Genomic DNA, 57671 nt, shown 5'->3' on the forward strand with positions numbered 1-57671 from the left:
CTTTCAAACGAACCTAAGCCTTTGGCAAACTCTGCTTTACCTCCTCCGCCGGTAACGGCAAAATTGAATTGGAAACTCCACTTGCCTTTGTTGTAGGCTGTTTGTAAAGCAGGAAGGATGGGCGCATTGGCAACTCCTTTGAAGGTCTTATTGGTTTTGCCCTCATTCTGTGTTCCGAAAGCAAAAGCACCAAAGGTCGAATTGACACTACGAGTTTGATGTGCATTCTGTATATTGATTGATAGATGCCATCCATCGTTGAGGAATACCACACCGGCAGGATTGAAATATACTCCGTCTATAGCAATGGCTGCGTCGCGAGCCGGGTTGCGAAGGAAGGTAACACTTTGGTTAGTATTGGTTAATAAACCACCTGCCCATGAGAATTGAGACGTTAACAAAATTGCAACAACAATTATAAATTTTAACTTAGTCATCTTGAATAGTTGTAAAAAATATGTCTGCAAAGTTATTAAAAATGTTCTATAATTCTCTAATAAGGTTTTGTTTATTTAGTAATGTTAACAATGTAACAATAAAAGCCTGCACAAATCAGTATGTTTGTGCAGGCTTTTAGGCATGTAGTATTGTTTAGTTGGCTACAGGCAATAAACTGATATATTATATAATATGGTATATACGATAAGCTTATTTCGGCTTTCCGGTTGTATCAGTTGGCTGCTTTGGTGCATCTTTGATACCTTTTTTGAGTTCTGGATAAGAGATACGCGTGTGGTAAATAGCTTTAAGTCGCTCAATAGCGACTTGTTTAGCCTGACTTATATCACGGAATGTGATAGGGCATTCGGTGAAGAATCCATCGGCCACTTGGGCGTCAATGAGTTTGTTAACCAAAGCGCTGATACTCTCTTCGGTGTATTCCGGCAACGAGCGGGAGGCTGCTTCTACCGTGTCGGCCATCATCAATATGGCTTGTTCGCGTGTGAATGGATTCGGACCGGGGTAGGTAAAGCTCTCCATATCTATTTCTTCATCGGGGTGAGCATTCTTGTAATTCACGTAGAAATACTTGGCTACACCACGCCCATGATGTGTAACGATGAAGTCTTTGATAAACGATGGAAGGTTATTCTTTTCTGCCATCTTTACTCCTTCGGGCACATGGTTGATGATAATCTGTGCACTTTCCTTGGGAGTCATATTATCGTGAGGGTTTATACCGACCTGATTCTCGGTGAAGAAGACTGGGTTTTCCATCTTCCCTATGTCGTGATAGAGTGCTCCGGTACGCACGAGGAGACTGTTGGCACCTATCTTATTGGCAATCTCTGCGGCCAAATTACCCACTGTAATGGAATGTTGGAAAGTGCCGGGAGCTATCTCGCTCATGTCGCGCAAGAGTCCCTTGTTGGTGTTAGAGAGCTCGAAGAGCGTTACGTCGCTTGTAAATCCGAATGCCTTCTCAATGAGATACATCATCGGGTAAGTGAGTAATAGGAAGATACCGTTGGCAATGAAGTGGTAGTACATGTCTTGATTCAACTTCGATACATCCTCGTTTTGCATCATCTGCAAGGCAAAATAAACGAGGAACGTACCAACGGTGACAAGTAATGCCGTCTTAAATACCTGCGAACGTTTGGATAGTTCGCGTAGCGAATAGATGGCTATGAGCCCGGCTACCAATTGTATGATGATGAATTCGTATTGGTATTTCACGGCCGCGGCACTGATAAGAATCATCGTACAGTGTGCGATGAATGCCGTGCGAGAGTCCATAAATACGCGAATGAAGATAGGTACCATCGCAAAAGGCAGGATATATACGCTGAAGATGCTGTGGCTCATCATCAAAGATACCAAGATGGGGAAGATGGTAATGAGCGAATAGAGCATCATAATGCTTCGTTGGTCGCGGAAATAGTCGCGTCTGAAGAGTGCCAGATAGGTCGTGAAGAGCGTGATAAGCATAAAGACAAAGATGCATTGACCGATAGTGGTGTACGTAATCTCTTGCTTACTGGCATTGCGTCGAGACATTTCGCGCTCGAAAGAGCTAAGCACTCGGTACACATAATCATCTACAATCTCACCTCGGTCGATGATTTTTTGCCCACTCATCACCATTCCGCTGGCGATAGGAATACCACTCAATATGTCGTTTTTCTCCGTTTCACTGCGCTCACTGTCGTATTCTAGGTTTGGTACAATGTAGTTATTGAGATTCAGTCGTTGCAAGAGCGGGCGCTGTTGAGCTAACTTCTCATCTTGGAACAACTGTTCATATGCAGTCATGGTAGAGTAGATACAGTTGATTTGTACACCTGTTGCTTTCTTTCCATTGACTATTCGGAGGATGTTGGTAGAATCTTTTGCCAGTACATTATACTCCGGCATCTTCATGATACCGGCTTGATAAAGTCTGTGAAAACGGTCTAGTAACAAGATTTTATACTCTTCTGTGAGTCCCGATGAACTGTTGGCAAAGTCTTTTTTGAACTTTGCCACCTGCTGTTTTTCTACATAACTATTATAATTATAGTAGGGCTGGAACAATTCCATCATGGAGTCTTGCTCGGATTTCAGTATCTCATCGGTCTTATAAATGGGGAAATCGAACTTCGCGATGAACGAACCGTACATCCATGGTTTACCCACATCGTAGCGGAAATGCTGTACTTCGTTGCGTGGCAAGAACCATACAATGACAGCAACCGTAATGGATATGAGGGCTAGGCGACTGAAAAGATTTCGCCAATAGTACTTAGATGTCTTGTAAGAATATCTCATTATAAACGGTGTTTATGTCTATTATTATGCGAAAATACAAAAAAAGAACGGCATTACTGGAAAAAATATATTAATTTTGCAAGAAATATCTATATCTTATCTACATTGATTGAGGATGGCAGAAAGAAAAGTAAGGGTGCGTTTCGCGCCTAGTCCAACAGGAGCTTTGCATATTGGCGGTGTTCGCACAGCATTGTATAATTATCTATTCGCACGTCAACATGGTGGCGAACTCGTATTCAGAATAGAGGATACCGACTCACATCGGTTTGTTCCCGGAGCCGAAGAATACATCATTGAGTCGTTCCGTTGGTTGGGAATTCGTTTCGACGAGGGTGTCAGCTTTGGTGGACAGCATGGTCCTTATCGCCAAAGTGAGCGCCGAGAAATCTATAAAGAGTATGTCAGGCAGTTGCTTGACAACGGTAAAGCCTACATAGCTTTCGATACACCAGAGGAACTTGAGGCCAAACATCAGGAGATTGCCAACTTCCAATACGATGCTCGTACACGCATGCAGATGCGCAATTCTCTTACATTATCAAAAGAAGAGGTAGACCAACTCATTGAGGATGGAAAGCAATATACTGTTCGTTTCAAGATAGAACCGGGTAGGGAAGTGCATGTTCACGACTTGATTCGTGGCGAAGTCGTTATTAAGAGCGATATTCTAGACGATAAAGTGCTCTATAAGAGTGCCGACGAGTTGCCTACATATCATCTTGCCAACATCGTCGACGACCACTTGATGGAAATCACACACGTCATTCGTGGTGAGGAATGGTTGCCAAGTGCGCCTCTTCATGTGCTGTTGTATGAGGCTTTCGGATGGGCCGATACCATGCCGGAGTTTGCACATTTGCCTCTGTTATTGAAGCCCGAAGGCAAGGGAAAGCTTAGTAAGCGCGACGGAGACCGCCTCGGTTTCCCCGTATTTCCATTGGAATGGCACGACCCTAAGACCGGAGAAGTGTCGTCAGGATACCGCGAAAGCGGTTATTTCCCAGAGGCTGTAATCAACTTCCTCGCTTTGTTGGGATGGAATCCGGGGACAGAACAAGAACTGTTTACGCTTGATGAACTGGTTCAGGTATTCGATATTACAAAGTGTTCTAAGAGTGGTGCTAAGTTCGACTACCAAAAAGGAATGTGGTTTAACCACGAATATATCCTGCGTAAGAGCGACGATGAAATTGCCAAATTGTTTGCCCCCATCGTTGCCAACAACGGTGTAGAAGAGTCTATGGAGCGTGTTACGCAGGTGGTTCACATGATGAAAGACCGCGTAAGCTTCGTTAAAGAATTATGGCCCTTATGCTCTTTCTTCTTTATTGCGCCTACTGAGTACGACGAGAAGACAGCCCGCAAGCGTTGGAAGGAATATTCTGCCCAGCAAATGGCGGAGTTGGCCGATGTCATTGAAGGTATTTCCGACTTCTCAATAGAAAACCAAGAGACTGTGGTGTTCAAATGGGTTGAGGATAAGGAATATAAGTTGGGCGATGTGATGAATGCTTTCCGACTGGCATTGGTGGGTATCGGCAAAGGTCCCGGCATGTTCGATATTACCGCATTCTTAGGAAAAGAAGAGACGCTGACACGTCTTCGCCGTGCCATTGAGGTCTTAAAATAAGTTTGTATCAGTATTAAAGAGGAAATAGCATAGTCGTGTATCAAGTCATCATATACCTATATCTGATTGGAGTAGCTATTGCCAGTCTCTTCAATAAGAAGGTCAAAAAGATGTGGAAAGGCGAGCGTCAGGCTATCGCTTTGCTGCGTGAGCAAGTTGATCCTGCTGCAAAGTACGTTTGGTTTCATGCTGCTTCGCTTGGCGAATTTGAACAAGGACGCCCTTTGATGGAACGTATGCGGCGCGAACATCCTGAATATAAGATACTGCTTACATTCTTTTCTCCCTCAGGCTATGAAGTGCGAAAGAACTACGAGGGTGCAGATATAGTTTGTTATCTGCCCCTTGATACCATTCGCAATGCCCGTCGATTCCTGCGTACGGTGCGTCCCGTCATGGCCTTTTTCATCAAATATGAGTTTTGGTACAACTATCTGCACATCTTGAAGCATCGAGGTGTGCCTGCTTATAGTGTGTCTAGTATTTTTCACGAAGACCAAATCTTCTTCAAATGGTATGGTCGTCGATATGCAGAAGTATTGAAATGTTTCAAACGTTTCTTTGTACAGAACGCTGAGAGTAAGGCTCTTTTGGCTAGATTCGGTGTTACCGATGTCGACGTGGTGGGCGATACGCGTTTCGACCGTGTACTTCAAATCAAGGAAGCCAGCAAGCGTTTGCCCATTGTTGAGGCTTTCAAGCAAGAGCGTCCGGTGTTTGTTGCCGGGTCTAGTTGGCCTCCTGATGAGGATATTTTCATCTCTTATTTCAATGAGCATAAGGATTGGAAGTTGATTATCGCACCTCATGTGATAGGTGAAGACCACTTGAAACAAATCCTCTCCAAGCTCAATCGCAAAGCGATACGATATACTCAAGCGACTCAGGAAGAGGCTGCTACGGCTGACTGTCTTATCATAGACTGTTTTGGTTTGCTGTCGTCAATCTATCATTATGGCGAGGTGTCGTATGTAGGTGGTGGTTTCGGTGTGGGCATCCATAATGTCTTGGAAGCTGCCGTTTGGAATATTCCTGTGATATTTGGCCCGAACAATAAGCATTTTCAGGAGGCTCAAGGACTTATGGCAGCCAAAGGTGGCTTTGAGATTACTAATGCCGACGACTTCAATAGCTTGATGTCTCAATTCGCCCAAACCGATTTCTTGAAAGCCAGTGGCGATGCTGCTGGCCGATTTGTTGCCGGTTTTACGGGTGCTACCGATAAAGTGCTCAGTCATTTATAACTATTTCTCGCTTCGATGCCAGCCTATTTGCCTTGAAGATAGGCTTTCTTTGTTTCATCGGTACACGAATTGCTTCTTTTTTATGGGTTTTGATGCAATTGTTTTCTAGATGATACCATTAATTCATTTGTTCTTCTTATTTTTGTAATGTCTATTTTGCTAATAGGATATACTTAGATAATACGATAACTTATAAACCCAAAATCATGTTTAAATTATTCAGGATACTACTTGTAGCTTTATTGCTTACCGTTGTTTCTACGCTTCATGCGCAACTCATTCCGCAACCTACCAACGTGCAATGGGGGCAAGGTGGTTATACGCTTACCGCAAAAACTACTATCAGTTGTGATAATGCTTCGCTGCGTCCGGCTGCTGCTTATTTAGCTAAACTGCTGGCTACACCCACCGGTTATGCCTTTCGTCAGAAGAAGGGTAAAGGTTCCATTCGTCTTATGTTGACCAATAAGGGTATTAGTGGTAGCTATCAACTGCAGTCCGATATGCGTGGTATCACCATCAAGGGAGCCGACTATCGTGGCGTGGTGAATGGCATTGCTACGCTCCGCCAGTTGTTGCCTGTGCAAATAGAGTCGCGCGAGGCTGTAAAACGTGTTTGGACGGTGCCGGCAGTGAATATTACCGATACTCCCAAGTTTGCTTGGCGTGGCATGGAACTAGATTGTTCTCGCCATTTCTTTACCCGTGATGAGGTGATGGAATTGCTTGATGTGTTGGCGCTTTACAAGATAAATAAGTTTCATTGGCACCTCACTGATGACCAAGGATGGCGCATCGAAATCAAGAAGTACCCGCTGTTGACACAGTATGGGGCTTGGCGTACATACAATAATCAGGATACCGTTTGTATCAATCGTGCCCAAAAGGAGGATAATCCAGCTCTCATGCCAGCGGCTAAGAATGTACGTGGTGATGGCAAGTATGGTGGCTTCTATACGCAAGACGATATTCGTGCCATTGTATCTTATGCTCGCGACCGCGGTATCGACGTCATTCCAGAGATTGATATGCCCGGTCATAGTTTGGCTGCTATTGCCAATTACAAAGGACTTTCGTGTTTTGAACAGACTGGTTGGGGCAAATTGTTCACCACACCGCTATGTCCCGGCAAAGACCACATGCTTGATTTTTGCAAGGATGTATGGCGCGAAGTGTTCTCACTCTTCCCCGGTGAGTATGTACATATAGGCGGTGACGAGGTCGATCAGAAGAATTGGAAGACTTGTCCCGACTGCCAACGTCGCATTAAAGAGCAGCATTTGAAAAACGAGCATGAGTTACAGGCATGGTTCCTCCATGAGATGGAGAAGTTCATCAATGCTAATGGGCGCAAGATGATAGGCTGGGACGAGATTATCGAAGGTGGACTCTCGGCTACGTCTACGGTGATGTGGTGGCGCAACTGGAATCCATCGGCACCCAAACAAGCTGCAGACCACGGTAATTCTGTGATTCTAACACCGAATACCGAATTCTATCTTGACTACGATGGCGATGCTGCCGGCATGCAAAAAATATATGGTTACAACATGCGTCCTAATGGAGTGACAGAGGCTAACAGCCACTTGGTACTCGGTGTACAGGGCAATCTATGGACGGAATGGGTACCCACACGCGAGCGAATGTATTTCCAGTCGTTCCCCCGAATGTTGGCAGTGGCTGAGTTAGGTTGGAATGGAACGGGTAAAGACTGGGATGGTTTCAATCGTAGAGTAGTGGCTCATTACCCTCGTTTGCAACAGTTAGGTGTGACTTATCGCATTCCACCGCTCACCGGATTCCATCGGGTGAATGTGTTTACCGATGAGGCGCAGGTGAAAGTAGATTGTCAAGATCCCTCGGCTGTGATACGTTATACCACTGATGGCAGTATTCCACAAGCCTCTTCACAGCGTTATACCGCACCGTTGCGTGTGACTTCTACCACCGATTTCGCGTTCCGCTTGTTCGGAACTGATGGACGTAAAGACAACACCGTGCATTTCCGTTATCAGAAAGAAGATTATGCTCCGGCCGTATCTGCGGATAATGTCAACCCCGGATTGCAAGTAGTGTGGCATGAATATGATGGTTCCGGTTGTGCAGATATAGAGAAGGCGCCGATTAATGGCACTTATACAGTTGATAAAGTAGAGATTCCGAAAGAGGTAAGTGGTAACATCGGGTTGGTGATAACGGGCTATATTGATGTTCCCGAAGATGGTATTTATACTTTTGCATTGTTGTCCGACGACGGTAGTTGGCTGAAAGTAGATGGTCAGATGGTCGTCGATAACGATGGAGACCATTCACCACAAGAGGTTGTGGGGCAGCATGCCATGCGCAAGGGGCTGCATCCTATTGAGGTAAGATACTTCGACCACAACGGTGGACAGTTGAGCCTGCGGGTGTCAGGTGCCGGTCAAGTGAGCTATCGACACTAGTTTTTATATGTCATTATAACTAGATGGACCGACCTATGGACTTGTTTCTGTAGGTCGGTTTCTTTGTTTAATTACTTCCTATTACCTCTTTATCTACTCCATGGAAACCTTGTTTACTCGCCATTTTGCCTACTTGTTAACTCTCTATATATCCCTCCCCTTTTGGGGAGGGTCAGGGTGGGGGCTGCTGCTTCGCTTCAGCAGCAATGCTGTTTCGGCTTTTCAGCTATGCTGTTTGAGCTATGCAGCAAGATTGCCAAGCCTCTGCAGCAAAACGAAAGGGAATATTTTGGCATTCCATACTTATTTATTACTTTTGCTTATGAATCGCATGGAGCGAATGATATGATAAACCTATGAAGTCGATTAGAGAAATATACAAGATTGGGATAGGTCCTTCGAGCAGTCACACGATGGGACCTCATAGAGCTTCCAAGATTTTTGTGGAACGCCATGAAAACGCAACACACTTTGAAGTGACCCTCTATGGCAGTCTGGCTGCTACCGGTAAAGGACATATGACGGATATGGCTATTGAGGAAGTGCTTACTCCTGTGGCTCCCGTAACTATTCATTGGGAACCTACAGTCTTCTTGCCTTACCATCCGAATGGTATGAAGTTTGCAGCTTTTGATGCTGATGGGAAGATCAAGGAAGAATGGACGGTGTACAGTATCGGTGGTGGAAATCTGTCAGAGGGAATCGAAGATACATTGGCAGACGTCGAAGATACCTATCAGTTGAATACGCTTACCGAGATTCAAGCGTGGTGCGAAGACCACGGTATGAGCTTTTGGGAATATGTGGAACAGTGTGAAAGCAAAGATATATGGGATTTCCTTGCTGAGGTTTGGCATGTGATGGAGGATGCCGTGAAGCGCGGTATAGAGACCGAGGGAGTATTGCCCGGTGTGTTACATTTGCCTCGTAAGGCCTCTACCTATTATGTGAAGGCTCAGGGATTCCGACAGTCGTTGCAGTCACGCGGACTGGTTTATGCCTACGCATTGGCTGTGAGCGAAGAGAATGCGGCCGGTGGAACGGTGGTCACTGCACCTACTTGTGGTGCTTGTGGCGTCATTCCGGCAGTGCTTTATCATTTACGTCATGCCCATAACTTCAGCGAAACGAAGATTCTACATGCCTTGGCAACTGCCGGATTGTTCGGTAATATCGTGAAGCAGAATGCTTCTATATCGGGCGCCGACGTAGGTTGTCAAGGTGAGGTAGGGGTAGCTTGCGCCATGGCTTCAGCCGCTTCGTGCCAGTTGTTTGGCGGTACGCCCTCGCAAGTAGAGTATGCTGCCGAGATGGGATTGGAACATCACTTGGGTATGACTTGCGATCCTGTGTGCGGATTGGTACAGATTCCGTGTATCGAGCGTAATGCCTTTGCGGCCGCTCGTGCCCTCGATGCCAATCTATATTCAACTTTCTCCGATGGTAAACACCGTGTATCGTTCGACCATGTGGTGGAGGTGATGAAGCAAACTGGCCACGACTTGCCTTCGGTATATAAAGAAACGAGTGAAGGGGGGCTAGCGAGGGCGTATAGGAAGAAGTAAAACCTCACCCCCGTCCCCTCTCCCAAGGAGAGGGGAGAAGTTATGAGCGTGTGTAGGAAGAAGTAAAACCTCACCTTCATCCTCTCTCCTAAGGAGAGGGGAGAAGTTATGAGCATGTGTAGGAAGAAGTAAAACCTCACTTTCATCCTCTCTCCTAAGGAGAGGGGAGAATAGGAATCGGTTGTTCAATATAATCCTCTTAGTTACTCCCCTCCTTGGGAGGGGACGGGGGAGGTTAATCAACTATCAATGTAATATAGTCTCTGTAGGCACTCCCCTCCTTGGGAGGGGACGGGGGAGGTTAATATAATTCTTATGACTTTACAGGAAATTTTAAATCACAGAAGGGCCGTTCGCCACTACGACCCGGCGCAACCGCTCGACAGTGAGCGCGTGTGCCAATGTATAGAAATGGCGACATTGGCACCTACCAGTTCTAATATGCAATTGTGGGAAGCCTATCATGTGACCGATAAGGGGGTGTTGCAGCAGTTGACGCATGCTTGTCTGGACCAGTTAACGGCTTCTACCGCCCAACAGATGGTGGTGTTTGTGACGCGTCAAGACCTCTATAAGGGGCATGCGAAGGCTAATTTCGAATTCTTGGTGGAAGATGTGAAGCGCAATAGTCCGGCAGAAAAGCACGAGAAACGTACGAAACGCTGGGAGATGTACTATGGTAAGTTGATGCCGTTCCAGTATGCTCGCTGTTTCGGTATGTTGGGATTGTTCCGTAAACTGTTGGCGCAAACCATCGGATTGTTCCGTCCTATGGTGCGCCAAGTGAGCGAACAAGATGTTAGGGTGGTTGTCCATAAGAGTTGTGCACTTGCCGTACAAACCTTCATGTTGGCTATGAGTGAGGCTGGTTACGACACTTGTCCGGTCGAAGGTTTTGATAGTGCCCTTGTCAAGAAAGCACTACACTTGCCTTGTGGTACCGAAATCAATATGGTTATCACCTGTGGTATGCGCCTACCCGATGGTGTATGGGGTGACCGTTTCCGCCTACCTTTCGATCAACAATATCATCGTATCTGATCAATAAAAATATCTAAAAAGGATAGTCTGTTTGATGTTTTAGTGTTACTTTTGTATCAAAATCAAATGGTATAGGAAGTAAAATGGAACATAAAGGCCGTGTGAGAGATTGGCAACAGGTTGTTGCAGATGTTCAAGAAGGTGCTCATGTGGAAATAGGATATTCTGATTCGGACATCATGTTGATTGATAATCTTCGTGCTCTGTCTGAACCTGATCCCATACGAGTAAACATGAATGCGATAGCTTTTTGCAAACGAGGACGCATGCAAGGCCAATTGGATGGGGTGTCTGTTACGATTTGTATGGGCGAGGCAATTTTATGTGCTCCTAATGCCATGATAGAAAATGTCATGGTGAGTCCCGATTTTGAATGCGCTGTACTGTGTATCACGACCAATGGGCTGCGTAACATCCTTCATAATAATATGAATGTGTGGACGCAGGCTGTTTATGTGAATCGAATATCAAAGGTGAAGTTAACCGAACAAGACACTTTGTTCTACCAACAGTTTTATAGTTTGTTGGGGCTTTGTATTGATGCAGGTGCTCAATCAACGGCTTGGAAACCGTTCAAGGGCGAGTTGGTGCAGACTTTAATCAAGTGTGCGTTGCTGGGACTATGTTCTTTGCTTACCGATAGCATGAATAATGTGCCTGAAGACCATCAAGCCAGCGACGGAATTTTTACCCGTTTTGTCTCTTTATTGCAGAATAGTGAGGTGAAGCATCGGCCTGTAGAGGAATATGCGCAAGAACTGTTTATCAGTCCAAAATACCTGACTGTTATTTGTAAAAAGCAATCGGGCAAGACAGCTAACGATTGGATACGTGAGTATACTTTGGCAGATATTAATTATTATCTGCGCTCTACCGACCTCTCGGCCAAAGAAATTGCCCATAAGACCGGTTTCCAAAACGTCTCATTCTTTGGAAAATATGTGAAAGAACATTGTGGAATGCCACCCATGAAATATCGGGAAACGCTGCGAAATACATAAGATAAGTGGCTCGATATATGTAGGAGAGGGGCTTGAAAAGAAAAAAATAAGAGCTTAGATGAAAAAACTTTCATAAAAAGTTGGCAGTGTACAAAAAGTATTCTACCTTTGCAATCGCTTTACGAAAGTAAGGGCGTTTAGCTCAGCTGGTTTAGAGCATCTGCCTTACAAGCAGAGGGTCGGCGGTTCGAATCCGTCAACGCCCACATAGAGATAGTCTCTGTAGCCGTTTAAGGTTGCAGGGATTTTTTTTATTTATGGCCTATGAGTAATTTTGTGAGATTTTATATAAAGCATTTACGTAAATATCTTGCGGTATTTGTTGGTTACATAGCGGGCTTGATATTCTTATTATTTGTATTAGGCTGCTGCTATCTGCTTCCGGAACAAGGAGATTCTTTGGCGGGTGTCTTGTATTATTACCTGTTATTGATACTCGGAATAACTGGTATTATTGTCGATTTGGCGGTTCATATCTTTTGTCGTACTTATGTAATTCGCTTCTTTGCATGCTTAGTTACTATGCTGACATGGTTGATAACTACATTCATATTCTCACTATCTTTGCCACCAGCTGCTACTTGTTATCAAGAAGATGCAGTGGGAGATTTGGTTTGCATTATTCCGGGGTGGACTGATTGGGGCGATTATACGTTATGCGTTGGGTATGTATTACTATATTTGATAGCTGCTTTATTTATTAGCTTTTTAGGTAGATTATGCTTTAAAACTAATGGATAACAGTGCTCTAAGCTGTCGTGCTTGTTGCTTTTATCGTGTATTCCGAGCTTGTTGTCCTCATCATGGCATATTTGATAGGATGGTTGATGAATAGGAAGAAGAAAGAAAAATAAGGATATGAGACCCTGTTTGGGTTGATATTTGACTGTTTTTTGAAAAATATCATCGAAAAATTTGGTAGTATCAAAAAAGTCTTTTACCTTTGCAACCGCTTTACAGGAGTAAGGGCGTTTAGCTCAGCTGGTTTAGAGCATCTGCCTTACAAGCAGAGGGTCGGCGGTTCGAATCCGTCAACGCCCACACAATAGAGTCCTATAGTCGGAATGATTATAGGACTCTTTTCTTTTTAGATTATTTTATCAGTTTGCTTTTGTTGATTTTCTGGCAAAACAGTACCTTTGCACCATAATATATATATTACCAAAATACGTATTAGTATGAGTCTTGATCAGTTGACGGCGATTTCTCCGGTAGACGGCCGTTATAGAGGGAAAACAGAACCACTTGCGAATTATTTTTCAGAGTATGCTTTGATACGCTATCGTGTCCGTGTAGAGATAGAGTATTTTATTTCACTTTGTGAGCTTCCTTTACCACAGTTGGCTTCTTTCGACCATGCGCTGTTTGAACGTCTACGCGACATTTATCGCCTGTTTGATGAGGCTTGTGCCCAGCGCGTGAAAGACATCGAGAAGGTGACGAACCACGATGTGAAAGCTGTGGAATACTTCATCAAGGAAGAGTTTGACAAGATTGGTGGACTGGATGAATACAAGGAATTCGTGCATTTCGGGTTGACCTCGCAAGACATTAATAATACAAGTGTGCCACTATCTATCAAAGATGCTTTGACAGAGGTGTTCTATCCGCAGATAGAAGAACTCATTGCGCAATTGGAGACTTATGCAGAAGAGTGGAAAGATGTGCCGATGTTGGCCAAAACTCATGGTCAGCCTGCATCGCCCACACGACTTGGTAAAGAGATAGAGGTGTTTGCCTATCGACTCAAGGAGCAGTTGGAGATGGTGAAGGCATGCAAGATTACAGCTAAATTTGGTGGGGCAACAGGTAATTATAATGCCCATCATGTGGCTTATCCTGCTTACGATTGGAAAGATTTTGGTAATCGTTTTGTGAAAGAAAAACTAGGTCTGGATCGTGAACAATTCACTACTCAGATTAGCAACTACGATTATATGGGTGCCCTCTTTGATGGTATTCGTCGTATCAATACAATCATCATCGACCTTGACCGCGATTTTTGGATGTATATCTCCATGGATTATTTCAAGCAGAAGATTAAAGCCGGTGAAGTTGGGTCGAGTGCAATGCCGCACAAGGTGAACCCCATTGACTTCGAGAACAGCGAAGGTAATCTCGGTATAGCGAATGCTTTGTTGCAATTCTTGGCTCAGAAACTGCCGGTAAGTCGCTTGCAGCGTGATTTGACCGACTCTACTGTACTTCGCAATGTGGGTGTACCTGTAGGACATACAGTAATAGCTATCCAGAGTACATTGAAGGGATTGCGCAAGTTGATACTCCATGAGGAGAAACTAACTGAAGACTTGGATAATACATGGGCGGTGGTAGCCGAGGCTATTCAGACCATCCTTCGTCGCGAAGCATATCCACATCCTTACGAAGCATTGAAAGCTTTGACGCGTACAAATCAGAAGATGACGGAGCAAACGATTCATGAGTTCATTGCCGGATTGAATGTAAGCGATAGTGTGAAAGCCGAATTGATGGCCATTACACCGATGAATTATACCGGAATTTAACGATATATAGAGAGACGAATTATTTATTAATTATCATTATAGATTTTATTTCAACAACTTATTAACCGCCGTGAGGCTTAACAAAGAGAATTAAAATGGAGTTTGAAAACGAAAACAACAATCAGAATCTGTCGTCAGAACAGAGCGAGAATGGCCGTGAGGGCTATGCATCACAAGGAAGCTATTCAAGAGACTATCATTCAACAGGACGTTCACAACGCCCCCGTATCCATACACAACGTGCTTACAGCAGCGAGCGTGGTAGCATGAACGGAGGTAATTCAGAGGGTGGATTCCGCCCCGAAGGATTTGGCGTAGGTTTACAGAGCAATGCTCAAGGCGCCCCACAGCGTCCCTATCAACCTCGTCAACAGCAAGGTGGCTATCGTCCTCGTTACAATAATAATGGTGAAGGTGGTTACCAACCTCGTCAGCAGGGAGGCTATCGCCCTCGTTACAATAATAATGTTGAGGGAGGATATCAGCCTCGTCAGCAGCAAGGTGGTTATCGTCCTCGTTACAATAATAATGGTGAAGGTGGCTATCAACCGCGTCAACAGGGTGGTTATCAGCCCCGTTACAATAACAATGGTGAAGAAGGTGGATACCAGCCTCGTCAACAAGGTGGCTATAACAGCCGTGGTGGATACAACAATAACCGTGGTGGCTATGGTAATAATCGCGGTGGTTATGGCTATAACAACCGTGGCGGCTATGGAAACAACAATCGTGGCGGTTACAATAATCGCGGTGGTTATGGCAATCAAGGCGGCTATCGCCAACACACACCGGGCTATGATCCTAATGCAAAATACAGTTTGAAGAAGCGTATTGAGTATAAGGAGGAGCACATAGACCCGAACGAACCGATTCGTTTGAACAAGTTCTTGGCCAATGCAGGTGTTTGTAGCCGTCGCGAGGCTGATGAATTTATTCAGGCTGGAGTGGTAACGGTGAACGGAAACGTCGTTACCGAGTTGGGTACAAAGGTGCTTCGTACGGATGAAGTGAAGTTCCACGACCAGAATGTATCCTTGGAAAAGAAGGTATATGTATTGCTCAACAAACCTAAGGATTGCGTGACGACGAGCGATGATCCACAACAACGCAAGACCGTTATGGAACTTGTGAAGGATGCTTGTCCCGAACGTATCTATCCGGTAGGTCGTTTGGATCGTAACACTACAGGTGTATTGCTTCTTACCAATGATGGAGATTTGGCTAGTAAGTTGACTCATCCGAAGTTCTTAAAGAAGAAAGTATACCATGTTTATCTTGATAAGAACGTCACAGCACATGATATTCAGCAGATTGCCGATGGTATTGAGTTGGAAGACGGAGAGATACATGCAGACGCAATCGAGTATGCTGACGAGCGCGACAAGAGTCAGGTAGGTATTGAAATACACAGTGGAAAGAACCGTATTGTACGTCGTATCTTTGAAAGCTTGGGATATCGTGTCATCAAACTCGACCGTGTACAGTTTGCAGGATTGACTAAGAAGAACCTTCGCCGTGGCGATTGGCGTTTCTTAACAGAGAAAGAAGTAGAGATGCTCCGCATGGGTGCATTTGAATAAGTTGTATTTTAAAGATTCTATCATAACAATATGAAACGAACTAAAGTCATCGATGCCCTTCAAAGTACCGACTTTGGACGAAACATTATCGTGAAAGGATGGGTGCGTACCCATCGTAGTAGCAAAGCCGTAGACTTCATCGCGCTGAACGATGGTTCTACTATTAACAACATACAGGTGGTAGTAGACCCTACGACTGTGGATGCCGACATGCTCAAAAGTATCACTACCGGGGCTTGCCTTTGCGTAACAGGTACTTTGGTAGAGAGCCAAGGACAAGGTCAGACCGTAGAGATTCAGTGCCGTGAGATTGAAGTTTATGGTCTCTGCGCGAGCGATTATCCTATGCAAAAGAAAGGACAATCATTCGAATACATGCGTCAACATGCTCATCTACGTTTGCGTACGAATACCTTTGGAGCTGTGATGCGCATTCGCCATCATATGGCTATTGCCATTCATAAGTATTTCCACGACCATGGCTTCTACTATTTCAATACGCCGCTAATTACAGCTAGCGATGCAGAAGGAGCCGGACAAATGTTCCAAGTGACCACGAAGAACCTCTATCGTTTGGAGAAAGACGAGAATGGAAAGATTAAGTACGAGGATGATTTCTTCGGAAAGATGACCTCACTCACCGTGAGTGGACAGCTAGAAGGTGAATTAGGAGCCACAGCCCTAGGCCAGATTTATACCTTTGGTCCTACGTTCCGTGCAGAGAATAGTAATACTCCTCGCCACTTGGCAGAGTTCTGGATGATTGAACCGGAGGTTGCTTTCATTGATATGAACGACTTGATGGACTTGGAAGAGGATTTCATCAAGTATTGCGTGAAGTGGGCTTTGGACAATTGTAAGGACGATCTTGCTTTCCTCAACAAGATGATTGACAAGACATTGTTGGAGCGTTTGCAGGGCATTTTGAAGGATAGCTTCGTGCGTTTGCCTTACACTGAGGGTGTGAAGATACTTGAAGAGGCTGTTAAGAACGGCAAGAAATTCGAGTTCCCTGTATCTTGGGGCATGGATTTGGCGAGCGAACACGAGCGTTATCTCGTAGAAGAATACTTCAAGAAGCCTGTCATCATGAGCGACTATCCAAAGGAAATCAAGGCTTTCTATATGAAGATTAACGAGGATGGAAAGACTGTTCAGGGCACCGACGTGCTGTTCCCACAGATTGGAGAAATCATTGGTGGCTCTGTTCGTGAGGAGAATTACGAGAAACTGATGGGCGAAATAGAAGAGCGTCACATCCCTATGAAGGATATGTGGTGGTATCTCGATACCCGTAAATACGGAACATGCCCTCATGGTGGTTTCGGTTTGGGTTTTGAACGTCTTATCCTTTTCGTTACAGGTATGCAGAATATTCGTGACGTAATACCTTTCCCACGTACACCGAAGTCGGCAGAATTCTAAGGAATATCATATAAAAAAGAGTGGCAATCAATTTTGATTGCCACTCTTTTTTTTGTTTATCTATGTAGATTACCATTTTTTTCTACTTCCGTATCCGGGTACGGCATATAGATCAGATTGTCACTCCAACTACCTGTTACCAACACACTCTCTTGTGCAGTGAATCCTATTGCAACTTCAAGAGGCTTGTTTGCCTTTCTATACTCGAAGTTTTCTTTCAGTCGATTCATACGGAACTCATCGCTACGACGGGTTACCATGGCTACCCAATAGCCTGCAACTTCCCATCCATGTTCCATGTATGCAGCCTCGGCAAGCTCATTTGCCGACATCGCATCAATGCTGACGCCTCCAACCTTATCGGCTTCGGCAGCGCTAACAGCACGTTGACGTACCTTTTTCAGGCACTCTTTGGCCTGTGTCAAGTCCGAACTGCCGCTACGAGCAGCTGATTCTGCGTACCATAACATGACTTCGGGATAGCGAATCAGTTTGTGACGAGTGTCGGTACACATTCCTAAGTAAGGAGGTTTGGTGTAGTCGTAAGGTGCACGTACCTCTTTCCCCTTCTCATCGGCATTGAGTGTAAAGACTGTAAACATAGGATGATACTCTGCTACAACAGGTTTTCCATCCTTCTTTTCCCACCAATCAACCAATTTACCGTCTTTCATACGAATCTTTGGACTGTAAACGGCTGCCTTTCTAGGGCCTTCAGGGAAGTTTTTCCAGAACTTAATTTCTCCCCATCCATCTCCCCATCCGTCGAGAGATTCAAATAAGTTACAGCTAGAGAACTCTGAATCGGTATTCCAGTTCTTCAACGGAGAGTTGTTAATACCCAATACGGTCTCGTTGTTATAGTTGTTACCATACGAATATACATTCTTCCATTCAGCGTCCATCTGTAGGTTATATTTTCCAGCCTTTACACCGTCTATCACTTCTTTGGCTTTGGTTGCAGCCTTAGCATAGTAATCTTTACCAAGATTTAATGGATAACCGGCCATCGACATATAGACAGCTGCCAGAGTAGATTTCGCTGCTTGCTGGGTGATATATACATCGACGTTGAACAAACGACGAGGTTCTTTATCGTATTTTGTGGGTAACACCTTCTCGCAGAATTCCAAATCTTCTACGATAAGCTTGTAGATACCGGCTTCATTGGTAAGAGGTGTAGTCCCTTTATCATTGGCATTGTGCAGATTGACAGGCAATGGTCCAAAGATTCTAACGAGATAATAGTAGGCATAAGCACGCCAAAATCTAGCTTGGCCTAGTGCCATATTGATTTCTTCTTTGGTTGTTGGCGTCTTCTCTACATTATCAACGATGAGGTTGGCAGCCTTAATCAAGTTGTAGTATCGTTTCCATGCATCTTTAATACCCTTGTTATTATTGCTTACCGAGAACTTGTCTATCTCTGCACAAGCCTGTTTGTTAGAGCCGGGGTTGGCTGTAATGTCGTCTCCCTGCCACTGTGGATAGAGCATATTGGTGAAGTTTTGCAAATGGTTCACTTGCTCATAGAGTGCAAAGAGTCCCATGTCGAGCTCGCTCTGTGTAGAGAAATAGCCCGCTTCTGTTAACTGACCTTTTGGATCTTCAGTAAGGTCGGTACATGATACTAGCAAACCTGCGGTGGCTGCTAACAATAATATATACTTTTTCATACGTAATTCTGATTAGAAGGTGAAACGAACGTCAAAGGTAAATGTCCTTGGGCAAGGATATGCACCCATATCCATACCATGGTCTACGTCAACACTGTTGGCCGAGAATGATACACCTGCGGGATCTATACCTTTGTATCCTGTGATGGTAAAGAGATTTTGAACACTGAAAGCTAAGCGTACATCGGCAAAGCGAGTCAACTGTTTTTTCAGGTTATAAGCTATGCTGATGTTTTCCAATCTTACATAGTCGGCATTCTCCAACCACTTGCTTGAGTTACCATAGTTCTTGTTTCCTGCTGCATTCAGTGCCGGCATGGTCTTGCCTATTTGTGAAATGTAGTCGGCATCGGTCACAAATTTAGAAGAACCTACCATTGAGTTCATGGCAAAGCGTACAAGATTAAGACGTTGTGCACCAAAGGCGCCATTGAAGAATGCATTCAATTCCCAGTCCTTATAAGTAATGGTATTGTTCCATCCGATAGTTACGTCAGGGTTAGCACATCCAAGTACCGTGCGGTCTTCGCCCTTTGGCTCGGCCGTGATGTTACCGTCTTTGTCGTAATAGCTATCCAATCCATCCTTTAGACCGGCCCAACGATAACCATAGAATGTACCGATGGCTTCTCCTTCTTTCACGATTGTAGCAGGATCTACTGTTCCTGGAGATGGTGTGCTACCGTAAATGATTGGGTTTTCGGCTGTAAGTTTCGTAACCTTATTCTTTAACCACGTTCCATTGATGGTAGATGTCCATTGCAAGTCGGCAGTCTGAATGAGTCGACCGGTCAAACTTACGTCAATACCTTTATTAGAAACTTCACCGGCATTAATCCAATAAGAAGTTCCACCAAGATAGTCGGTCAACTGGGTACGAAGCAATGCGTCGGTAGTCTTCTTTGAGAAGTAGTCGATAGAGAGCTCTACACGACCGTTACAGAAAGCCATGTCTACACCAAAGTCAAACTGTTTGGTCTTTTCCCATGTCAGTTCGGGTGTTGGAATGCCTGCTGCCCAATAGCCTGTGTAGATGTTTGGTGTGCCGAAATCGTAACCCGTGGCAGCCATATTACCCAATGTACTGTATGGGTCGATGCTTTGGTTACCAATCACACCGTAGCTAGCACGTAGCTTTAAGTTGCTAAGCCAGTCTACATTCTTCATGAAATCTTCGTTGGTTACGGTCCATGCTGCAGCCACAGATGGGAAGTATCCCCACTTCTTGTCTGAGAATCGAGAGCTACCATCGGCACGGAATGTAACTGTAGTCATATATCTATCGGCATAGTTGTACATCAAACGTCCGACACCAGACAATAGTGCCCATTTGCTATATCCGTTGCTTGCGCCACGGTTGACGGCATTATTCACATTCCACCAACCTACACTCTCTGTCTGTAGGTTCTTTCCATTGATACCCATCAGTCTGGTTGTGCTACGGCTAGCTTCGAATACACCGGTAGCTGTAAGCGAGTGCTTGCCCCAATTACCTAAATAGGTCAGGTTGTTGGTGGTCTGTAGCATCATGCGCTGCATGTCGTCGTTACCCATACCGTTGGAAGGCTGAACACGAGTAGATGCAAACGAGTAGCCTTTACCGTCATAATAATCGAATCCATTGGTTGTTGTGAATGTCAAACCCGGAAGAATGTTGAACTTCAAGTCGATGCGACCATTGATAATATCGCGACGACTTTGCGAAGCATTTCCTGCCAAGAGTCCGTAAGGGTTGCTTTGAATAGAGTTGTATGGGTCCTTGTGGAAGTTGCCCATATTGTCGTACATTGGCATAGTAGGAGAGTAGTTGTATCCTATCCACAATACGTTATTGCTTTCGTTCATACCAAAGTTACCCGCACCTGTACCCTTGCTATGAGCATATTGCAGGTCGGCTGTCACGTCAAGCCATTTGTAAATGCTTGAGTGTATATTCATCTTAGCCTGATAACGCTCGTAAGCTGTGTGGTTCACTACACCCTTGTTGTTCAGATAGTTGCCACTAATATAATATTGTGTGTCGGCATTTCCCTTTGTCAATACGACCTTGTAGTTCTGGGTAATGCCTGTACGCAATATCTCGTCCATCCAGTCGATACCTTTATCAGAACCGTCTAGATAGCTTTGCAATTCTGCTTTGTTGGCCACTTTACCACCATCGAGCAATGCTTGGGCATAAGTTCTGGCATCCATTACCTTAGGCATGTGTGTAGCACTAGACACTCCTAGGCTGGCATCAAACGTTACGCTCTGCATACCGGGCTTACCACTCTTGGTCTGGATCAATACTACACCATTCGCACCACGGCTACCATAGATTGCAGTAGACGATGCGTCCTTTAATACCTGAATGCTCTGAATGTCTTCAGAGTTGATACCTTCCAGTCCACTTTCGCGTACAATGCCATCTACTACATACAATGGGTCGTTGCTACGGCTGATAGAACCGGAACCACGTACACGAATTTTTACGTTACCACCGGGTACACCGCTTTGTACTACGTTCACACCAGCCATACGACCTTGGAATGCTTGGCTCACGTCGGTAATGGGCTGGTCTTTGAATGCCTTGTCGTTCATCACCGAAACTGAACCGGCTAGGTCGGCTTTACGTACCGTACCATAACCCACAACTACCACTTCGTCGAGCAGTTTCTGGTCTTCACGCATTGTTACATTCATCTTTCCATTGGCTGCGGCAGCTATCGTAGTTGTCTGATAGCCTACGTATGATATTTCTAATTCGCTACCGGGAGCAGTCTCTATCACAAAGTTGCCGTCAATGTCGGTTACAGCTGCCGACTTTCCGTCTTTAGACTTGACGGTAGCACCGATGATGGGCGTGCCTGTTCCATCGACTACTACGCCTGTGATACGCTTTTTGGCTTGGTCGTTTAGTTGAGCTTGTCTGCCGGCAGTTCTACTTTCGTTCTTAGTGGTGAGCACAATATTCTTGTTCATCACCTTGTAGCTGACAGCAGTGTTGGCGAAAAGTGTAGCCAATACAGATTCCAAACTTTGGTCTTTTGCCGATATGGAAACGTTTCTGTTGGTGTTTACCTGTGAATTGTCATAGAAGAAAGTCAGTCCGGACTGTTTTTCTATTTGTTTCATCACTGTGATGATGGGGGCATTTTTGCCTGAGACAGTGATGAGATGTTTTTTACCAAAGGTCTGCATAGGAAGCAACAACCCTGCAAGGCAGAGAAGTCTCACTTGTTTAGCAATGTTTCTTCTGCCTATGAATAGCATTTTTTTGTTCATAGTAATAATGGTTTAGATGTTTAGGAAGTGTGTGCCGGTTTAGTTAGTAGCACACGCCTGATACTGTTTTGAGTCTGTTTGTACCAGTGTTTGTCAAGGTGCATTTTCAGTTTTCATGTTTTTGTCATAAATAGTAGGTTGATTATTTAGTTGATTTATATACTTCTATGATTTGTTGTTCATCGAGTCTTTTACTAGATGAGCTGCGGAAATCTACACCTGAAGCCATGCCTATGCATTGCAATATGATGTCGAGCGACTGTCCGTAGAGTGTTCCCGTAAATGAAGCTGCATAACATTGCTTGTCACGCACCACGAAGTTTACGGCGTATTTTTTCGATAGTGTGTGTAGCACCTCTTGCATTGGCGTCTGTTGGAACATCAGGTTTCCGGTGTGCCATGATGTTACTACGTCTACTTCTGCTTGCGATACGTCCAGTTGCATGGTATTGGTGTTCCAGCGGGCCATTTGTCCCGGAACGATGGGTTGCTCCGTAGTACGCTTGTCTCTGCCTTGATAGATGACGCTTACCTTACCCTCTTGCAATGTCACGGTCATATTTGGGTCTTGCTTGAAAGCTTCGACGTTGAAGTGTGTACCGTATACTTTTACCTTAGGGCCATGGGGTGTTTGCACGATGAATGGATGTTTTGCGTCTTTAGCCACGGCAAAATAGGCTTCTCCATCTACGATGACATTGCGTTCGGAACTGAATCTGCGCGGATAGCGAATGGTAGATTGAGAGTTCAGCGTCACGTGTGTGCCATCGGGTAGAGTGGTGCGAGCCACCATACCCGGTGTCGCTGTGAGTGCCACTATCTCGTATTTCTCGCGTTGTTGCTGTATAAATAGGTAGACAGCTGCCATTAATATGGGTATTAATAGCACGGCAGCCACGCGTTGTATACGCATTGTCATGATGTGTAAGCGTGCTTGTCGCATGCGTTTATGCAGTTGGTGTAAAGCTCCGTCTTCGTCTCCTTGCAGTGTAGACTGTAGTGTATCTACATATTGTAATGCCGAAGTTTCATGATTCTTTATATCTTCGTTTACCTCGTTTTCTGCAATCCATGCTTCTACACGTGCGGCATCGCTCGCGTCTAATTTCCCCTCTATATAATAAGGTAAGAGTTGGTTTATGTCAAGGTTATCTGTTTTCATTGGTTATTTATGTCTTATCTGTATGACAGTTGAGAAATCAATGTTCATAAACTTTTGCACAACTTTTTTCATGTTTATTCTGTTTTATTCCAAAATACTGCTGCTGTTATCTATCTTTCGGCTACAAATAGTAGTATTTATTAGCCCGTTTTTACTACTTTTGTAGTCTTGTAGTTGATATAGTAATTAGCAAATCATGAAAACATTAGATTTCCATCAAGACGACATGTTGTTGTTTTCACAGTCGTGTGAAGGCAATCGTCGTGCCTTTGATGCATTGTTTTGCAAATACTATAAACCTCTGTTAGCTTATGCTCGTCGTTTCGTAGAGGGCAATGATGCCGAAGAAATTGTTCAGAACCTGTTTTTATGGTTATGGGAGAATGGCGAGCATGTGGATATTAGGCAGTCATTGTCGGCTTATCTCTTTCGTACTGTTCACCATCGTTGTTTGTTGCTTATTGAGCGTGGAGCGGCTCGCCAACGTGCCTATGCAGCTTATTGGCACGATGAGAATGATGCTGTGGGAACTGAACTTAATCGTTATGAACAAGAAGAATTGATACGTTTATTGAAGATTGCGCTCGATGAATTGCCTGCTACCTATCGAGAAGCTTTGATAAGTCATCGGTTTGGTGGCTGTACGTATCATGAAATAGCCGAGAGTCTTGGTGTTTCTCCTAAGACAGTAGATTATCGTATACAGCGTGCCATCAAGATGTTGCGCGACATATTGGTTAAGAAAGGAGCCGGCCAGCTCATACCTATTCGCAAGATGTTGAGCTATTTGATAGATAGTATTGGGATGTGTTAGGAAGATTTAATCTTGTTTTTGCTCATAACCTCGGCTGTTTGTCAACCCAATATCATCTCCCTTTCTTTTAGAAAGGGATGGGGTGAGGTTGCTGCAAAGCCCTTTCAGCATTTTTGCATGGGCGTTTCAGCATTGCTGCAAAGCTGAAACAGCAATGTTGCTAAGGCGGGGCAGCAAGTTGAGTTTTTGAGTATGTGAGTGTATAAGTTGATGAGTTGTTGTATAAAACTTTCTGTATGTAAGCTATCAGGCGGTTCATTGAGTTTGCCGATGCTACGATTGTAAAGTATCTACAATCCCTCTTATTCCCTTTGCTCCGGTCATTTTATCGGGCAAAGAGGCGATAATGGGGGAGAGAAATTGGCGTAAGGCGGCATCATGGAGGGTGCTACGATGGCGCATGCAGTCTTCGATGACGCTTTGGAGACGACGAAGCGGGAAGGCTTTCAAGACGATGAGGCGGGCTGTTTGTTCGCCTAATATCCGGTTATCAATAGTAGATAGGTGGGTTCCTATGGCCCAAACTTCGGCGGCGTAAGTGCGCACGATGGTGTCGTAATGTACCAAAGCGGTGGCAAGGAAGAGCAGGTCGGTCTCGTTCCACGGTTCTTGGTAGTCCATAAGCCATTGCAATGCGCCCATGTATGCCTTGGTATAAAAAGTTTGTTTGTGGTTGAATACCGCACACTTGCGCAGTATTTGCGCCAGCACAATGGTAGCGTGGTGTGGAAATACGCTAAGGTGAAGGTCTGCTTGTGGCTCCATGAACCATTCCTTTTGGAAGTTCCACAATCTTTCTTGCCACAGTATGGGCTGCGTAGGGCTATATAACAGCTTTGAACTATAATCGAATTGCAGTTGTTTGAAGTCTTGTTTGGGAGCTAATTGCGATGAGAGGGGGAGTTGTCCCGTCCATAGTGTCCATGCCCGATGGTTGAAATAGAAGTCGGAAAATTCAGTCCGCATGGCTTCGGGATGATTTCTTAGATTCACGGTCAGCCATGCTTCGGGGTATTCGTAGTGCTTACAAGGCGTAAAACGATCGTTGATGAGATAGTCCATCAACTGTTTGAGTTCGCCCGAAAGATTGATGTTGACAGGTTTGTCGGTCTGCCATGTGCATCGGTCCAGTGCCACCTGCAAGTCGTAAGGCGAGGGCTTGAGTCCGCGTTGTTCGTATTCGGCAAGTCTTTGAATCAGTATGTCGGCGTCGATGTAGCCTGGTCGATGTGTGGGAACGGACAGAACGACAGGATTTCCTGCCTCCATCATACCGATTAATTCTAGTAAGAACAGCCTGAAAGCGTCTAGAGGATCGTCGGTATTATTGTAGATGCGTAGGTCTTCGAGTGGGGTAAAGACCACCCCGTTAATTTTCTTCTTGCCTAATATTCCTCTTATTAAGAGGTCAGTCAGTTGCTTGCCCTTACTGGCTTTGGGGGCAAAGCGTTGTTGTAAACAGAGTCCGAACTCCAATAAATAGCTGGCCAAGATCGCTTGCAGATATCTTTCGGTCACGCCGATCCACGCCTTGGCACGGGCAAAGACCGATTCCAAGTGTGTTTGGTCGGCTTCTTCGAGTCGTGGGAACCACTCTGCTACTGCTGATACGATGGTCCAAATCTCCAACGGGTCGGTGGTATCAAACAGTCGACTGAGCGAAAATATAAATTCATCTTTGTCTTGAATACTTGCCAATCGGTTCTCTTCCATGCAGTAAGGATGCGGTTGTGAAGCCTCTAAGGTCGGTAGCTCCGGTTGTGAAGCATTGATTTGCTGTTGTAGTTCGGCTAGTTTTTCACCGCTATAAGTAGCTAACAACTTACTGGCACGCTTCTTAATGGAGTCATTTTTGTGCATGAGCAGTTGGCTCAGAGCCTCGTATACCTTCTCTCTGCAGTCAGGATGCGATTTTATCAAGACTTCGTAAGTGGAGCAGATGACGGTAAGACTATTGGCCGGGAGGCTGAAGAGCAGCGACTGTGTAGTGTCTATATAAGGTTGAATCGAGAAGTTGCTGGCCTTTACAATCTGTTTCAATAGTTTCAAGATTGCGTTTTGTGCTCGCGATTTGACCGTGTAGAGTGTTTGGATGAGGCTGTCTTGTCGCTCTAGAAGCTCTTCGTTCGTGGGTTGGTAGGCTTCCAGTAGGTCGATAAACCATTTTTCCATCAGGTTACCCATACCTAGATTCAGCCCCGCGATGGTTTTGTCGAGCAGCTTCCGACTGCTGATTCGCCCTGTTTTGGTACATGTGAGAAGAAGGGCTGAGATGCTTTCGTCTTTGTGAGTTTTACCCTCTGCGAAGGCTATCTTGGCTCTTTCGTCTTGGTGATAAATAAATGTGGGATACTCAAATAGATACCATACGTGTTCGTTTAGCGTGACTGGCAATTGTAATAGTTTGCTACTGTCGAAACTGATATCGCGGTTTCCCAGCCTAATCTCATGAGCCTCAGCCATCAAATCGGCTATTCGCTCCGGTTTCGGTAGCTTAATGTATCCGTCTTCTGCCAATTTTAAAATGTTGTGATAGCCGTAACGCTGGCTGCTGAAAGGTACTTCGTCTATCTGTTTATTGAGCCATTTAGGATTGTATATGTCGAGAATACTGCGAAAGAGCTCTATATCGTTCTCTCTCATGGCATAGGAATAGCTTTCTTTTCCGTTGCTTGTGAGTATGGAGGTGGCGTCCAAGAAGATGGCACGGTCGTGGCTGCACGAGGTAAAACTTTCTCCTATAGGAGTCTTTTTACTCACCCAATAGAGGTCTTGATTCACCTTTGACAACTCGCGCCGTTCTTTTTCGGTCATGGCTGCCAATTCTTTGATATACGGCAGGAGTATATCTTGTCGGTTTTGGGGACTATCTTTATACCTTTTGGCGAGCTTGGTAAAGCGCTCTATGCGTTCTTCTTTTTCCATCCTACAAGTTTTCTAACGGCTAAAATATGTTTGCACACGCCTCGTTCGCCTTGGTGTTTGCTGTGCCATTGACATGTGCAACGCTCCTGATTCTTATCTAATACCACGGTATGGCGCACTCCGCTGTCGCCCATGACCAATGCTTCTACACGGTCGTTCGATACGGAAACCAGTTGTATGCGGTCTTCGTCGATGAGTTTGATAGCGTTGGCGGCGCGCGGATTCAGCTTCATGATGCGTTCTAATTTAAACGGTAGGCGACGATAGAAGAAACTGTTTTCGTCTAGATCGAAGCCCAATAAGCCCATGGCAGCGAGTCGGATGGTTACTTGGTCTACCTGTTTGCGGTCGATACCTTGCTCTATAGCGAAGAGGTCGGCATTGAATTGCTGATTGGAAAAACTGTAGTTGTCCATGGCCGAGAGCCACTTTTCGGGCATATCGTCCATTAAAGTGTCAAGCGCAGCACCCTCTCCTGAAAAGCCACGGTAACTGTCGCGTGACAGCGAAAGGCTGAATTTCACAGTTCCGAAGTATAAAGTAAAGATAGTGATTTGGTCGTTGGGATGTGTAAAAATGTGCAATTCATCGGCCAACGGCAATAAAGGTTCGAGCAAACGCAGCCGATGTATGCCTCCGATGCAGATGGCATCGGTTGCCGGTATGGGCGAGAAGATGGGGCGGCCGCCTCGCGTTTGCAAGTAGAAGTCGGTTTTGGGGGCACCCTTGGGAACCGACTGGAAGAGCTGTAATAGTTGCATTCGGTTGAACCGATGCCTGTAAATGGCTTGCGATTGGTAGATTTGGACGGTGGTCAACCCCTTTATCCACTTGGTAGGCAGGGACACTTTGCGTTCTACAGCCTTTGTTTTAGTTGTATAAACACCCACCTCTTTGGTTCCGACAGAGACTGTCAGACGGTCGGTTTGCCCCGTCATGTTCAGGGCATTGAGCATGGGTTGGTTGAAGTCTACGTTGGTTGTGCCATTGTCTAAGAACTCTCCTGTGTGGCCATCGGGCATTATGTCGACTCTGGCATAGACGCCGGCGCATCCCGAAAAGCCCTCGAAGCGTAGCCTATCGTTGCCCGCTGTGACGATAGGATCGCGTATGGCAGCCCAATTAATGGTAAAACTAGACTGTACAACTTTGGATAATGTCACCAAACACCGGGCTAAAATAAACGGTTGAATAATGTTGCCGTAAAAGAAACAGGGTGCCTCGCCGCGCCTCACCTCGCTATATTTGGCGAGGAACAACTGCTCTTCATCATCGTGTTTGGTCAGTAATGAGGGAGTCGAATAGCGATAGGTGGTGGTAGACATGGCTTGAGTTAAGAGTTAAGAGTGAGGAGGTAGGAGTGAAAGATGAAACGTTAGGAGTGAGAAGTGAGGAGTTATCGGGAGTTAATAGACGATAGTTTCGCTCTTGAATAGATGAATTAATGGCCGATAATTCCCGTTGCACATGAGCACGACTAACTCCTATTAACTCCCTTTTTACTCCTTCTTAACTCCCAATAACTCCTAATTTATAGTTTATTGATTTCCGTTCTAGCCTTGTTTACAATCTTGGCAGCACTTTCTTTAGGAATGCGATGCTCGTCGAAAGCACTCAAAATCTGATTGATTTTCTTGAGTTTGGCAGGGCTGTTCTTAAACTCTTCGCGCAACAGACGTACTTTTTCGTAAGCCTGAATACCTGCTTTGAGACGCTCGAAACGAATGCTTGAGCGTGCACCGGGGTAAATCATATAGGTGTCACCAGCCGCCCAATTGCTGAAACGACTATCTTGTAGCGGATTTTCTACCCAACTCCAAATGGACCAACGTAGGTATCCGTCGAGCTTATCTTTTGCTGCATACCAGCCAAGGAACTCGGCTTCGGCAGGTGGAGAGAAAGTAAATGTGTTGGGATAAGCCTCCGAACAGCAGGTGTAATAGGTCGTTAGCTTGCCTTGTGCCTTGCGTTTGCGCTTCATCTCTTCGGTATATTTGTCTCTCAATGCAACGCAGAAATCGCTCAGTTCGCTTGAAATACCATTCTTCAATGAACCTGCCAACGAGATTTTAAAGTCGGGGTCGGCCGTGCGAATCAGTGCAATGGTCTTCTTCATCATGTCAAGTTCGCGCTCGTCCATGGATAGATAGGTGCAGTCGAACCATCCTTTCGCTTTCAGATGTGCAGCGAAGTCTTTCAACAAAGTGCCCCAAACCTTGGTGTACATCTCGTTTCCGGGTTCCATATTTAGGTACTTGAACTCGTCGGAAGCTTGGTCGAAGTAGCGGAATGTCAGCTCCCATGGAATCATGGAGTAGCAATAGATATTGCCTTTGATGCCTTCGCTGCGCATGAATTCCACGCATTTGTCGAAGACGGTAAAGTCGAACGACCACGTACCATCTACCTTCTTGGTCCATGTAATCATGGTGCGGAATGGGTCAAAAGTTTGTCCGTTCCATGGTCGATGCATGATAGAACACGTAATACTGCGCCCTCCTGCTTGGCGATAAAGTTGAATGTAGGGCTTCATTGCTTCCAAATGGGCGTCGCTCCAAGGCTCTACGCCGTGGTAACGAGCAATGGCGAAGGGGTTCTGCCATAGGTCTAAGTGGAACATTTGGTTGTCGGCTGTGGGCAACGTGCGCTTGATGACATTGATACGCAGCATCAGTCGTTTCAAGATGGTGTTGCCATCGCTCACCGTTGCCGTTGCTGTGTAAAGACCGGGTTGCGCATTTTGTGGCACGTCAATGCCTATCCAAGCCGCCTGAGTGGTCTTTGGCTTGACGGCAATAGTGGTGTTAAGATGGTCGATAGGGTCGGCCACGAGCGACGAATCGTATATGGAATGGTCGGGACGAACGCCACAACCGCCTTGTCCATCTTTGTTTAAGCCGTCTGTCATGACGTATCTGACGAAGCCTTTCAGTGCTTTTTGCGTAGAGATAGTGCTACCTTTACTTGATTGGAGGTCGCTCAATTCAATGCGAAGTTGATTGATGGGAGTAGCAGCAGAGACCACTAATTGTTGCGAGATACGCTCGCCACGCCATGCAGTCTGTGTGATTGCGGTCACGACAGAGCCGGAGAAAGGCGCTTCTTTCTTGTATCTAACGTCTGTACTGCCCCAACTTATCACGTTGTTTTGCACACTTTGCCATTCGGCAGTGGCTGTTTTGGGATTTGGTAGTTCGTTGTAGACGGTGATAGGTTGCTGTGCCCATACAGTTGTTGACATCATTGAGAGCACTAACAGACTTTTAATTTTTAGGTGTTTCATGAGGTTTTATAATGGGTTAGTAATTATGTTTTCTGGTAAATATAGGCTGATTTCATGATGGGGAGATTGGTTTAAACCAATCTGATACCCCCTTCTTCAATCGTAATGAGCCTTCGACGGTATAAATCTCCAATGGCTTTCTTATAAGTTTTTTTGCTAACTTGGAAGCGATATTTAATTTCTTCGGCGTCACTCTTGTCTCCCAATTCGCAGAATCCATCGTGTTCTTCCAGATAAGTAAGCAGTTGATCGGCGAATTCTACGGTCTCTCGGCGTCCTGTTTGTTGCAAGGTGATATCGAGTTTTCCATCCGGTCGTACGTTGCTAACATATCCTTTTAATCGGTCACCGGTATGGATGAGTTTGAAAAGTTGGTTCTCATACACTAGTCCGGGGAAGAGATTGTTGACAATAACTTTGAATCCAAGGTCGGTCTTCTGCCATACCAGTACGTCGACCTCGTCTCCATGGTGATATTCGGGCATCGATTTGTCCAAGTAACGGTCTATCTTTGCCGAGGCCACAATACGGTAACTATCGCGGTCTATATAGATGAATACGATGTAACTCTTTCCTTTCTCCATGCGCATCTTTTGCTCGCGGAATGGGCAGAATAGGTCTTTCATCAATCCCCATGACAGGAATGCACCGTATTCATTGACCCATGTGCACTCCAAATAAGCGAAGTCGCCCACCTTAGCTAGCGGATGCTCGGTAGTGGCAATGAGTCGTTCATCTTGGTCGAGATATAAAAATACCTCCAATTCTTGGCCTATTTCGAACGTTTCGGGTACATACCGGTTGGGCAATAATATCTCTCCTTCGTCTCCACCGTCAAGGTATAAGCCGAAATCTACTTGCTTTACAATCTTCAAGCGGTTGTAATCACCGAGTTTAAGTTCATTCATTTTCTTTCGTTATTGGTTGTTCTTGGGGTGTAGGTGTGGCGTTGGTCTCTCGCTCTATCATTCCATCTTTCAGGTGAATAGTGCGGTCGGTGATGGCAGCGAGGCCTTCATCATGGGTCACAATGACGAATGTTAGGCCGAAATTGTCGCGCAGTTGGAAGAAAAGTTGGTGCAGTTCTTCCTTGTTTTTACTATCTAATGAGCCCGAAGGTTCATCGGCCATGATCACAGCGGGATTGTTAACGAGGGCTCTAGCTACTGCTACGCGCTGCTTTTCACCCCCAGATAGCTCGCTAGGTTTGTGATTAGCGCGTTCCGTTAGGTTCATGAATTCGAGCAATTCCATGGCTCGTTGCTTTGCTTCACTGCGCCCCATACCGGCTATAAATGCAGGTATCATGATGTTTTCAAGGGCAGTAAACTCCGGTAACAACTGATGGAATTGGAATACAAAACCTATATGCAGGTTGCGGAAGTTGCTTAGTTTGTTGGTCGAAAGGCTACTCACGTTGACTCCATCAAACTCAATGGAACCGCCATCAGGCTTATCCAGTGTTCCCATGATTTGCAATAGTGTGGTCTTTCCTGCTCCCGATGGCCCTACGATGCTCACGATTTCTCCTTTATTAATATGGAGATCGATTCCTTTCAGCACCTGTAGTGAGCCGAAACTCTTGGTTATTCCTTTAATATCTATCATATTTATGATACTTAATTTCTTCTAAACCCTTTTCTCATCCATTCTCTTAGACTTTCATACGCGCTCTTCACTTCCGTGTGTTGAGGCTGTGCGAAAGTCATACTATCGATGGGTTCGCCATGCTGGTCGGGGAAGATGATGAGTAGATTCTGCCCATGGAAGTAGCGTGTAATCTCTTCCGGGAGATACTCTTGGGCGTTCTTATACGATACAGTTCCTTTACGTGCGGTCACTACAACAAACAGGTGGTCATGCCCAACTGTGCTAGCTAACTGTGGAATCTCGTTCCAATGGGGCATAGAGTGGAACTCTACACGGATATGAGGGTGGCGATTGTGCACATATTGTTGTATCAGACTCAGTGTGTCGTTGCGTCCGTGGAAGAAGATACGACATTCTAAATTCTCTGCCAAACGCGACAGTCGTTCGAGCCAACGATAGAATCCCGGCTCGTATTCGGCTCTTGATGGCACAGCCACTTGAATCCTGCGGATGGTGTTGAGCGGTTGTTTCAGGCGGGCAAAGAATATCTGTCGGTAGAGTCCATTGAACAAACTCTGTTGGAATTGTCCCCAAAATCGGCTCGAAAGTTCTTTATGCATGTGGATGCCGATGATGATTTCGCTGGCTCGAAATTCCGTGAATGCGTGCTTGATACCATTGGCTATGTTGGCCGCCACGCGCACTTGAGTCGCCATCTGTACATCGGCAGCTGCAGCAAAGCGTGTCAGTCGGTCGAGCAGTTGGCGTCCCTCGTCCATGTTTCGATGCATGTCTACATCGTCATACACCACGTTGAGTCCCACCACATCGCGATGTAGCTTGGGATTACGCATCAAGATGGCCATGTTAACCAGTTGCTCTGCATATTCGGGATACTTCACCGGGATGAGGATATGCTCGTCGTCGGCATTCTGGTTTTCCTCTTGTGGCAACTCTTTATTGCGTAGGATAATGGCTTGGGCAGACCGTTCGGTGACGAGAGTCGAGATGATACAAGTACAAAGTATCATGATGACCACCCCGTTTAAGATGCTGTCGTCTACCAGATAATGCCCCGACGATATCTCCAGCGTACGTCCCACCATCACCATGGCGATGGCTCCGGCGGCATGAGCCGACGTAAGACCGAACATCATGTGACCCGATGACCACGGCAAACGAAGTCCCATGCAAGTCAAGTAGGCTGCCAAGGCCTTACCTAAGGTTCCGAATACCGTCAGACAAGCAACTACCCACAGGATGTTGCCACCCTCGAAGAGCAGCCTCACATTGATAATCATGCCCACACCCATCAAGAAATAAGGGATAAAGAGGGCATTACCGATAAACTCGATACGGTTCATTAGGGGTGACACGTGGGGAATATATCTACTCAAGATGAGTCCGCAAAGGAATGCGCCGAAGATACCTTCCAGTCCCACGATATTGCTAAGGGCTGCCGACAGCACCATCATAGACATGACAAAAATAAACTGCATCACGGCATCGCTGTATCTACGCAAAAACCAACGCGTCAATCTAGGGAGTACCAATATCATTCCCAGACCGAAAACAGCAAACTTCAAGACGAATAATAACCAAAAGCCAAGTCCCGAACTGTTGCGGTGTGAGGCCACGATGGCAGCTAATACAATAAGTGCCAACAGCAATGAAATCATTGTAGACCCCACACTTAGCATCACACTTGACTTGCGTTGCAAACCGTATCGACTTACGATGGGGTAGGCCACCAGCGTATTGCTCGACATGATACAGCCGAGAATCAAAGCTCCGGCAGCCGAATAGCCCAGCATACCAACTCCCATAAAATAGGTGAGAGCAAACGGAATGGAGAAAGTTATGAGTCCGAAGATGAGTATTTGTGCCTTGTTTCGTCGCATAGCCTCGGTGTCCATTTCAAGCGCGGCTAGGAACATGATGTAGTAAAGTCCCACCTTTCCGAATATCTCGAACGAAGAGTCGCGACTCAAGATGTTGAGTCCGTACTGTCCGATAAGCACTCCAGCGAGCACCATACCGATGATATGAGGAATGCGCAACTTGCCCATAATAATGGGGGCAAGCAGAATAATGACCAGAACGACGAAGAAAATCAGCGTCGGATCGGTTATGGGGAAGTATTGAGATATACTCAGCATCTTTACAAAGATGGTATTAACGAGAGCAATGAAAGTTTACTTTCTTATTGCCGAGTGCTACCTATTTTATGCAAAGATAATGGAAACGCCTCAAAAGACAAAAGAAACATTCCGATTTCTTCGCTTTGATAGTTGCCACTTATGGTGTGGAATGTCTATATGGTTCATCACCTTTTTAATGCCATGGATAATTCTTTTTTTGGGTATTAACATAAAAACGCTATCTTTGTAACTAGCTAACCGTATGTTTAAATTAATTTTCTTAGCCTATGAAATGGTTATACGGATTCCTCTTCGTGTTGATTGTTACAGCTTCATGTCGGCAACGTCGTGCTGCAACTTTGGTGAAAATACATCAGCCCGATTCCATCGTTGTTGGTTTCTCGCCCGGTTTTGTGATGCCTTATGAGCGTCGTGCATGGATTGTTTATCCCGATAGTACAGCGAAACAACGCATCATTTATTTTACTCCAATGCACGATTCTATCGTTTATCAACCTGTATCAAAGCACGTGGCTCGGCGGTTGTACGACCTTACTAGGCTACTTTTTGTCACTCATAGGGTCCCCGACGTTGTCAAAGCCAATACAGATATGAGGGAGACCGACCAGCCTTCTCTTGACATAGATGTGTTTGATGGGGTACAGACTATTAGCTATGGTTACTATTTGGGCTATCCTAAGGCTGTGTATTCGCGTGCCCTGCAATGCCTGATAGATTTCGTATATAGAGGAAAAGAACTTATAGGTTATCAATTGGTCAAAGAACCGGCTATCGAGAAATTGTCACTTCTGTCGGTGAATATAGTAAAAAGATTTGTTCCCGATTCAGGAAAGCTAATTCATAAATCTTGGACAATTGAACGTAATAAGGAAATTTCTTTTTTCACTGATACTACTTTGCTTGATAAAAGTGGGCACGTCGGTGACATTAGAAGTTCCAAAGAATATACATTACTGAGCCCTAGGGCTGATAAAATCAAAGATCTATCTTTCTCTATCTTTAAGAAAATACCTGCCGATGTAATTCGTAGGAATGTACATGGAGAGAAGAATGTGGGCAAAGAGAGCATTCAAATAATTTTAGACTTTGATGTGCGAAATGTCATTTATACGATAGATTTATCTCATAAGGACGTGGTCTATAGTGCTGACTTCCAGCAGTTGTTGGATGAGTTGCCCTGAATGAGGAAATAAATAGATGGATTGGGCGAATGCAATTCGCACCTACAAGGGCTCCCCTTCGCCCTCTCTCCAAAAAGAAAGGGAGCATAAAGAGAAGTGGGTAGAATACCATTTGTCGTTTTAAACAACTGTTTTGATGATACAATAGGATTCGTAGGGACGCGACATGTCGTGTCCGCAGGCTGTATATATACTACAAGGATGACACCAAGAGACTGTAAATTCCCCCACGGACGCGGCATACCGCGTCCCTACAGAAGCCTCTCCCCATTCATTATCTCCCTCGTTTTCTGTCGCACCAGCTGAGCCGACGCGACTACTCGGTCGATGACCAATGGCTCTCCAATAGGAGAGGGAGTAAGGAATAAAGCTTTTCCGTCCTACAATTTTAAAACTTATCAACTCAAAAACTTACAAACTGCCCCCTAAACTCGTCTACTCGTTAACTTGTTAGCTTGTCTACTAACAAATTGCAGCGGCTCTTCAGCATCGCTGCTAAGCCCATTCAGCATTGCTGCAGAGCCTAGACAGTGTTGTTGCCTAGCCCTTGCAGTGATTTAAGAGTTATGGTTGAGGAGTGAGAAGTGGTGAGTTTTAGTAGGTCATAGATAAGTAATAAAAGGTAAAAAAGAGGTGAATGGATAAATTGAAATTGATAAAATGATAGCCTGTAGAGTGGTTTTATGACAATTTGTGTGTGTTGTTACGTGGAAAATTGTAATTTTGCAAACAAGATAAAGTATTCATTTAAACAAGTATCGATTATGAAAGTAGCAATTGTAGGAGCAAGTGGTGCAGTGGGACAAGAATTCCTTCGCATTCTTGCCGAGAGAAACTTCCCGATGGATGAGTTAGTTCTTTTTGGTTCAGAACGTAGTGCCGGCCGAAAGTACGAGTTCAAAGGTAAGCAGTACGAAGTTAAACTGTTACAGCATAACGATGATTTTAAAGATATAGATATTGCTTTCGTGTCTGCCGGTGGTGGCACTTCAAAAGATTTTGCAGATACGATTACCAAGTATGGGACGGTGATGATAGACAATTCCAGTGCTTTCCGTATGGACGCAGATGTGCCATTGGTGGTGCCCGAAGTGAACGCTGCTGACGCCTTGAATCGTCCTCGTGGTATCATTGCCAATCCAAACTGTACCACCATTATGATGGTAGTGGTGATGAAACCGATTGAAGACTTGAGCCATATCAAGAAGATTCATGTATCTTCTTACCAGAGTGCGAGTGGCGCAGGAGCTGCCGCCATGGCCGAATTGCAACAACAATACAAGGAGATTGTGGAGACTGGAGCGGTGAAGACCATTAAGAAGTTCCCCCATCAGTTGGCTTACAACGTGATTCCCCAAATTGATGTGATGACGGAGACTGACTATACAAAGGAAGAAATGAAGATGTTCCACGAGACTCAGAAGATTATGCATAGCGATGTTCGTACGTCGGCTACCTGCGTACGTGTGTCTTCTCTGCGTTCACATTCGGAGAGTGTATGGTTTGAAACCGAGCGTCCGTTGAGTGTAGAAGAGATTCGTGAGGCCTTGAAAGTGGCTCCCGGTGTGACGTTGAAAGACGATGCGCAGAACTATGTGTATCCCATGCCGCTCGAAAGTGCGGGTCATGACGACGTGTATGTGGGTCGTGTTCGTAAAGATTTGGCCGATGACAACGGCAATACATTGTGGCTTACGGGCGACCAAATACGTAAAGGTGCTGCGCTGAACGCCGTTCAGATAGCCGAATACCTGATAGAAGTGGGTAACGTGAAGTAAGATTTCAGGTGGAAAAAGAAATATCTCAATCAAGCGATTGAGCTGTAGAACATACAAAAGGGAAGCGATGGTCGCTTCCCTTCTGTTTTATTTGGCTGCAATACATTCAACCTCTACCAAGGCGCCTTTGGGCAAATCTTTCACCGCTACAGCCGAGCGAGCGGGATAAGGTTGGCTGAAGAACTCGGCATATACTTCGTTCATGGCTGCAAAGTTGGCCATGTCCGACAAGTAAACAGTAGTCTTAACCACGTGTGAGAGGTCGATTCCGGCTGCTTTCATGATGTTGGAAGCATTGGTAAGGCATTGGCGTGTTTGCTCTTGGATGCCTCCTTCGACGAAGTTTCCGGTCTCTGGAACAATTGGAATTTGGCCTGATGCATAAACGAAACCGTTGACCTCGATAGCCTGACTGTACGGTCCGATGGCCGCAGGAGCATTGTCTGTATGGATTGCTTTCATATTATATAGGTGTTTAAAGATGATGATAATATCATATCAGTTTATGTCTTGCAGATTAGCCCTGCCTTGAAGTTATCGGGAGTTAATCGCCTGTGCGGCGTTGGAGTAACGAGGGAAGTTAATAGACAAATGTCTGTTAACTTCAAGTCTCGAAGAGATGTTAACTCCCGATGACTCCTATTAACTTCTAGAATTGAGGAGATGGAATCATATCAGTTTGTATCCACGTTCGCGAAGTGCGTTCATGATTTGCTCTATCTGTTCATGGTTGCGAGTCTCGATGGTCACACGCAAGATGCAGGCATTCACCTTTTGGCGATTGATGGAGCGGTCGTGCTGTACTCCGGTGACGTTAGCTCCGAGGTTGGCAATGATAGATGATACCTCAACAAGTTTGCCCGGCTGGTCGTCGAGTTCTATATCGAACGTGCAAAGGCGGCCGGTTTTCACCTGTCCGCGGTAGATAACGCGGTTCAAGATGGTCAAGTCGATGTTGCCACCGCTCACGATACAGATGGTCTTCTTGCCTTTTACGGGTACCTTATTGTACATCACAGCAGCCACACTCACGGCACCTGCACCTTCGGCTACGAGCTTTTCGCGCTCAATAAGATGCAAGATGGCGGCGCAAATCTCGTCTTCGTTGACCGTCACGACGTCGTCTACATATTTAGAACAGATGTCGAATGTGAGCGAACCGGGTTCTTTTACCGCGATACCATCAGCTACGGTAGATACCGATGCCAGCCGTTCGGGCTTGCCATTACGCAGACTTTGTACCATACTGGCGGCTCCCTCGGCCTGCACACCATAGACTTTGATGTCGGGACGGAGACTCTTCACGGCATAGGCTATGCCCGAAATAAGGCCTCCACCACCCACAGGAACGATCACAGTTTCCACATCCGGCAGCTGATCGAGAATCTCTAAGCCCACCGTTCCTTGCCCTGCTATCACGTTCTCGTCGTTGAATGGATGGACGAATGTGTAGCCTAGCTCGTCGCGAAGTTGCAGAGCACGCTGGTAAGCATCATCGTATACGCCCGGTACCAAGCATATCTCGGCTCCCATTTGACGTGTGGCTTCGACCTTACTAAAGGGAGCTCCCTCCGGTAAACAGATGAGAGACTTCACTCCCATGGCCGATGCGCCGAGTACAACTCCTTGTGCATGGTTGCCCGCCGAGCATGAAATGACACCTTTCTGACGCTCCGCTTCGCTGAGTTGTGATATCATATAGTAGGCTCCGCGTATCTTAAAAGACCCCGTTTTCTGCAAACATTCGGGCTTAAGATATACATCACATTCGGGATTTACATTGTAGGCATGCACCAAATTGGTCGGGCGAATAACCTCACTCAGTACTTTTCGGGCCTTTCGGAAGTTCTCCAGTTCTAGCATTTTTATTATTCTATGATTTTAAAATAGAGATATTCATAGCATATCTCTATTCTTCTTTGTGTGCAAAAATAATCATTTTTGTTGTTTTACAACTATGTATGCTTACACTTTTTGAGAAATATTCCGGTTTAATGAAATCTTTGTTGATTTGTCATACTATAACTTCCGAGGGCTCACGAAGCCTTGGACGTTGACGTGCTATGGCTCTGAGGTGTCTTAGTTAGATGGTAGTCGTTTGCTGTCGGAAGCTGCGTGGAGAGATTCCAAACTTCTTTTTAAAGGCTTTGCTCATGGCTGCAAGGTCGTTATATCCCGTTCTGTAGGCTATTTCTGAGATGCTTAGGTCGGTGTTGATAAGCATTTTTCGACAATATTCCAGCTTAATATCACTGAGCCAAGAAGCGAAAGTGTCTCCCCGAACCTCGTATATATAGTTGGAAAGATGGCTTCTTTCCATGTTCATTGCTTCTGCTACATCGTCCATGGTGATATTGTTTTTGAGCAATGGAAACGGTTCTTGCAAGAGCCAATGGTCTATAGCATCGTTCAATAAGTCTCTTTCCTCCTCTGTTATGGTTGGTCTTTTCACCTTGTGCGAACTTAATAGGTACCACGTTATGGTACAAATATAGAGTATTTCTATATATTTTTGCCTGTTTTCGTTTGTTATTATTTGTTATGACAAGTTTATGAGGTGTGAATATCGCATTTTTAGCTATGCGAACTCTTCTAAGATATATAGTTGTGAGGTGTGTTTTTATCTCTTGGTGGCGGTTTATGATATGGCTGTTTCTGTATTTTTAGAATCTAAAACGATTGTGATATTTCTGTAGTAAAGCTTTGGTTTTTTATGTCCCTTAACTGTTTATTCTCTATAAAATGATTATATTTGTAACTGAAATATAGATGTGGGTTGACAAAACCTCACATGATAAACTCAAATATTAAATCAATTTATTAATTATACCAATCACTATGAACTCTAAACATCTGATATTGGGTGCATTGTTGTTATCTTCAATGGGCATCAAAGCACAGGTAAATGCGCCTGCTCCTATCGCTCCGTTGCCCGAAGCTCGGCAAGTTTCGTGGCAGAAAATGGAGACTTATGCCTTTATTCATTTTGGTCCAAACACGTATGGCGACCGTGAATGGGGCTTTGGAGATGCCGATCCGAAGTCTTTTAATCCCACGAAACTCGACTGTGAACAGTGGGCTCGCGTCCTCAAAAAGGGTGGTATGAAAGGTGTCATCATCACAGCTAAGCATCATGATGGCTTTTGCTTGTGGCCAACTATGTACACCGATTACAGTGTTCGCAACTCTCCTTATAAGGAAGGAAAAGGAGATATTGTCGGCGAATTGGCTGCCGCGTGCCGCAAGTATGGCTTGAAGTTTGGCGTATATCTGTCTCCTTGGGATCGACATCAGGGATTTTACGCTACTCCCATCTACCGAGAATACTTCCATGCACAGCTACATGAACTGCTAACCAAGTATGGTGAACTGTTTGAAGTGTGGTTTGATGGAGCCAATGGAGGTGATGGTTGGTATGGCGGAGCAAAGGAAACACGCAAGATAGATGCCAATACCTACTATGATTTTCCGCGTGCTTGGGCAGCAGTAGATAGTCTTCAGCCCAATGCTGTCATCTTTTCTGACGATGGTCCCGGTTGTCGTTGGGTAGGCAATGAGCGTGGTTTTGCGATGGCAACCAATTGGTCTTTCATCACTCCTTTCTCTATGCCACCGGGCGCAGAGAAGCAATTTATGTTACAACAGGGACAACCTGATGGTACCAAGTGGGTACCGTCGGAGTGTGATGTGTCTATCCGCCCGGGATGGTTTTACCATGAACGCGAGAATAACAAAGTGAAAACGCCCGACCAATTGGTCGATTTGTATTATCGCAATGTTGGCCATAACGGTACGTTCTTGCTCAATGTACCCGTTGATAAGGAAGGTTTGATTCATCCGGCCGACTCTGCCAGCCTCATAGATTTTCATAATCGAATAGTGAAGGAGTTTGCCAACAATCTTCTGAAAGGTGCTTCCGTGTCGGTAGATAGTGAGCGTGGCAAAGCGTTCGGTGCCAAAATGTTGACTGATGGCAACTATGATAGCTATTGGGCAACACCGGATGGTGTTGTTTCGGGTACGATGAATATCAAGTTTAAGCGCACGACTAAGGTTAATCGCATGATGTTACAGGAGTATATACCGCTGGGTCAGCGTGTTCGCTCGTTCGTCGTTGAATACTTAAATGGCAAGACTTGGCAGCCCGTCAAGATGACTGAAGAGACCACTACCATTGGTTACAAGCGCTTGCTTCGCTTCAAGGAGATTACTACTCAGCGTATGCGTGTACGCATTCTCGATGCTCGTGGCCCGCTATGTATTAATGAAATAGGTGCTTACTATGTGCCCGGAGCCAAGGATAGTTATGTAGATGACACTTCGGAGGTTCAGAGTTTACCTTTCACAGTTGATAAACAAGCCGGTGAAGTGACGCTTGATTTAGGCAAAGTACAGCCGGTCAAGGCTTTGTACTATCTGCCTTCTCAGGCCAATGCCAATCCCGGACTTATTGATAAATATGAGATTTACGTCGGTAATACGCTGGATAATCTGAAGAGAGTGGCTGTGGGAGAGTTCTCAAATATCCGCAATAATCCCATCATGCAAGAGGTCTTCTTCACTCCGCAACAAGCGCGTTACGTTCGTTTAAAGGCTGTTCGTATGGTTCGCGAGGGTGAATCAATAGCTTACGATAAACTTGCTGTGCAATAAAAGTAGTTTTTGATGAAAGTCCGACTTGTCTAATTAATCAGGCAAGTCGGATTTTTGTTGGTTGACTTTTGATGAGTTGGTGGTATCTGTAGCAGTCTTTGGCATGGTCATTGATGAGTCCGATAGACTGTAAATGCGAATAAATGATGACCGACCCCACGTATTTAAAACCGCGTTTCTTCAGGTCTTTGGCCACCATGTCGGACAGTTCGTTGTGTGTGCACCACTCTTCTTGATGCGACGGATACACCCATGTTTGCCCATTGGTAAACTTCCAGATATAAGTATCGAATGTTCCAAACTCTTGGGCCACCTGCATGAAACAGCGAGCGTTGTTGATGATGCTCTCAATCTTGCGACGCGAGCGAATCATTCTTTCTGTTTGGAGGATGCGTTCCACGTCTTTTTCGGTGAACAGTGCCACTTTTGCGGCATCGAATTGAGCAAAGCATGTGCTGAAAATATCGCGACGTTTCAGCATCATCTGCCATGATAGCCCACACGACATCGACTCCATGAGCAAGAATTCAAAGTGTCGTTGGTCGTCGTGTACGGCCACTCCCCATTCTTCGTCATGATATTTCTCGGAGAGTTCATCGCTCAAACACCACTTACATTTACCTCTTTCTGTTTTCATTCTCATCTTTGTTTTTCGCAAAAGTAGATAATCTTGCTGACTTAAACAAATTCACTAGTAACGAATAGATAATTATATTGATTTGTTGCAGGGTGTTCGCAGTGTTGCTGAATGGGCTTTGCAGTAATGCTGCAAGGTTGAGGCAGTGATGCTGAAAAGCCGCTGCAATAGCCCCACTCCGACCCTCTACAGCCCCATCCCGATCCTCCCCAAAAGGGGAGGGAGATAGTTCTTGAGTTGATAAGTTATTGGTTGAGTTTGTTAGTTCATGAGTCTTTGAGTTGATAAGTTTTCAGTTGTAAAACGGAAAAAGGTCATTTCTTTTTCCCTCTCCTTTTGGAGAGGGATGGGGAGAGGCTTCTGTTGGGTTGTGGGGGAGTCTTTCAGACTCAACATTGTGAGGTGCCATTTACCGTAAGATTAAAGGCTTACGGTTATTCATAGGGTTGTCCTTCGGACAATAAGGGATTCTTTTTTATCGCGGGGCTTTAGGCCTACGGGATAGAACGATGCCAAAAACAAGTTCCATTCCGCTCTTCTTCCTTCAGGGAAGATACTTAGATGAGGGATGAGGGAATAGAGATTCAAGATGATAAGAAACTTTTGATGAATCTACTGAGGCTTCCTTATCTTTTATGTATGCGCTCTTTGATACGGCGAACTATGTCGGTCTTCTGCTGTAATATGCGCCATGAAAAGGTGGCACTGATGAGGAAGAGGACGAATCCCGCTGTCCAATAGGCCGTACCTTGGGTGTTAATTACCACGACATAAGCACATAGCGCTACGAGGATGTGGAAAATGGTGTAGCCTATGTTGCTTCGACTCATGCGATAACCATAACGATGGTAGGCCATCATATTTGAAACAATGGAGTCAATCATACCTGCCAAGAGGATTCCGAAGCCGGCTCCGGTGAGTCCCCAATGGGTGAATCCAAAGCAAACGACACCGATGATGGCTGTAGCGGAGAGTCCTTCTATAATTAAATAGGTGGAAGAGTCGCCACGAGAGAGTGGTATATAGCAGAGCGGGAGGGTGATAGCTCGTAGATACATGGCTAAGATTGCCGGCTGTACCATGCCAAGTGCCGGTAGGAACTTACCACTATAGAGAAGTGGAAGAATGATGGGCATGCCTACAAGAAAGACAATAAGAAGTGGCGCAAGCATGAGTAGCGAGACCTCTATCTGTCGGTTGATAAGCCGGTTTTGCTGTATGATGTCGTTACCGATAGCCGATAAGCGCGGAAAATAGTCGGTTTCTAAAGCTGTAAATACGATTCCAGCATAGGTCATGGTCATCATGAAGCCTGCATTATACAGTCCTACATCATCAAGATTGCCGTGGGTGTTGAGGAAAAGGCGGATGATAAACTCTGCTCCGCTGCCTATCATAGCCGACAACATGAAAGCGATACCGAGTCGGATGGTACTGTTGGCTTGTGATAGAAAATCTTTGTGGAGTGATAAATGAAGCGGATGGTAGCGGTAAGAGTAGCCGATGGTGAGCAACATTTGGCCTAAAGCTATCAACAGAAGTGACGGGATGATGGCCGACAGCTGCCAAACTAGGAATAAAGGAACAGAGATGATGAGTGCCAAGACCACTTGGAAGAGCGAGATAAAGGCTAGTGGGCGGAGACGGCGTGTACCTTTGAGAACAGCCAGTTCGCCTCCCGTGATGGTCGATAATGCCACGATGGGGGCGAGAAGCATGAAGTGTAGTGTGTGGTTTCCCCAGTTGAAAGTCCACGAATTGAGCACCGGACTGAGGACAACGCATAGTATCATGCCCACGATGCCGGTGATGATGCTCCATGAACGAATCAGTTTGATGTAGTGGTCGAGTTCTTCTTGGTTACCATGTTCGTAGGCATAGGATATTTTCCGAATCCCACTGACCGGCAAACCTAGTTGACTAGCATCGCCAAGTAGACGGATGGTGGAGTTGAACAGAGACATGAGGCCCACGCCATTTGGGCCGAGAATCATTGCCACCAACTTGGTACGGATGATTCCTACCAAGATGCTTATCCCTTGCATACCACCGAATAAGCCGGTATATTTGAGGATGTGGGTGTAGTTGTCTGTCTGTTCTTGTTCTTTCATGCAATGATGTCTCCATATTGAAGGAAACAAAAAAAGAGGTAAGAGACGGATGGATGTTCCTGTCTTTTACCTCTTCTTGTATACGTTTGAAGTTTTTAATCTTGCTCAATCCATCCTGATGCCTGCTTTGCTTCGCTGGCTCTGTAAGATGGTATTACCTGCCCGGCTCTGTAGATGCCTACGAGTGTGATGTCGAAGACAAGCGTGGAGTAGGCCGGAATGGTAGAGTTGGCGCTCTTACCATAGCCCAATTGGTAAGGAATGTAAACAGTCCAACGGTCTCCAAGATGCATGTGCATGAGCGCAGTAGCAAATCCGTCAACTGTTCCGGAGACTAACATCTTGGCCGGAACCATGGTCTTGAGATCGTAATCGTAACCACGTACCCATGATTGATCGAAGATATAACCGTCTTTATAACTCGTTGACGGCAGCAAGCGTCCTTGATAATGTATGCGGACTGAGTCGGTGTAAAGGGGCGAAACCGTCCCTGTGCCACTCTTTTGTACCTTGACTACAATGTGGTCGATGGCGTCGTTGTGCACATTATCGGCAAACGCATAACTCTTAAATACCTTCCAAGAAGCGTCACCTGTTGCTGCTGCATCCTTTGCTTTTTGATAGATGGTGTTGAAATAAGTCGTATTGGTGGTTTCCCAATTAGGGAACTCGTCCACCTTATTGTCGTCTCCCTCTTTGCAAGATGTAAGTCCGAAGACCACAGCAAGCAATAATAGCACTGTATAGTCGGCCAGTTTTCTCATTTCCATAGGTTTACTGAAGTTTCTTGAGAACGCTTGTGATGCTCACACGATCCTCAATGATGTTGCGCAACTCGGCGATGTCGACGCGCTCCTGAGCCATAGTATCGCGGAAACGCAACGTCACTTTGTTGTCGTTTAACGTATCGTGGTCTACCGTAACGCAGAAAGGCGTACCGATAGCATCTTGTCTACGATAGCGTTTACCGATTGAATCTTTCTCTTCGTAGTGTGTGTTGAAGTGGAATTTCAGTTGGTCTACTATCTCACGAGCTTTCTCTGGGAGTCCGTCCTTCTTCACTAATGGGAGCACAGCGCATTTGATTGGCGCCAAAGCTTCGGGCAAACGAAGAACTACGCGAGTCTCTCCATTCTCCAATTTCTCTTCTGTATAGCTGTGACACATGACGCTTAAGAACATACGGTCAACACCGATTGAGGTCTCAACAACGTAAGGTACATAGCTTTCATTGGTTTCCGGATCGAAGTATTTAATCTGTCGGCCGGAGAATTTCTCATGTTGTGAGAGGTCGAAATTGGTGCGTGAGTGGATTCCTTCCACCTCCTTGAAGCCGAAAGGCATCTTAAATTCAATGTCGGTAGCGGCATTAGCGTAGTGCGCCAACTTCTCATGGTCGTGATAACGGTAGTTCTCATTGCCCATATTGAGACCCTCATGCCATGCCAAACGAGCCTTCTTCCAATATTCAAACCACTTTATTTCGGTACCCGGTTGGCAGAAGAATTGCATCTCCATCTGCTCGAATTCGCGCATACGGAATACGAATTGGCGTGCCACAATCTCATTACGGAAAGCTTTACCAATCTGTGCGATACCGAAAGGAAGCTTCATACGGCCGGTCTTCTGAACATTCAGATAGTTCACAAAGATACCTTGTGCGGTTTCAGGACGCAGATATATCTTGTTGGCAGCGTCTGAGAGAGAGCCCATTTCGGTAGAGAACATCAAGTTAAACTGGCGTACATCCGTCCAGTTCTTTGTGCCTGAGATGGGGTCTACAATCTCTTCGTCGAGTATTATCTGCTTGAGTTCCTCTAAATCTGGGCCTTGCATAGCCTTCGTATAGCGTTCGTGAAGGGCGTCATGTTTTTGTTGATGCTCCAGAACTCGGGGATTTGTCTCGCGGAATTTAGCTTCGTCGAAGCTGTCGCCAAAACGTTTGCGAGCCTTAGCTATCTCTTTTTCAATTTTTTCTTCGTATTTTCCCAACTGGTCTTCGATGAGATTGTCGGCGCGGTAACGCTTCTTGGAGTCGCGATTATCAATCAATGGATCGTTGAAAGCATCCACGTGACCGCTCGCTTTCCATATTGTTGGGTGCATGAAGATGGAAGAATCGATACCTACGATATTCTCGTGGAGCAACACCATGCTCTTCCACCAATACTCTTTGATATTGTTTTTCAGCTCAACACCGTTCTGTCCGTAATCGTAGACAGCTGCGAGGCCATCGTAAATATCACTACTTGGGAAGACAAACCCGTATTCCTTACAATGGGAAACTATCTTCTTGAAAACATCTTCTTGTGCCATGATTTATCTTTTGTTTACCTTTTTAACTCGGCAAAGGTACACAATATTTCTGACAGACTGTCTATTAAAAATGCAAAAACTTCATAAAGAACATGGCTTTACAGGCTTTATGCTTACCTTTGTAAGAAACTATCAGACGATGCAAATACTTTTATCATGCGCCAAGGACATGACTTCCGAGCGATTATACGATAGCCGAAAAGGTACGATACCGATGTTTCAACAACAGGCTGAGGCCATAGCTACGCAGATGATGAGCTACAGTGCCGAAGAATTAGGGGCTATGTTGAAAATCAATCATCAGCTAGCTGCACTCAATAAGCATCGCTATACCACATTTTTAGAGCCTGAACCGAAGATGGAAACTATCTTCTCGTACACTGGAATAGCCTATAAATATCTGCAAGCAGGTAGCTTTTCTGATGTGGAATTAGCATATGCGCAGGGGCATTTGTGGATAACATCGTTCTTATACGGTCTGTTGCGTCCCCTCGATATGATTAAGAACTACCGTTTGGAAGGCTCTGTCTACTTGGGAGAGAATGGTGGTCAGCGCATGTTTGACTATTGGAAACCGCTCTTGACAGACGTATTGATAGACTCAGTGAAGCAAGATGATGGCGTGTTATTGAATGTGGCAAGTGCTGAAATGAAGCATCTTTTTGACTGGAAGCGTGTTAAACGTGAGGTGAAAGTGATAGAACCGGAGTTCATGGTGGATAAGAATGGCAAGTTGAAGAGCATCGTCGTGTATTGCAAAATGTGTCGTGGAGCCATGGCTAATGATGTGATTAGGCATCAAATCAAAGATCCCGATCAACTCAAAAACTTTGAATTTGAAGGCTTTTCATATCGTTATGATTCAGAAGATGGACTTCATCCGCTCTTTGTCATGGAGGGATAATGGTCTTAGATGTTTCTTAGAGGATGATAAGTGTACTTTTGTGTGCGGACACACGTACTTGATTTATGTCAAGAATTAAACGGTATAATGAAAAAGACAAGTTTGTTTTGAGATGTAATTTTGCGATACCATATATCTTTGCATCATCAAAATTGAACGAAATTAGCGTGCGAAAAGTTAATAGATAATAAGATAATAAAGAATGTAAATCTCAATACGGTATCTAGTTTAAGGTAAGAAGATGGGATAATAAGTACGCAAGTAACAAGAGAAATTTGAGAGATTGATGTGCCACGAGGCACGAATAAAAGAAAGCAATAGAAATGAAAGGGGAAAGAGGTGATTTCTGTTAGATACAGGAATCACCTCTTTTCTGTTATCGGCAAAGTAAGTTTAGCCATTTTAATGGACACTATATTTTGGTAAGCGATAGGATTATACTAATTTTGCACATACAATATTGATATATGTTTAGCAGCAAACAAACCGACGCCTTGTTGGAACGAATTCGTCTGGGAGCCACGATGACGAATCGCGAGAAGCTCAATCTCATTGTCGAATTGAGTATTCCGTCTATCTTGTCACAGATTACTTCGGTACTGATGTTCTTCATTGATGCCTCAATGGTGGGACAGCTCGGTGCTCGTCCGTCTGCTGCTATCGGCTTGGTAGAGAGTACTACATGGTTGTTAGGGGCTTTTACGTATGCTTCTTCCATGGGGTTCTCCGTGCAAGTGGCTCACTTTATCGGTGCCAACGACTTCGACAAGGCGCGTCAGGTGTTCCGTCATGGACTGATATGTACCTTCTTCTTGAGTCTGTTTGTAGCTTTTTGCGGTTTCTTGGTGCATAAACCATTACCGTATTGGTTGGGTGGTGGTGCCGACATAGCGCATGAAGCATCGCTCTATTTCTTGATTTATGCGCTGGCCATGCCCTTTTTCCAGCTTGGCAACTTGTCCGGAGCAATGCTTAAGAGTTCTGGAAATATGCGTGTACCTAGTGTCGTCAATGTGGCCATGTGTGTGCTTGACGTGCTTTTCAACTATATTTTTATCTTCCGGTTTGGTCTCGGTGTCGTCGGCGCCGCTATCGGAACGGCTCTCGCTATCATGTGCGGTGCGTTCTCACAAGCCTATTTTGCCATCTTCCGGAGTAAGATATTGGCACTCCGACTAGATACAGCTCCATTCCGTTGGGTATGGGATTATGTGCGTAATGCAGTGAAGATAGGCGCTCCAATGGCTGCTCAATCTATCTTGATGAGTACGGCTCAGATAGTCAGCACCATCATTGTGGCACCTCTAGGCAACTTTGCCATTGCGGCCAATACCTTTGCCATCACGGCCGAAAGCCTTTGTTATATGCCCGGTTACGGTATTGCCGATGCGGCGACCACGCTTGTGGGGCAGAGCAAAGGAGCCGGTCGACTCGACCTTTGTCGTAATTTCGCTTATATGACAGTGGCTCTTGGCATGGCAGTCATGGCCTTTATGGGTGTTATCATGTATATTTTTGCGCCCGAAATGATAGGTGTGCTTACCCCCGTTGAGGCCATTCGTGAACTAGGTATACAATCTCTTCGCATCGAAGCCTTTGCAGAACCGTTCTTTGCTGCAGCCATTGTGGCCTACAGTGTATGTGTGGGAGCTGGCGATACTTTGCGTCCTGCACTCATCAACTTGGGCAGTATGTGGTGCTTACGTCTTACCACAGCAGCTTTATTGGCACCTCATTATGGCCTGAAAGGGGTTTGGACAGCTATGGCAGCGGAACTTACGTTCCGTGGTTGCATGTTCCTTTGGCGTTTGTATCGCGGTAAATGGCTGCAAGCCAAGTTAGGTTAAGGGAACAACTCAAGCCCTTTCCGACTCAAGAACTCCCTCAATAACTCATTAATTCAGAAACAGAACAACTCAAAAACTCACTCCAACATTTCCTCCAACCGCTCCACTGCCGATGAAAGGTCGGCATCAAAGCAGGTATGGTCTAGCAGATATGAATCATTTCCATTGGCCAATAGCGCGTACAAGTCCTTGTTCATGTCAGCCACGTACGAACCAATAGCATATTCTATATCGTCTTTTTGCCAATCGAGCGTGGAGTATTGATACACACGATACTTCTGATGGAAGAAGCTGTAAGCCGATTCTATACTGTCTTTTGTAATCATATAAGTCGATGTTTGTGGTTTACCAAAATCGCTTCTCGGTCTCCGAATATTGGAAACCGGCCTTTGCCATGCGTGCCTCCAAGTCTTTTCTGCCTATGTTGAAATGGTAACATATCTGGTCAAGATTGTCAAATTCTTCGTCGCGCAACAGGAAGTTGATGGCCGAAACAAGCATCGGTATGTCGTTTTGTGGTAGGTGGTCCATGTGTATAAAGAGTATTTAAGTTTCGCAGAGATGCTCAACTTTGGAGTGATCGGGAGTTAAATGCCTATCTGGCATTGGAGTTATAGAGGGAGTTGACAGATGAATGTTTGTTGATTTCATATCTTGATGACTGTTGTATGAAAGATTATCGCTTCATCGGTGTTGCATTGGAGCGCAGCGAAAACCTACGGAGATAAGGCAAAGACCAATTCGTGTTTGATAAGACTCCCTCAAGTTTGCCAATTGTATAACAGATTGTGCGTGGGCAGTCTTGCCAGACTGGATACCCCGAATATTATAAACCGGAGACTATCTTCGCTATCGCTTGATAGTTCCCGGCTATTTATAGGCAGTCCTTCGGACTGGCATTGATATACATTTATTTATATGTTATAAGTAGATTTTACATCTCTATTTTGCTTTAACACTGCTACTTATTGATTGAAAACGTTATTCTTAAATCGTAGCAATGTTTTACTACATTATCCGTAGATAATGTTTCCTTCTTCATCTTTGTACTCGTCGGCGATACCTTTCTCGTAGGCTGTCATGGCACGCAGGCTCATACCCATGCTAGAGAAGCCACCATCGTGGAAGAGGTTCTGCATAGTTACCTTACGAGTGAGATCGGAGAACATCACAATACAGTAGTCGGCGCACTCATCGGCCGTGGCATTGCCTAGTGGCGACATGCGGTTAGCGAAGTCGTACAGACGATCCATACCTTTGATACCGGCACCGGCTGTGGTCATTGTGGGCGATTGTGAGATGGTGTTCACACGTACGTTGTGCTCACGGCCATAGATATAACCGAAGCTACGAGCGATAGATTCGAGCAAAGCTTTGGCATCTGCCATGTCGTTATAACCCAAGAATGTGCGCTGTGCAGCCACGTAGGTGAGGGCAACAACAGAACCGTATTCTGCAATCGCATTTAATTTCTTGGCAGCCTGAATCATCTTATGAAATGAAATGGCTGATATGTCGAGTGTCTGTCCGAGCATCTTGTAGTCTAGATCGTCGTAAGTTCTCTTCTTACGCACATTGGGCGACATACCGATAGAGTGGAGTACGAAGTCCACCGGACCACCGAGAACTTCCATAGCTCTCTTGAATACGTTTTCAAGGTCTTCCACATTGGTAGCGTCGGCAGCAATGACTTCTGCGCCAGTTTGCTTGGCCAATGCGTCAACTTCTCCCATACGGATAGCCATAGGAGTGTTGGACAGCACAATCTGTGCGCCCTCTTCTACTGCCTTTACGGCAACCTTCCAAGCAATCGATTTGTCGTTCAGTGCCCCGAAAACAATACCCTTTTTACCTTTTAAAAGATTGTAACTCATCGTTTTATTTGTTTCTATATAATAATTTGAGAATGCAAAGGTATGTGTTTTTTGTTGATAAGCCAACCGAATTGTCCTATTTCTTACCCGTTTTTGCACAGATAGGGCTGTGTTGTGCATATTATAGAGGCGTGAGTTCATGAGTTTTTCATTCCCAACTCGTCACTTGTCAACTCCATAACTTATCACTTGTCAACTCGTCTACTTGTTAACTGGTTGGCTGCAAGGGCGTGGCAACATCGCTGTCTAGGCTTTGCAGCAATGCTGAATGGGCTAGGCAGTAACGCTGACAAGGCGCTGCAACAGCCCCACCCCGTCCCTCCCCAAAAGGGGAGGGAGGATATATAGAGTTGACAAGTATACAAGTAATGAGTAGAAAGAAAGCACCTGTTACGCCAACAGCGACTATTAGGTCGATGACCGGTGGTTCCCCAAAAGGGGAAGGAGGGTATATAGAGTTGATAAGTAGACGAGTTTAGAGTTCAGTTTATAAGTTTCTAAGTTCATAAGTTTTGAATTGTGGGGATTATTCTATTTTATGTAGGTACGCGACATGTTATATACTTACTGTTCAAAAAATCACGGTGATATGAAAAAATATTGAGAAAAATTTGCAAGAAAGTCTAAAATGAAATGCATTTGCAGCGTGCTATTATAGTAGTACACTAAGGTTGGTTTAAAAATACGGGTATGATAGAAATTCAAAACATGACGTTTGGCTATAGCAAGAAGGTAGAACCGGTGTTCGACGACTTCTCGCTTTCTTTGCCGGAAAACCGCATCTACGGTCTATTGGGTAAAAATGGGATGGGTAAGAGTACGTTGCTCAATCTTGTTTGCGGTTTGTTGCGTCCGCAGCAAGGACGTGTGTATATTGACTGTATGGACGTAAATGCACGTCGAGTGGAGATGTTGCAGGATGTGTATATCGTCCCCGAAACATTTGAAATGCCACGGATGAGTATGATGAAGTGTATTGAGATGCACCGTGACTTTTATCCTCGGTTTTCCGACGAGGTGTTAATCAAGTGCTTGTCGGAGTTTGAATTGCCCGAAGTGAAACGGTTGAACGAACTCTCTATGGGACAAAAGAAGAAAGTATATATGTGTTTGGCATTGGCTTCGGGAACTCGGTTGCTGGTAATGGACGAACCAACCAACGGCTTGGATATACCTTCGAAGAGTCTCTTCCGCAAGATTATAGCCAACAATATGACCGAAGAGCGCACCATGATTATCTCTACTCATCAAGTACACGATGTGGAGTCGCTGCTCGACCATATCTTACTGCTTGACCATTCACAACTCTTGCTCAATGCTTCAGTGGGGGAACTGACCGATAGATACACTTTCGGCTATCGCCGACAGAGCGAGATGGACGATACAGTGATTTACGCAGAACCGGCATTGCAAGGCAATGCTGTGATGTGTCACCGTCAAACAGGCGATGAAGATACGCTCTTGAACTTGGAATTACTGTTCAATGCAATGGTGAATCAAGCAAATTTTACCAATCTGGAAAACCAAGAACACAATTAAATGGAGGAAATATGATGGAAACATTTAACATACGTAGATTTGGGAAACTATTGGAGTGGCGCATATACACTGGCTGCTTACGCTATTGGCCGGGACTCTTAGGCGCAGTATTGGGTGCCGCATTCTTATATATGATAATCCCACTCCTTCATATAGAAGATATGCAAATGTCTGTGACCAAGTTTTTAGGAGGTATTGTGGCTACGTTTTTGGGAATAGTATTCGTTATTTCCGGCATGGGAATCATGCAGGGGATGTGTAAGCCACATGAGTTGGTATCAGAGTTGATGTTACCTGCTTCTTTTCTAGAGAAGTTTTTGTCGCGTTACCTCTTTGGATTGTTGTCTTTCTTTGCACTATTTTTAGGTGTTTGGATGTGTACAGAATTATTCTACTATATATTGCACTTGATAGTCTCTATTGATTCGTATAGCATGATAACTCCTTATGTTTGGCGTGATATATGTGAGAATCAAGACCTCTTTACTTGTCGAGATTTATGGATTCATACCGTCTTTTTGGTGACGATGGTAGTGTTCCGCAGGGTGGGACCATTGGTGACTGTTGTCGTATGTGGAATGGTCTTGGGTGGTATGGAATATTATCTTACCTATCAAACAAAAGAAGCCGTGAATTCTCACGGCTTCTTTTGTTTATATATATGTATTTATACCAATACCGGAACGACGAATTTAGCCAAACAATAGCCTCCACCAATGAGCCAAAGATAAAGAATGGCTGCTAATACGAAGGGTTTAAAACCGGCTTTCTTAAACTTCTCGATGCTCGTTTCGGCACCAAGTGCGGTCATGGCCATGGTCAGAAGGAACGTATCAAAAGTGTTGATAAAGTTCACTAGAGATTCGGGCAAGAGGTCGAAAGAGTTGAACCCGATAACGGCTAAAAATAGAATGGCAAACCAAGGAATGGTGATTTTGCCGCGCTCATTATCGCTTGCATTTTGTCTAGTAGCACGTGCTACGCTGTAACTGATGACTAATAGTACCGGTACAAGCATCATGACACGGATCATTTTGACGATGATGGCTACGTCGGAAACTTCTTTACCCATGGCATTGCCGGCACCAACGACGTGTGCAACTTCGTGAATGGAAGAACCGGCAAAAATACCCATGGCCTCAGGAGATAACTCAAATATGCCGCTACGATACAATATAGGATAGAGGAACATGGAGAGTGTGCCGAAGATAACGACCGTGGCAACGGCCACAGCCGTCTTATATGGTTTGATTTTAATGGCCGACTCGGCACCTAATACAGCCGCGGCTCCACAGATACCACTGCCAACCGATGTGAGCAAAGCGATGCCTCGGTCCATGTGGAGCAGTCGTCCGATGAGTATACCACCGCATACCGTGACCGTCACCATGATGGCATCGATGGCGATGGCAGGTAATCCTACGGCTGTAACATCCTGAAAAGTGAGTCGGAAACCGTAAAGGATGATACCGATACGGAGGATTCGTTTAGAACAGAAAGCGATACCGGGAACCCATGTTTCGGGCAGATTATTGCGGAGACTGTTGGCATAGAGCATACCTAAAATGATACCGACAATCATCGGACTGAATGAAATCTGCTTGACGAATGACATGTCGCCGATGTAGAATGCGGCGCAAGCGAAGAGTGTTATCAGTAGCACTCCGTGGAGCATACTGCTCCTTGATGATGATAATTGCATAAAAAGAGGCCGCTCCTTATCTCTTGATATGAAAGAAAGAGGGTAGAGCGGAGTTATTGATTGGTGTTATATTATTAATAATCGTTACTCTCGTATCTTGAGTAGAGAGATGGGGGTAAACGTTTACCCAAGTATTTGCTTGGCGTGTTCCTTTACCTTGATTTCTTTGGGAGTGAAGATACGTTCTACGATTCCCTCTTCGTTGATGATAAAGGTGGTACGGAATGTACCAAAATATTTACGACCATACATGCTCTTCTCACCCCATACGCCGAAAGCTTCATTCAATGTCTTCTCGGTATCTGCGATGAGTGGGAAGGGCAACTCATTTTTATCGATGAATTTCTGGTGCGACTTCTCATCCTGAACGCTTACACCTACGACTGCATAGCCGGCTTTGCGAAGTTCGGAGTAATTGTCGCGTAGATTGCAAGCCTCTGTAGTGCAACCCGATGTACTGTCCTTTGGATAGAAATATAATACCAGCTTTTGTCCTTTGAAGTCGCTCAATTTAATCTCGTTACCTTTTTCGTCGCGTCCCAATACTTCGGGTGCTTTGTTTCCTACTTCCATAGTTAAATGTGTTTAGTTGTTGTTTATTGGCGGAAATATGGTGCACACGAGCACAATGAAAACCTTTTTTCAAATTGTCGAGTGCAGTATTTCAGCTACAAAGGTAATGAAAATAAGGGATAAAGGGTATATAGTTAGCGTTAAACTCGTATATTATCGACAAAATTAATGTGAAATAATTGTTTTGTATCCTCGTTCTTTTATATCTTTATTCTACATCAAACCACAACAATCGAAGATATTATCTGTTATTCGTGGGATTGTCTTATATCTTTATTCTACATCAAACCACAACTCATTAAGTGAGCGACAACTTGAGGTAATGTTGTCTTATATCTTTATTCTACATCAAACCACAACAAAGCTAACACCAACGATTTGTTTTCCTTGTTGTCTTATATCTTTATTCTACATCAAACCACAACTCCTTTGGTTCTGGAGATATTCAGATACAGTTGTCTTATATCTTTATTCTACATCAAACCACAACAAGATATTACGGCTGCTCGTGCTTGTGAAGTTGTCTTATATCTTTATTCTACATCAAACCACAACCAATCCTTTGCGTGTGTGTGCTTTTAATCAGTTGTCTTATATCTTTATTCTACATCAAACCACAACAGTCAGGAGAACCTCACTTGTTGTTAGATTGTTGTCTTATATCTTTATTCTACATCAAACCACAACGGTGATACAGAACTGGTATGCAAGCATGTTGTTGTCTTATATCTTTATTCTACATCAAACCACAACAAGAACTACGACAACATCATCTGGTTTGCGTTGTCTTATATCTTTATTCTACATCAAACCACAACTATTTGTTTGCAAAAGCTCCTCCCAACAAGTTGTCTTATATCTTTATTCTACATCAAACCACAACTTCGAGCTCGTTGAACATAGCTTTTGCCAAGTTGTCTTATATCTTTATTCTACATCAAACCACAACAGAAACATGAAGAGTAATAAATCATTAATTGTTGTCTTATATCTTTATTCTACATCAAACCACAACATCTGATAAGATAATATCATCTATAACACTGTTGTCTTATATCTTTATTCTACATCAAACCACAACAGTGGCGCAAACAAGACATTGAAGAACACCGTTGTCTTATATCTTTATTCTACATCAAACCACAACCCATTACGTCCCAGTCTGTGCGGATTGGGTTGTCTTATATCTTTATTCTACATCAAACCACAACAGGCATTACTGGCTTGTGTTCTATTCCTTGTTGTCTTATATCTTTATTCTACATCAAACCACAACATATTCCTAGTGCTGATTTGAATTTGCAAGGTTGTCTTATATCTTTATTCTACATCAAACCACAACGTATATGTCTTATATCCTTATAAATCAATGAGATATGATAGGATTAGAGTATATGAAGTGGCCGTCTCTTATGTAGATATAGCAAAAATACTAAAAAAATTCCAATTGCATAGGAGCTTTCTCTGTTTTTGTTTTAATTTCTCCCCAAATATTGATAATTCCGGCATATTGTCTATCCGTGATAGTCAAAATACTAACATGACCTTGTGTTGGCGTGAATGTTTTTACACGTTTGATATGTACATTTGCGCTTTCAAGAGAACCACAATATCGAATATACACACTATACTGATACATGGTAAATCCATCTTTCTCAAGTTCTTTCCTGAATCGAGTATGATTTTTACGTTCTTTAGCTGTTAAAGTTGGTAGATCAAACATCACAAACAACCACATAATATGGTAACAATTTAGTCGGATTTCACTCATCTTATTTCTGGTAATATCAATTTATTACTTGTTTTGGCATAACATCTTACCAATGATGCCATTGTCAAAGAGAGACCAACTGAAAGCGGACGTGTTACTTTCTTAAAATAAGTATCATAGTATAATAGTCTAATTAGTTCTGCTTTGGTTTCTTTATTCAACTCCTCTTTTCCTTCACAATAGAGATTATAAACTATTTCATCAACAAAGGGACGATATGGTTCCATCAGATCATCAGCTAATGGAAAAGCATTGTTTCGATTTCTATGAAAGAGTCCAATCGCCGGGAATAAGCCTGATGACATCAAGGAGCGGGCTACGGCCGATCGCAGTATAGTATATCCATAATTTAATAGACTGTTAATACCGGGCATATTTCTATCGCGTAGAAAGTCCTTGCCAAATAATTCTGACCAATAAACTTTTGCAGCAATCCCTTCTCTATTATCGGCATCGCCAGATTTTACGTTCATAAACAAAGGTTTTAGTAGCTCACCTCGTTTGCCGACTTTATTTAATAGTAACGATTGATTACGGATCTTTGCTTCTACAATCTGTTTCCAAATATTCTTTTTCAAGACCTCTCCAGCATTCATTTGGTTTCGTATGGTTTCTCCTTGTGTTGTATTTGTATCTAAGTTTAATAGCATTGAACATGGCATACCTTTACTATTACAAAAGACTAATGATACGTTGTTTT

At 44.6% G+C, this 57671-nt stretch carries 44 protein-coding genes, 2 tRNA genes and 1 CRISPR repeat array (2 of these 47 running past the window's edge); of the genes, 20 read left to right on the forward strand and 26 right to left on the reverse strand.

Annotated features, from left to right (window positions below):
* Together AC1EK4_RS05610 and AC1EK4_RS05615 are read right to left on the reverse strand one after the other, a co-directional pair.
* Window positions 1-437: the beginning of an OmpP1/FadL family transporter gene (locus AC1EK4_RS05610; RefSeq protein WP_036899547.1), read on the reverse strand. The gene continues 1240 nt to the left of window position 1, outside the view; the window shows 437 of its 1677 coding nt (coding positions 1-437); the start codon lies at window positions 435-437; its stop codon lies beyond the left edge, outside the window.
* Between the two features lie 211 nt (window positions 438-648).
* Entirely contained in the window at window positions 649-2751 is a 2103-nt protein-coding gene (locus AC1EK4_RS05615; RefSeq protein WP_036899551.1) for an HD family phosphohydrolase, read from the reverse strand.
* A 115-nt stretch (window positions 2752-2866) separates the two neighbouring features.
* Here AC1EK4_RS05615 and gltX point away from each other — a divergent pair, with 115 nt between their 5' ends.
* The 12 genes from gltX (at window position 2867) to asnS (ending at window position 17209) form a co-directional block, all read left to right on the forward strand.
* Window positions 2867-4384 (forward strand): glutamate--tRNA ligase, encoded by a 1518-nt coding sequence (gltX, locus tag AC1EK4_RS05620; protein ID WP_480357351.1) that lies wholly within the window; start codon window positions 2867-2869, stop codon window positions 4382-4384.
* Between the two features lie 35 nt (window positions 4385-4419).
* Window positions 4420-5628 carry a 3-deoxy-D-manno-octulosonic acid transferase gene (locus tag AC1EK4_RS05625; protein WP_036899556.1) on the forward strand — a complete coding sequence of 403 codons (1209 nt, stop codon included), beginning with the start codon at window positions 4420-4422 and terminating at the stop codon, window positions 5626-5628.
* A 206-nt stretch (window positions 5629-5834) separates the two neighbouring features.
* Entirely contained in the window at window positions 5835-8072 is a 2238-nt protein-coding gene (locus AC1EK4_RS05630; protein ID WP_480357353.1) for a family 20 glycosylhydrolase, read from the forward strand.
* Between the two features lie 356 nt (window positions 8073-8428).
* Window positions 8429-9637: an L-serine ammonia-lyase gene (locus AC1EK4_RS05635; RefSeq protein ID WP_480357354.1), complete on the forward strand. Its 1209-nt coding sequence runs from the start codon at window positions 8429-8431 to the stop codon at window positions 9635-9637.
* Window positions 9638-9952: 315 nt separating this feature from the next.
* Complete coding sequence (locus AC1EK4_RS05640) at window positions 9953-10678, forward strand: nitroreductase family protein (RefSeq protein WP_480357356.1); 726 nt, start codon at window positions 9953-9955, stop codon at window positions 10676-10678.
* An 83-nt stretch (window positions 10679-10761) separates the two neighbouring features.
* Window positions 10762-11679, forward strand: coding sequence for a helix-turn-helix domain-containing protein (locus AC1EK4_RS05645; RefSeq protein WP_052052954.1), 918 nt, complete (start codon window positions 10762-10764; stop codon window positions 11677-11679).
* Window positions 11680-11810: 131 nt separating this feature from the next.
* Window positions 11811-11885, forward strand: a tRNA-Val gene (locus AC1EK4_RS05650).
* 58 nt (window positions 11886-11943) lie between these two features.
* Window positions 11944-12420, forward strand: coding sequence for a hypothetical protein (locus AC1EK4_RS05655; RefSeq protein WP_156431053.1), 477 nt, complete (start codon window positions 11944-11946; stop codon window positions 12418-12420).
* Between the two features lie 225 nt (window positions 12421-12645).
* Window positions 12646-12720, forward strand: a tRNA-Val gene (locus tag AC1EK4_RS05660).
* 137 nt (window positions 12721-12857) lie between these two features.
* Window positions 12858-14204 carry an adenylosuccinate lyase gene (gene purB, locus AC1EK4_RS05665; RefSeq protein ID WP_062434008.1) on the forward strand — a complete coding sequence of 449 codons (1347 nt, stop codon included), beginning with the start codon at window positions 12858-12860 and terminating at the stop codon, window positions 14202-14204.
* 95 nt (window positions 14205-14299) lie between these two features.
* The gene (locus AC1EK4_RS05670) at window positions 14300-15784 is read left to right on the forward strand and encodes a pseudouridine synthase (RefSeq protein ID WP_480357357.1); all 1485 of its coding nucleotides are present in this window, start codon (window positions 14300-14302) and stop codon (window positions 15782-15784) included.
* A gap of 30 nt (window positions 15785-15814) precedes the next feature.
* Window positions 15815-17209 (forward strand): asparagine--tRNA ligase, encoded by a 1395-nt coding sequence (gene asnS / locus AC1EK4_RS05675; RefSeq protein WP_036899574.1) that lies wholly within the window; start codon window positions 15815-15817, stop codon window positions 17207-17209.
* 56 nt (window positions 17210-17265) lie between these two features.
* Here asnS and AC1EK4_RS05680 read toward each other — a convergent pair whose 3' ends face one another.
* The 3 genes from AC1EK4_RS05680 to AC1EK4_RS05690 form a co-directional block, all read right to left on the reverse strand.
* Window positions 17266-18885: a RagB/SusD family nutrient uptake outer membrane protein gene (locus AC1EK4_RS05680; RefSeq protein WP_480357359.1), complete on the reverse strand. Its 1620-nt coding sequence runs from the start codon at window positions 18883-18885 to the stop codon at window positions 17266-17268.
* A gap of 12 nt (window positions 18886-18897) precedes the next feature.
* Window positions 18898-22149: a TonB-dependent receptor gene (locus tag AC1EK4_RS05685; protein WP_480357361.1), complete on the reverse strand. Its 3252-nt coding sequence runs from the start codon at window positions 22147-22149 to the stop codon at window positions 18898-18900.
* 142 nt (window positions 22150-22291) lie between these two features.
* Window positions 22292-23311, reverse strand: a complete 1020-nt coding sequence (locus tag AC1EK4_RS05690; protein WP_036899732.1) for a FecR family protein — start codon at window positions 23309-23311, stop codon at window positions 22292-22294.
* A 196-nt stretch (window positions 23312-23507) separates the two neighbouring features.
* On the opposite strand from AC1EK4_RS05690, the gene AC1EK4_RS05695 reads away from it, so the two are divergent.
* Complete coding sequence (locus AC1EK4_RS05695; RefSeq protein WP_036899734.1) at window positions 23508-24125, forward strand: RNA polymerase sigma-70 factor; 618 nt, start codon at window positions 23508-23510, stop codon at window positions 24123-24125.
* A 273-nt stretch (window positions 24126-24398) separates the two neighbouring features.
* Here AC1EK4_RS05695 and AC1EK4_RS05700 read toward each other — a convergent pair whose 3' ends face one another.
* The 6 genes from AC1EK4_RS05700 to AC1EK4_RS05725 form a co-directional block, all read right to left on the reverse strand.
* Window positions 24399-27050 carry a DUF6493 family protein gene (locus tag AC1EK4_RS05700; protein WP_036899736.1) on the reverse strand — a complete coding sequence of 884 codons (2652 nt, stop codon included), beginning with the start codon at window positions 27048-27050 and terminating at the stop codon, window positions 24399-24401.
* Window positions 27029-28375, reverse strand: a complete 1347-nt coding sequence (locus AC1EK4_RS05705) for an SWIM zinc finger family protein (RefSeq protein ID WP_480357362.1) — start codon at window positions 28373-28375, stop codon at window positions 27029-27031. Before AC1EK4_RS05705 ends, AC1EK4_RS05700 begins: the two co-directional genes overlap by 22 nt.
* 206 nt (window positions 28376-28581) lie before the next feature.
* Complete coding sequence (locus AC1EK4_RS05710) at window positions 28582-30333, reverse strand: DUF4091 domain-containing protein (RefSeq protein ID WP_480357364.1); 1752 nt, start codon at window positions 30331-30333, stop codon at window positions 28582-28584.
* 71 nt (window positions 30334-30404) lie between these two features.
* A complete protein-coding gene (locus AC1EK4_RS05715) occupies window positions 30405-31241 on the reverse strand; it encodes a CvfB family protein (protein WP_480357366.1) in 837 nt (278 codons plus the stop codon).
* Window positions 31234-31941: an ABC transporter ATP-binding protein gene (locus tag AC1EK4_RS05720; protein WP_062433821.1), complete on the reverse strand. Its 708-nt coding sequence runs from the start codon at window positions 31939-31941 to the stop codon at window positions 31234-31236. Before AC1EK4_RS05720 ends, AC1EK4_RS05715 begins: the two co-directional genes overlap by 8 nt.
* Before the next feature lie 11 nt (window positions 31942-31952).
* Window positions 31953-34082 carry a cation:proton antiporter gene (locus AC1EK4_RS05725; RefSeq protein ID WP_036899744.1) on the reverse strand — a complete coding sequence of 710 codons (2130 nt, stop codon included), beginning with the start codon at window positions 34080-34082 and terminating at the stop codon, window positions 31953-31955.
* Window positions 34083-34351: 269 nt separating this feature from the next.
* On the opposite strand from AC1EK4_RS05725, the gene AC1EK4_RS05730 reads away from it, so the two are divergent.
* Window positions 34352-35266, forward strand: a complete 915-nt coding sequence (locus AC1EK4_RS05730) for a hypothetical protein (protein WP_062433816.1) — start codon at window positions 34352-34354, stop codon at window positions 35264-35266.
* Window positions 35267-35386: 120 nt separating this feature from the next.
* On the opposite strand, the gene AC1EK4_RS05735 is transcribed toward AC1EK4_RS05730, so the two are convergent.
* Window positions 35387-35668, reverse strand: a complete 282-nt coding sequence (locus AC1EK4_RS05735) for a hypothetical protein (protein WP_156431046.1) — start codon at window positions 35666-35668, stop codon at window positions 35387-35389.
* 362 nt (window positions 35669-36030) lie between these two features.
* Between AC1EK4_RS05735 and AC1EK4_RS05740 the strand changes: the two genes are divergently transcribed.
* On the forward strand, window positions 36031-37044 hold the full coding sequence (locus AC1EK4_RS05740; protein WP_062433813.1) for an aspartate-semialdehyde dehydrogenase: 1014 nt from the start codon (window positions 36031-36033) through the stop codon (window positions 37042-37044).
* A gap of 87 nt (window positions 37045-37131) precedes the next feature.
* On the opposite strand, the gene AC1EK4_RS05745 is transcribed toward AC1EK4_RS05740, so the two are convergent.
* The 3 genes from AC1EK4_RS05745 to AC1EK4_RS05755 form a co-directional block, all read right to left on the reverse strand.
* Window positions 37132-37506: a RidA family protein gene (locus AC1EK4_RS05745; RefSeq protein WP_036899747.1), complete on the reverse strand. Its 375-nt coding sequence runs from the start codon at window positions 37504-37506 to the stop codon at window positions 37132-37134.
* A 207-nt stretch (window positions 37507-37713) separates the two neighbouring features.
* The gene (gene ilvA, locus AC1EK4_RS05750) at window positions 37714-38907 is read right to left on the reverse strand and encodes a threonine ammonia-lyase (RefSeq protein WP_480357368.1); all 1194 of its coding nucleotides are present in this window, start codon (window positions 38905-38907) and stop codon (window positions 37714-37716) included.
* A gap of 220 nt (window positions 38908-39127) precedes the next feature.
* Entirely contained in the window at window positions 39128-39496 is a 369-nt protein-coding gene (locus AC1EK4_RS05755; RefSeq protein ID WP_052052969.1) for a helix-turn-helix domain-containing protein, read from the reverse strand.
* 386 nt (window positions 39497-39882) lie between these two features.
* Between AC1EK4_RS05755 and AC1EK4_RS05760 the strand changes: the two genes are divergently transcribed.
* The gene (locus AC1EK4_RS05760) at window positions 39883-41697 is read left to right on the forward strand and encodes an alpha-L-fucosidase (RefSeq protein WP_480357371.1); all 1815 of its coding nucleotides are present in this window, start codon (window positions 39883-39885) and stop codon (window positions 41695-41697) included.
* A 37-nt stretch (window positions 41698-41734) separates the two neighbouring features.
* Here AC1EK4_RS05760 and AC1EK4_RS05765 read toward each other — a convergent pair whose 3' ends face one another.
* The 4 genes from AC1EK4_RS05765 to AC1EK4_RS05780 all read right to left on the reverse strand — a co-directional run bounded on the left by AC1EK4_RS05765 (window position 41735) and on the right by AC1EK4_RS05780 (window position 46761).
* Window positions 41735-42334, reverse strand: coding sequence for a DNA-3-methyladenine glycosylase I (locus tag AC1EK4_RS05765; RefSeq protein ID WP_480357372.1), 600 nt, complete (start codon window positions 42332-42334; stop codon window positions 41735-41737).
* A 626-nt stretch (window positions 42335-42960) separates the two neighbouring features.
* Window positions 42961-44445, reverse strand: coding sequence for an oligosaccharide flippase family protein (locus AC1EK4_RS05770; RefSeq protein ID WP_480357373.1), 1485 nt, complete (start codon window positions 44443-44445; stop codon window positions 42961-42963).
* A gap of 95 nt (window positions 44446-44540) precedes the next feature.
* Window positions 44541-45215: a BamJ family beta-barrel-assembly machinery protein gene (bamJ, locus tag AC1EK4_RS05775; RefSeq protein ID WP_231725683.1), complete on the reverse strand. Its 675-nt coding sequence runs from the start codon at window positions 45213-45215 to the stop codon at window positions 44541-44543.
* Window positions 45216-45219: 4 nt separating this feature from the next.
* Window positions 45220-46761, reverse strand: coding sequence for a glycine--tRNA ligase (locus AC1EK4_RS05780; protein WP_036899758.1), 1542 nt, complete (start codon window positions 46759-46761; stop codon window positions 45220-45222).
* A gap of 70 nt (window positions 46762-46831) precedes the next feature.
* Between AC1EK4_RS05780 and AC1EK4_RS05785 the strand changes: the two genes are divergently transcribed.
* A complete protein-coding gene (locus AC1EK4_RS05785) occupies window positions 46832-47665 on the forward strand; it encodes a YaaA family protein (protein WP_369796382.1) in 834 nt (277 codons plus the stop codon).
* A 467-nt stretch (window positions 47666-48132) separates the two neighbouring features.
* On the forward strand, window positions 48133-49512 hold the full coding sequence (locus tag AC1EK4_RS05790; protein WP_062435851.1) for an MATE family efflux transporter: 1380 nt from the start codon (window positions 48133-48135) through the stop codon (window positions 49510-49512).
* Between the two features lie 77 nt (window positions 49513-49589).
* On the opposite strand, the gene AC1EK4_RS05795 is transcribed toward AC1EK4_RS05790, so the two are convergent.
* The 3 genes from AC1EK4_RS05795 to AC1EK4_RS05805 form a co-directional block, all read right to left on the reverse strand.
* Window positions 49590-49838, reverse strand: coding sequence for a hypothetical protein (locus AC1EK4_RS05795; protein ID WP_036900659.1), 249 nt, complete (start codon window positions 49836-49838; stop codon window positions 49590-49592).
* Window positions 49839-49857: 19 nt separating this feature from the next.
* Window positions 49858-50043: a DUF4250 domain-containing protein gene (locus AC1EK4_RS05800; RefSeq protein ID WP_036900662.1), complete on the reverse strand. Its 186-nt coding sequence runs from the start codon at window positions 50041-50043 to the stop codon at window positions 49858-49860.
* Window positions 50044-50525: 482 nt separating this feature from the next.
* Entirely contained in the window at window positions 50526-51386 is an 861-nt protein-coding gene (locus AC1EK4_RS05805) for an enoyl-ACP reductase FabI (protein ID WP_480357376.1), read from the reverse strand.
* 690 nt (window positions 51387-52076) lie between these two features.
* Between AC1EK4_RS05805 and AC1EK4_RS05810 the strand changes: the two genes are divergently transcribed.
* Window positions 52077-52925, forward strand: coding sequence for an ATP-binding cassette domain-containing protein (locus AC1EK4_RS05810; protein WP_480357378.1), 849 nt, complete (start codon window positions 52077-52079; stop codon window positions 52923-52925).
* Window positions 52926-52936: 11 nt separating this feature from the next.
* Entirely contained in the window at window positions 52937-53632 is a 696-nt protein-coding gene (locus AC1EK4_RS05815; RefSeq protein ID WP_480357379.1) for a hypothetical protein, read from the forward strand.
* Here the strand turns inward: AC1EK4_RS05815 and AC1EK4_RS05820 are convergent.
* The 4 genes from AC1EK4_RS05820 to cas1 form a co-directional block, all read right to left on the reverse strand.
* Window positions 53593-54627, reverse strand: a complete 1035-nt coding sequence (locus AC1EK4_RS05820) for a YeiH family protein (protein ID WP_084589774.1) — start codon at window positions 54625-54627, stop codon at window positions 53593-53595. The two genes, AC1EK4_RS05815 and AC1EK4_RS05820, sit on opposite strands and share 40 nt — an antisense overlap.
* A gap of 123 nt (window positions 54628-54750) precedes the next feature.
* Window positions 54751-55200: a thioredoxin-dependent thiol peroxidase gene (bcp, locus tag AC1EK4_RS05825; RefSeq protein WP_036900677.1), complete on the reverse strand. Its 450-nt coding sequence runs from the start codon at window positions 55198-55200 to the stop codon at window positions 54751-54753.
* A 194-nt stretch (window positions 55201-55394) separates the two neighbouring features.
* Window positions 55395-56542: direct repeats of the CRISPR family, unit length 36 nt; unit sequence GTTGTCTTATATCTTTATTCTACATCAAACCACAAC.
* Between the two features lie 90 nt (window positions 56543-56632).
* A complete protein-coding gene (cas2, locus tag AC1EK4_RS05830) occupies window positions 56633-56971 on the reverse strand; it encodes a CRISPR-associated endonuclease Cas2 (protein WP_480357380.1) in 339 nt (112 codons plus the stop codon).
* Window positions 56968-57671, reverse strand: the 3' portion of a protein-coding gene (gene cas1, locus AC1EK4_RS05835) for a type II CRISPR-associated endonuclease Cas1 (RefSeq protein ID WP_480357381.1). 184 nt of this gene lie beyond the right edge of the window; 704 of the gene's 888 nt are visible here — the last part of the coding sequence; the start codon falls outside the window, past its right edge; it ends in the stop codon at window positions 56968-56970. The genes cas2 and cas1 overlap by 4 nt, the downstream gene beginning before the upstream one ends.

This window comes from Prevotella sp. C0026C3 (assembly GCF_056590795.1).

Coding starts and splice junctions, on each gene's coding strand:
- AC1EK4_RS05615 (WP_036899551.1), bottom strand. CDS start 2,751: ATGAGATATTCTTACAAGACATCTAAGTACTATTGGCGAAATCTTTTC.
- gltX (WP_480357351.1), top strand. CDS start 2,867: ATGGCAGAAAGAAAAGTAAGGGTGCGTTTCGCGCCTAGTCCAACAGGA.
- AC1EK4_RS05630 (WP_480357353.1), top strand. CDS start 5,835: ATGTTTAAATTATTCAGGATACTACTTGTAGCTTTATTGCTTACCGTT.
- AC1EK4_RS05635 (WP_480357354.1), top strand. CDS start 8,429: ATGAAGTCGATTAGAGAAATATACAAGATTGGGATAGGTCCTTCGAGC.
- AC1EK4_RS05640 (WP_480357356.1), top strand. CDS start 9,953: ATGACTTTACAGGAAATTTTAAATCACAGAAGGGCCGTTCGCCACTAC.
- AC1EK4_RS05645 (WP_052052954.1), top strand. CDS start 10,762: ATGGAACATAAAGGCCGTGTGAGAGATTGGCAACAGGTTGTTGCAGAT.
- AC1EK4_RS05655 (WP_156431053.1), top strand. CDS start 11,944: ATGAGTAATTTTGTGAGATTTTATATAAAGCATTTACGTAAATATCTT.
- purB (WP_062434008.1), top strand. CDS start 12,858: ATGAGTCTTGATCAGTTGACGGCGATTTCTCCGGTAGACGGCCGTTAT.
- AC1EK4_RS05670 (WP_480357357.1), top strand. CDS start 14,300: ATGGAGTTTGAAAACGAAAACAACAATCAGAATCTGTCGTCAGAACAG.
- asnS (WP_036899574.1), top strand. CDS start 15,815: ATGAAACGAACTAAAGTCATCGATGCCCTTCAAAGTACCGACTTTGGA.
- AC1EK4_RS05680 (WP_480357359.1), bottom strand. CDS start 18,885: ATGAAAAAGTATATATTATTGTTAGCAGCCACCGCAGGTTTGCTAGTA.
- AC1EK4_RS05685 (WP_480357361.1), bottom strand. CDS start 22,149: ATGAACAAAAAAATGCTATTCATAGGCAGAAGAAACATTGCTAAACAA.
- AC1EK4_RS05690 (WP_036899732.1), bottom strand. CDS start 23,311: ATGAAAACAGATAACCTTGACATAAACCAACTCTTACCTTATTATATA.
- AC1EK4_RS05695 (WP_036899734.1), top strand. CDS start 23,508: ATGAAAACATTAGATTTCCATCAAGACGACATGTTGTTGTTTTCACAG.
- AC1EK4_RS05700 (WP_036899736.1), bottom strand. CDS start 27,050: ATGGAAAAAGAAGAACGCATAGAGCGCTTTACCAAGCTCGCCAAAAGG.
- AC1EK4_RS05705 (WP_480357362.1), bottom strand. CDS start 28,375: ATGTCTACCACCACCTATCGCTATTCGACTCCCTCATTACTGACCAAA.
- AC1EK4_RS05710 (WP_480357364.1), bottom strand. CDS start 30,333: ATGAAACACCTAAAAATTAAAAGTCTGTTAGTGCTCTCAATGATGTCA.
- AC1EK4_RS05715 (WP_480357366.1), bottom strand. CDS start 31,241: ATGAATGAACTTAAACTCGGTGATTACAACCGCTTGAAGATTGTAAAG.
- AC1EK4_RS05720 (WP_062433821.1), bottom strand. CDS start 31,941: ATGATAGATATTAAAGGAATAACCAAGAGTTTCGGCTCACTACAGGTG.
- AC1EK4_RS05725 (WP_036899744.1), bottom strand. CDS start 34,082: ATGCTGAGTATATCTCAATACTTCCCCATAACCGATCCGACGCTGATT.
- AC1EK4_RS05730 (WP_062433816.1), top strand. CDS start 34,352: ATGAAATGGTTATACGGATTCCTCTTCGTGTTGATTGTTACAGCTTCA.
- AC1EK4_RS05740 (WP_062433813.1), top strand. CDS start 36,031: ATGAAAGTAGCAATTGTAGGAGCAAGTGGTGCAGTGGGACAAGAATTC.
- AC1EK4_RS05745 (WP_036899747.1), bottom strand. CDS start 37,506: ATGAAAGCAATCCATACAGACAATGCTCCTGCGGCCATCGGACCGTAC.
- ilvA (WP_480357368.1), bottom strand. CDS start 38,907: ATGCTAGAACTGGAGAACTTCCGAAAGGCCCGAAAAGTACTGAGTGAG.
- AC1EK4_RS05760 (WP_480357371.1), top strand. CDS start 39,883: ATGAACTCTAAACATCTGATATTGGGTGCATTGTTGTTATCTTCAATG.
- AC1EK4_RS05765 (WP_480357372.1), bottom strand. CDS start 42,334: ATGAAAACAGAAAGAGGTAAATGTAAGTGGTGTTTGAGCGATGAACTC.
- AC1EK4_RS05770 (WP_480357373.1), bottom strand. CDS start 44,445: ATGAAAGAACAAGAACAGACAGACAACTACACCCACATCCTCAAATAT.
- bamJ (WP_231725683.1), bottom strand. CDS start 45,215: ATGGAAATGAGAAAACTGGCCGACTATACAGTGCTATTATTGCTTGCT.
- AC1EK4_RS05780 (WP_036899758.1), bottom strand. CDS start 46,761: ATGGCACAAGAAGATGTTTTCAAGAAGATAGTTTCCCATTGTAAGGAA.
- AC1EK4_RS05785 (WP_369796382.1), top strand. CDS start 46,832: ATGCAAAAACTTCATAAAGAACATGGCTTTACAGGCTTTATGCTTACC.
- AC1EK4_RS05790 (WP_062435851.1), top strand. CDS start 48,133: ATGTTTAGCAGCAAACAAACCGACGCCTTGTTGGAACGAATTCGTCTG.
- AC1EK4_RS05795 (WP_036900659.1), bottom strand. CDS start 49,838: ATGATTACAAAAGACAGTATAGAATCGGCTTACAGCTTCTTCCATCAG.
- AC1EK4_RS05800 (WP_036900662.1), bottom strand. CDS start 50,043: ATGGACCACCTACCACAAAACGACATACCGATGCTTGTTTCGGCCATC.
- AC1EK4_RS05805 (WP_480357376.1), bottom strand. CDS start 51,386: ATGAGTTACAATCTTTTAAAAGGTAAAAAGGGTATTGTTTTCGGGGCA.
- AC1EK4_RS05810 (WP_480357378.1), top strand. CDS start 52,077: ATGATAGAAATTCAAAACATGACGTTTGGCTATAGCAAGAAGGTAGAA.
- AC1EK4_RS05815 (WP_480357379.1), top strand. CDS start 52,937: ATGATGGAAACATTTAACATACGTAGATTTGGGAAACTATTGGAGTGG.
- AC1EK4_RS05820 (WP_084589774.1), bottom strand. CDS start 54,627: ATGCAATTATCATCATCAAGGAGCAGTATGCTCCACGGAGTGCTACTG.
- bcp (WP_036900677.1), bottom strand. CDS start 55,200: ATGGAAGTAGGAAACAAAGCACCCGAAGTATTGGGACGCGACGAAAAA.
- cas2 (WP_480357380.1), bottom strand. CDS start 56,971: ATGAGTGAAATCCGACTAAATTGTTACCATATTATGTGGTTGTTTGTG.